The organism is Kaistia sp. SLG-1, from assembly GCF_059699055.1.
On the sequence record NZ_AP048544.1, the window covers coordinates 5,022,305 to 5,079,975 of the forward strand.

46 protein-coding genes and 1 pseudogene (2 of these 47 running past the window's edge) are annotated in these 57,671 nt (G+C 65.8%); 27 read left to right on the forward strand and 20 right to left on the reverse strand.

Annotation, left to right across the window (positions count from 1 at the left end):
* From AC6HZP_RS23295 to AC6HZP_RS23360, 14 genes are all read right to left on the reverse strand, one after another.
* On the reverse strand, window positions 1-1,991 hold the 5' portion of the coding sequence (locus tag AC6HZP_RS23295; protein WP_497524753.1) for an ABC transporter permease. It extends 133 nt beyond the left edge of the window; the window shows 1,991 of its 2,124 coding nt (coding positions 1-1,991); it begins with the start codon at window positions 1,989-1,991; the stop codon falls past the left edge of the window.
* Between the two features lie 99 nt (window positions 1,992-2,090).
* On the reverse strand, window positions 2,091-3,101 hold the full coding sequence (locus AC6HZP_RS23300) for a sugar ABC transporter substrate-binding protein (RefSeq protein WP_497524754.1): 1,011 nt from the start codon (window positions 3,099-3,101) through the stop codon (window positions 2,091-2,093).
* A gap of 79 nt (window positions 3,102-3,180) precedes the next feature.
* Window positions 3,181-4,137 carry an ABC transporter permease gene (locus tag AC6HZP_RS23305; RefSeq protein WP_497524755.1) on the reverse strand — a complete coding sequence of 319 codons (957 nt, stop codon included), beginning with the start codon at window positions 4,135-4,137 and terminating at the stop codon, window positions 3,181-3,183.
* A gap of 661 nt (window positions 4,138-4,798) precedes the next feature.
* Complete coding sequence (locus AC6HZP_RS23310) at window positions 4,799-5,209, reverse strand: carboxymuconolactone decarboxylase family protein (RefSeq protein WP_201401313.1); 411 nt, start codon at window positions 5,207-5,209, stop codon at window positions 4,799-4,801.
* Window positions 5,210-5,347: 138 nt separating this feature from the next.
* Complete coding sequence (locus AC6HZP_RS23315; protein WP_497524756.1) at window positions 5,348-6,583, reverse strand: acyl-CoA dehydrogenase family protein; 1,236 nt, start codon at window positions 6,581-6,583, stop codon at window positions 5,348-5,350.
* A complete protein-coding gene (locus AC6HZP_RS23320; RefSeq protein WP_497524757.1) occupies window positions 6,580-7,530 on the reverse strand; it encodes an amidohydrolase family protein in 951 nt (316 codons plus the stop codon). Before AC6HZP_RS23320 ends, AC6HZP_RS23315 begins: the two co-directional genes overlap by 4 nt.
* A 3-nt stretch (window positions 7,531-7,533) precedes the next feature.
* Complete coding sequence (locus tag AC6HZP_RS23325; protein WP_497524758.1) at window positions 7,534-8,766, reverse strand: acyl-CoA dehydrogenase family protein; 1,233 nt, start codon at window positions 8,764-8,766, stop codon at window positions 7,534-7,536.
* Between the two features lie 7 nt (window positions 8,767-8,773).
* On the reverse strand, window positions 8,774-10,117 hold the full coding sequence (locus tag AC6HZP_RS23330) for an LLM class flavin-dependent oxidoreductase (RefSeq protein WP_497524759.1): 1,344 nt from the start codon (window positions 10,115-10,117) through the stop codon (window positions 8,774-8,776).
* Between the two features lie 10 nt (window positions 10,118-10,127).
* Window positions 10,128-10,703, reverse strand: a complete 576-nt coding sequence (locus tag AC6HZP_RS23335) for a hypothetical protein (protein WP_497524760.1) — start codon at window positions 10,701-10,703, stop codon at window positions 10,128-10,130.
* 2 nt (window positions 10,704-10,705) lie between these two features.
* On the reverse strand, window positions 10,706-12,337 hold the full coding sequence (locus tag AC6HZP_RS23340; protein WP_497524761.1) for a dipeptide ABC transporter ATP-binding protein: 1,632 nt from the start codon (window positions 12,335-12,337) through the stop codon (window positions 10,706-10,708).
* Window positions 12,337-13,251, reverse strand: coding sequence for an ABC transporter permease (locus AC6HZP_RS23345; protein ID WP_497524762.1), 915 nt, complete (start codon window positions 13,249-13,251; stop codon window positions 12,337-12,339). The genes AC6HZP_RS23340 and AC6HZP_RS23345 overlap by 1 nt, the downstream gene beginning before the upstream one ends.
* Window positions 13,248-14,219, reverse strand: a complete 972-nt coding sequence (locus tag AC6HZP_RS23350) for an ABC transporter permease (RefSeq protein ID WP_497524763.1) — start codon at window positions 14,217-14,219, stop codon at window positions 13,248-13,250. The genes AC6HZP_RS23345 and AC6HZP_RS23350 overlap by 4 nt, the downstream gene beginning before the upstream one ends.
* 82 nt (window positions 14,220-14,301) lie before the next feature.
* Window positions 14,302-15,927, reverse strand: a complete 1,626-nt coding sequence (locus tag AC6HZP_RS23355) for an ABC transporter substrate-binding protein (RefSeq protein ID WP_201401322.1) — start codon at window positions 15,925-15,927, stop codon at window positions 14,302-14,304.
* 447 nt (window positions 15,928-16,374) lie between these two features.
* Entirely contained in the window at window positions 16,375-17,415 is a 1,041-nt protein-coding gene (locus tag AC6HZP_RS23360) for an NAD(P)/FAD-dependent oxidoreductase (RefSeq protein ID WP_497524764.1), read from the reverse strand.
* A gap of 833 nt (window positions 17,416-18,248) precedes the next feature.
* Between AC6HZP_RS23360 and AC6HZP_RS23365 the strand changes: the two genes are divergently transcribed.
* The 21 genes from AC6HZP_RS23365 to AC6HZP_RS23465 all read left to right on the forward strand — a co-directional run bounded on the left by AC6HZP_RS23365 (window position 18,249) and on the right by AC6HZP_RS23465 (window position 43,836).
* Window positions 18,249-19,502: a porin gene (locus AC6HZP_RS23365; protein ID WP_497524765.1), complete on the forward strand. Its 1,254-nt coding sequence runs from the start codon at window positions 18,249-18,251 to the stop codon at window positions 19,500-19,502.
* A gap of 130 nt (window positions 19,503-19,632) precedes the next feature.
* A complete protein-coding gene (gene gad / locus AC6HZP_RS23370; protein ID WP_497524766.1) occupies window positions 19,633-21,039 on the forward strand; it encodes a glutamate decarboxylase in 1,407 nt (468 codons plus the stop codon).
* Window positions 21,040-21,218: 179 nt separating this feature from the next.
* Window positions 21,219-22,766: a glutamine/gamma-aminobutyrate antiporter GadC gene (gene gadC, locus AC6HZP_RS23375; RefSeq protein ID WP_497524767.1), complete on the forward strand. Its 1,548-nt coding sequence runs from the start codon at window positions 21,219-21,221 to the stop codon at window positions 22,764-22,766.
* A 5-nt stretch (window positions 22,767-22,771) separates the two neighbouring features.
* On the forward strand, window positions 22,772-23,707 hold the full coding sequence (glsA, locus tag AC6HZP_RS23380; protein ID WP_497524768.1) for a glutaminase A: 936 nt from the start codon (window positions 22,772-22,774) through the stop codon (window positions 23,705-23,707).
* A gap of 606 nt (window positions 23,708-24,313) precedes the next feature.
* A complete protein-coding gene (locus tag AC6HZP_RS23385; RefSeq protein ID WP_497524769.1) occupies window positions 24,314-25,087 on the forward strand; it encodes a DeoR/GlpR family DNA-binding transcription regulator in 774 nt (257 codons plus the stop codon).
* A gap of 58 nt (window positions 25,088-25,145) precedes the next feature.
* Window positions 25,146-26,414 carry an ABC transporter substrate-binding protein gene (locus tag AC6HZP_RS23390; RefSeq protein ID WP_497524770.1) on the forward strand — a complete coding sequence of 423 codons (1,269 nt, stop codon included), beginning with the start codon at window positions 25,146-25,148 and terminating at the stop codon, window positions 26,412-26,414.
* Window positions 26,411-27,376 carry a carbohydrate ABC transporter permease gene (locus AC6HZP_RS23395; protein WP_497524771.1) on the forward strand — a complete coding sequence of 322 codons (966 nt, stop codon included), beginning with the start codon at window positions 26,411-26,413 and terminating at the stop codon, window positions 27,374-27,376. Before AC6HZP_RS23390 ends, AC6HZP_RS23395 begins: the two co-directional genes overlap by 4 nt.
* The gene (locus tag AC6HZP_RS23400) at window positions 27,376-28,197 is read left to right on the forward strand and encodes a carbohydrate ABC transporter permease (protein ID WP_497524772.1); all 822 of its coding nucleotides are present in this window, start codon (window positions 27,376-27,378) and stop codon (window positions 28,195-28,197) included. Before AC6HZP_RS23395 ends, AC6HZP_RS23400 begins: the two co-directional genes overlap by 1 nt.
* Window positions 28,198-28,244: 47 nt before the next feature.
* On the forward strand, window positions 28,245-29,072 hold the full coding sequence (locus AC6HZP_RS23405; protein WP_497524773.1) for a glycerophosphodiester phosphodiesterase: 828 nt from the start codon (window positions 28,245-28,247) through the stop codon (window positions 29,070-29,072).
* A complete protein-coding gene (locus AC6HZP_RS23410) occupies window positions 29,069-29,872 on the forward strand; it encodes an inositol monophosphatase family protein (RefSeq protein ID WP_497524774.1) in 804 nt (267 codons plus the stop codon). Before AC6HZP_RS23405 ends, AC6HZP_RS23410 begins: the two co-directional genes overlap by 4 nt.
* Window positions 29,873-29,975: 103 nt before the next feature.
* Window positions 29,976-30,686, forward strand: a complete 711-nt coding sequence (locus AC6HZP_RS23415) for a L,D-transpeptidase family protein (RefSeq protein WP_497524775.1) — start codon at window positions 29,976-29,978, stop codon at window positions 30,684-30,686.
* 391 nt (window positions 30,687-31,077) lie between these two features.
* The gene (locus AC6HZP_RS23420; protein WP_497524776.1) at window positions 31,078-32,112 is read left to right on the forward strand and encodes an iron ABC transporter substrate-binding protein; all 1,035 of its coding nucleotides are present in this window, start codon (window positions 31,078-31,080) and stop codon (window positions 32,110-32,112) included.
* Window positions 32,113-32,271: 159 nt separating this feature from the next.
* The gene (locus AC6HZP_RS23425) at window positions 32,272-33,795 is read left to right on the forward strand and encodes an ABC transporter permease (RefSeq protein ID WP_497524777.1); all 1,524 of its coding nucleotides are present in this window, start codon (window positions 32,272-32,274) and stop codon (window positions 33,793-33,795) included.
* Window positions 33,792-34,880, forward strand: coding sequence for an ABC transporter ATP-binding protein (locus AC6HZP_RS23430; RefSeq protein WP_497524778.1), 1,089 nt, complete (start codon window positions 33,792-33,794; stop codon window positions 34,878-34,880). The genes AC6HZP_RS23425 and AC6HZP_RS23430 overlap by 4 nt, the downstream gene beginning before the upstream one ends.
* Before the next feature lie 275 nt (window positions 34,881-35,155).
* Window positions 35,156-35,734, forward strand: a complete 579-nt coding sequence (locus AC6HZP_RS23435; RefSeq protein ID WP_497524779.1) for an RNA polymerase sigma factor — start codon at window positions 35,156-35,158, stop codon at window positions 35,732-35,734.
* Between the two features lie 91 nt (window positions 35,735-35,825).
* Window positions 35,826-36,818: a FecR family protein gene (locus tag AC6HZP_RS23440; protein ID WP_497524780.1), complete on the forward strand. Its 993-nt coding sequence runs from the start codon at window positions 35,826-35,828 to the stop codon at window positions 36,816-36,818.
* A gap of 196 nt (window positions 36,819-37,014) precedes the next feature.
* Window positions 37,015-39,432: a TonB-dependent siderophore receptor gene (locus AC6HZP_RS23445; protein ID WP_497524781.1), complete on the forward strand. Its 2,418-nt coding sequence runs from the start codon at window positions 37,015-37,017 to the stop codon at window positions 39,430-39,432.
* Window positions 39,426-40,322 (forward strand): ABC transporter substrate-binding protein, encoded by an 897-nt coding sequence (locus tag AC6HZP_RS23450; RefSeq protein ID WP_497524782.1) that lies wholly within the window; start codon window positions 39,426-39,428, stop codon window positions 40,320-40,322. The genes AC6HZP_RS23445 and AC6HZP_RS23450 overlap by 7 nt, the downstream gene beginning before the upstream one ends.
* 6 nt (window positions 40,323-40,328) lie before the next feature.
* The gene (fhuB, locus tag AC6HZP_RS23455; protein WP_497524783.1) at window positions 40,329-42,317 is read left to right on the forward strand and encodes a Fe(3+)-hydroxamate ABC transporter permease FhuB; all 1,989 of its coding nucleotides are present in this window, start codon (window positions 40,329-40,331) and stop codon (window positions 42,315-42,317) included.
* Window positions 42,318-42,334: 17 nt separating this feature from the next.
* Window positions 42,335-43,027 carry a siderophore-iron reductase FhuF gene (gene fhuF, locus AC6HZP_RS23460; protein ID WP_497524784.1) on the forward strand — a complete coding sequence of 231 codons (693 nt, stop codon included), beginning with the start codon at window positions 42,335-42,337 and terminating at the stop codon, window positions 43,025-43,027.
* 2 nt (window positions 43,028-43,029) lie between these two features.
* A complete protein-coding gene (locus AC6HZP_RS23465) occupies window positions 43,030-43,836 on the forward strand; it encodes an ATP-binding cassette domain-containing protein (RefSeq protein WP_497524785.1) in 807 nt (268 codons plus the stop codon).
* Between the two features lie 436 nt (window positions 43,837-44,272).
* On the opposite strand, the gene AC6HZP_RS23470 is transcribed toward AC6HZP_RS23465, so the two are convergent.
* From AC6HZP_RS23470 to AC6HZP_RS23480, 3 genes are all read right to left on the reverse strand, one after another.
* A complete protein-coding gene (locus AC6HZP_RS23470) occupies window positions 44,273-45,805 on the reverse strand; it encodes an arylsulfatase (protein WP_497524786.1) in 1,533 nt (510 codons plus the stop codon).
* A gap of 81 nt (window positions 45,806-45,886) precedes the next feature.
* Entirely contained in the window at window positions 45,887-47,335 is a 1,449-nt protein-coding gene (locus AC6HZP_RS23475) for an arylsulfatase (protein ID WP_497524787.1), read from the reverse strand.
* Between the two features lie 99 nt (window positions 47,336-47,434).
* The gene (locus AC6HZP_RS23480) at window positions 47,435-48,472 is read right to left on the reverse strand and encodes a SphA family protein (protein ID WP_497524788.1); all 1,038 of its coding nucleotides are present in this window, start codon (window positions 48,470-48,472) and stop codon (window positions 47,435-47,437) included.
* A 261-nt stretch (window positions 48,473-48,733) separates the two neighbouring features.
* On the opposite strand from AC6HZP_RS23480, the gene AC6HZP_RS23485 reads away from it, so the two are divergent.
* Window positions 48,734-48,856, forward strand: a complete 123-nt coding sequence (locus tag AC6HZP_RS23485) for a hypothetical protein (protein ID WP_497524789.1) — start codon at window positions 48,734-48,736, stop codon at window positions 48,854-48,856.
* A 26-nt stretch (window positions 48,857-48,882) separates the two neighbouring features.
* Here the strand turns inward: AC6HZP_RS23485 and AC6HZP_RS23490 are convergent, their stop codons facing one another.
* Entirely contained in the window at window positions 48,883-49,833 is a 951-nt protein-coding gene (locus AC6HZP_RS23490; RefSeq protein ID WP_497524790.1) for an alpha/beta hydrolase, read from the reverse strand.
* 617 nt (window positions 49,834-50,450) lie between these two features.
* Entirely contained in the window at window positions 50,451-51,317 is an 867-nt protein-coding gene (locus AC6HZP_RS23495; RefSeq protein WP_497524791.1) for a LysR family transcriptional regulator, read from the reverse strand.
* A 99-nt stretch (window positions 51,318-51,416) separates the two neighbouring features.
* Here AC6HZP_RS23495 and AC6HZP_RS23500 point away from each other — a divergent pair, with 99 nt between their 5' ends.
* The 3 genes from AC6HZP_RS23500 (at window position 51,417) to AC6HZP_RS23510 (ending at window position 53,441) form a co-directional block, all read left to right on the forward strand.
* Window positions 51,417-52,814 (forward strand): MFS transporter, encoded by a 1,398-nt coding sequence (locus AC6HZP_RS23500; RefSeq protein ID WP_497524792.1) that lies wholly within the window; start codon window positions 51,417-51,419, stop codon window positions 52,812-52,814.
* 26 nt (window positions 52,815-52,840) lie between these two features.
* Complete coding sequence (locus tag AC6HZP_RS23505) at window positions 52,841-53,047, forward strand: hypothetical protein (RefSeq protein ID WP_497524793.1); 207 nt, start codon at window positions 52,841-52,843, stop codon at window positions 53,045-53,047.
* A 64-nt stretch (window positions 53,048-53,111) separates the two neighbouring features.
* Window positions 53,112-53,441 (forward strand): DMT family transporter, encoded by a 330-nt coding sequence (locus AC6HZP_RS23510; protein WP_497524794.1) that lies wholly within the window; start codon window positions 53,112-53,114, stop codon window positions 53,439-53,441.
* Window positions 53,442-53,481: 40 nt separating this feature from the next.
* Here AC6HZP_RS23510 and AC6HZP_RS23515 read toward each other — a convergent pair whose 3' ends face one another.
* A complete protein-coding gene (locus AC6HZP_RS23515; protein ID WP_497524795.1) occupies window positions 53,482-54,252 on the reverse strand; it encodes a 2-keto-4-pentenoate hydratase in 771 nt (256 codons plus the stop codon).
* Window positions 54,253-54,569: 317 nt separating this feature from the next.
* Here AC6HZP_RS23515 and AC6HZP_RS23520 point away from each other — a divergent pair, with 317 nt between their 5' ends.
* The gene (locus AC6HZP_RS23520; protein ID WP_497524796.1) at window positions 54,570-56,549 is read left to right on the forward strand and encodes an alkyl/aryl-sulfatase; all 1,980 of its coding nucleotides are present in this window, start codon (window positions 54,570-54,572) and stop codon (window positions 56,547-56,549) included.
* Window positions 56,550-56,704: 155 nt separating this feature from the next.
* Window positions 56,705-57,671: pseudogene (locus tag AC6HZP_RS23525) on the forward strand (DUF1254 domain-containing protein); its annotated part runs 445 nt beyond the window's last position; the annotation flags it as partial.

The following is a 57,671-nucleotide window of genomic DNA, read 5'->3' on the forward strand; positions in this document are numbered from 1 at the left end:
ACCATCGGATGGCTGGCGCCGCCGAGATCGCCGAGCGTCGCGAGGATCCGGCCGTTCTCGTCGAACTTCACCACACCGCCGGTGTTGATGTTGGGAAACAGCCACTCGTCCTGCGGCAGGCGGCGGGTCATGCGCTTGCGCATGCCGGGATCGCGCAGCGCCAGATCGAAGCTCGGCGTGCGCATGCCGAGCCAGGCCATCCAGTAGCTGCCGTCCGAGGCGCGGTTGATGTTGTCGGGATAGCCGGGCATGTCGCGGATGACGGTCTCCAGCGTTCCCGCCTTCGGCCCCTCGATCCAGTAGCGATGGACGGCGCAGGCCCAGGATTCGGCGATCAGCAGCGACTGGCCGTCATGCGCGAGGCAGACGCCATTGGCATAGCGAAGCTTTTCGAGCACCGTCCGCGTCTTGCCGGTCGCGGGATCGTAGACCAGCAGCCGTCCGGTCGGCCGGCTCTCGATCGAATCGAGCGCCCATTCATGCGCGTCGTAGCGGGTGGTCGAATCCGTGAACCAGACCCGGCCCTGGCGATCAATGTCGCAATCATTGGGATCGCGCAGGCGGGCGTCGTCGACGACTGAGAGCAGCGATCGGCGCGTCTCGGTCGACAGCTCGCGGACGCCGCCGTTCGGCGCGACCGAATAGAGCCCCATCGCGCCGACGCAGGTCTTGATCGAGCCGTCGCGATCGAGCGCGAGCCCGAGCGGGAAGCCGCCGATATGAGCGAAGACTTCCGAGCGCCGGTAATCGGGCGCGAAATAGCGGACGATCTCGCCATGCCTTGTGCCGGCATAGAGATTGTCGTCGCGGTCGAGGACGATGTCCTCCGGCCCTTCCAGCTCGCCGAGGCCGATCGCCTCGGCGCCGGCGAGCGCGTTGTCGAGCGCATAGGGCGTTCCGGAACCGGGCACGGCGGAAATGGCCGGCTGCATCGCATGGTGCACCGGCGCGACATAGACTTCCGAGACGACCTTCTGCCGGTTCTTCAGCCAGCGGACGTCGACGACGATGGCGAGCGCCAGCATCAGGCCGAGGATCATCTGGTTGGTGCCGGTGCCGGCGCCCAATCGGATCAGGCCGTTGTTGATGATCAGCACGGCGACGGCGCCGATCAGGCCCTTGGCGATCGAGCCGCGGCCGCCCCCGAGGCTGTTGCCGCCGACGACGGCGGCCGTCAGCGCCAGCAGCTCCAGCCCGAGGCCGGAGCCCGGCCCGACGCCGGAGAGCCGCGCGGCGAACAGGAAGCCGGCCATGCCGCAGGCGACGCCGGAAACGACATAGGTCAGGAACACGGTGCGGCGCACCGGGATGCCGATATTGTAGGCGGAGCGGCGCGCGCCGCCGACGGCGCTGATGTGCCAGCCGATGCGCGAGCGCGAGATGACGAGATGCGCGATCAGCGTGAAGGCGAGCGCGATCAGCGCGCTGACCGGAATGCCGGCGAGCGAGCCGACGCCGAGCCAGTCGAAGCTGTCGGAATAGAACTGCGAGCTCTGGATCTGCTTGCCGTACTGGATGATCAGGATGTCGTAGAGCGAGCGGCCGATGATCAGCGTGACCAGCGTGGTCAGGAAGGCGCGCAGCCTCAAATAGCCGACGAGATAGCCGTTGAAGGCGCCGAACAGGCCGCCGGCGCCGACCGCCGCCGCGAAGGCGAGCCAGGGCGAACCCTCGCCGATATAGATGACGGCGAGCGCGGCGAAGGCGGCGAGCGCGAAGATCGATCCGACGGAGAGATCGATGCCGCCGCCGATGATCACCACCGTCAGGCCGATGACGACGAGCAGGAACTCGCCCAGTTGCCGCGAGGTGTCGAGCAGGCTGCCGGCGCTGAAGAAGCCCGGAATCAGCGTGCCGAAGATGGCGATGACGGCGACGAGAAAGGCGAAGGGGACCAGATTGTCGGCCCAGTTCTTGACGAGGATCTCGCCGACAAGATGGGTTGGAATCCGGTTGTAGCGAAATCGGGTGACGGCCTCGCGCAGGGACATCCGAAATTCCAGCTCTGGTGGGTAGGAACGATCAGGCCGAACCTGCGTGACGAAAGACGAGCGCGCCGGGCCGGCGCGCTCGCTTGAAAACGTCGGCGGTTACAGCTTTGCCGCCGCCTCGATCTGCTTCTGGCTCCAGCAGGTGCCGGGCGCGAGGTCAGCCTTGGTGCGGGCGCGTTCCTGAGTGTAGAGGTAGCGCGCCTTGTCGCCCGGCTTGTCGCTGCCCTGCAGCAGCAGCTTGATCGCGGTGACGACGTCCTGCGACTGGCGAGGCAGTTCGCTGGTGACGATGGCGCCGAACGTGCCGTCCTCGAGAAGCTTGCAGTCGATCTCTTCGCCGCCGCCGGTGGTGACGAGGAAGACCTTGCCGCTGAGGCCGGCGTCGCGGATCGCCGCCGCCGTGCCCTGCGCGGTCGCATCCCAGAAGTCGATGATGCCGCAGACGTCGGGGTTCTGCTGCAAGAGCGTCGTCGCGGCGTTGCGCGCCGTCGTGGCGTCCCAGTTCGAATCCGGCTGGCCGACGATCTTGAACTCGGGGTTCTTGGCCAGAACCGCCTGCACGCCCGCCCACTGATCGAGGCTCGAGGCGTTGACCTGGTCGCCCTGGATCACGCCGATCTTCTTGCTGGAATCCGGGCCGCAGCCCTTGATGACGGCTTCCGTCTCCAACTCGCCGAGACGCTTCCAGTCGGAGCCGGCGAAGACGTCGGAGGCGAAGTTCGACGGGTTGTCGAGCTGGATGACGAAGATGCCGGCGTCCTGCGCCCGCTTGTACAGGCGGCTGTAGGAGTTGATGTCGGGCGACTGGACGATCAGCACGTCGGGCTTGTTGGCCGAGGAGATCAGGTCGGTGATCGCCTGCGCGCCGGCATCGACGCTCCAATTGGGATCGCGGGTTTCCCAGATACCGCCGAACGCCTTGACCTCCTCGCCGATGAAGTGGTTCCAGCCCTGGGCGAGATCGAAGCCCATGGTCATCGGAACCAGCACGACGCGCTTGCCCTTCAGCGCAGCCTCATAGGCAGCCGGCCCAGGGTTCGTGGCGTCCTCGGCCGAGGCGGCGAGCGTTGCGCCACCCAGAATGGCGCTGGCCGACAGGGCTGCCAGCAAGCCTCGTTTCCAGAAGTTCATGTCCAGTCCCTTTCTCCCGTTCGGCCAGTATCTTGGCCATTCTTGAAAGTATTGAATTTCAGATGTCGCCCTGCTGGCTGGTCTGCTCGTCGCGCGGATTGAGCTTTCCGTCGAGGATGATCGCAGCCAGAAGGATCGATGCCTTGATGAGGTTCTGATAGATGTTGGGCAGGTCGAGGATGGTCATGCCGTTGAGCAGGATGCCGATCAGCAAAGCGCCGACCAGCACGCTGCGCGTGCCGCCCTTGCCGCCCGAGAGCCCGATGCCGCCGATCACCACCACCAGCACGACGTCGTAGAGCAGGGTCGAATTGACGATGCGGGTGTTCATGCTCTGCAGGCTGACCGCCGTCGCCAAGCCCGCGAGCCAGGCGAGCAGCGCGCTCACAATGTATTGCAGCACGGTCAGCGGCCGCACCGCGATGCCCATGGTGCGCGCGGCCTGGTAGTTGTCGCCCATCCAGTAGATGAACCGGCCGAACTTGGTGTAGCGCAGGAACAGCCAGCCGATCAGCAGCGCGCCGCCGAACAGCCAGACGTCGAGCGGGATGCCGGCCGGGCGGGCCTGGCCGAGCGACAGCAGCGCCGAGGCGTCCTTCGGGATGTAGATCACGTCCTGCGCCAGCACCTGCGAGCGGACGAAGCCGAAGACGAAGGCGCTGGAGGCGAGCGTCGCGAACAGCGCCGGCACGCTGGCATAGGCGACCAGAAAGCCATTGGCGGCGCCGATCGCCACGACGATGACGAACACGATCGCGCTGGCGGCGGCGAGGCTCCAGCCATGCTGCAGTAGCTCCAGCTGCAGCGCGGCGGAGACGACCATGACGGCGACCATCGAAAGGTCGATGCCCCGGCCGATCACCACCAGCCCCATGCCGATGGCAAGAATTCCCAGCACCGAAATGCTGCGCACGATGGCGATGAAGTTGGCGGGCGTCCGAAACCCTTCGAGCGTCAGCGCAAAGCTTGCGAACAGGAATAGAGCCAGGATCAGGACGATCCGTTCCTGCGTCAAAGACTGGAGAAATCCCCGAGAACGCGCCACGATGCACTACCTTTCACGAGCCGCAAGCGACCGTGCCAGATCGGAACCACGCGATTCTTCGAACGGGATGATCTCGGTAACGTCTAGCTTTGCTCCCTCATGAATAGACATTCCGCCGGATGCTTTGCAGGCCGGGATTTCCAAGTTTGTCTGAAGTTTGAGATTATTTTTGCAATAGATCGACGGCGCGAACGCTGCGGAAAGCGATCGCCGGGGCAGGATATGCATCCCTGAGCCTTCCAGGCCGATCGACCTGCTCCACCATCATCCTGAGGTGCTTCGCGTAAGCGAAGCCTCGAAGGAGGCTCCAGCGGGGCACTCCGGGTTGCCGGCGAAATCCGTCTCGCAGTCTCGATCCGGGCGTTCCCTGGATCCTCCTTCGAGGCCCGGCTTCGCCTGATACCTCAGGATGATGGTCGAGTTTAGGGAATGCAGTTCGCCAGAAGGGTCTGGACGCCCAAACACTGAGGTGCCCGAGCGCAGCTCGGGCCTCGAAGGGTGCACGGTCGCGGTGCCATCCATCGATGGCACGGCCGCTCTGCGGGCTTCGAGACGGCCCCGCGGGCCTCCTCAGCATGATGAGGCTGTGCTTTGCAGAGGCCTCCTCAAAGGGAGGGGGCGGGAGCCGGCTCTAGCTGGTGACCTCGAATTCCGGGTCGACCGGAATGCCGAGCGCCGTGACGATCCGGTTCGCCTCGGAAGCCATGCCGATGACGGCGATGAGATCGCCGTACTGGGCGTCGGTCATGCCCTTGGCGCGCGCCGCCGCCGTGTGCGAGTGGATGCAGTAGCCGCAGCCATTCACCGTCGAGACGGCGACGTAGATCAGTTCCTTGGTCAGCGGATCGAGCGCCGAAGGCGTGATCATGACCTCCTTCAGGCCATTCCAGGTGCGTTCCAGCGTGGCCGGATCATTGGCGAGGCCGCGCCAGAAATTGTTGACGAAATCGGAGCCGCGCGTCGCGCGGATATCGTCGAACACTGCCTTGACGCGCGGCGACTGATCGACGTCGGAATCCGTCCAGAGCTTTACCGTTGCCATGATGTCCACTTGCTTGAGGGTCGCGCCGTCGCGGGCATGCGCGGGCGGTTCGCCATCGGAAGACGGCGCTCCCCCCAGCAAGCCTCATCCCGCGCCCCGGTTCAAGCCGATCGGCGGCGCTTTGGCGACGACGCGTCGCTAGAAGAAGCCGCCGGCCTGGGGAACGTCGGTGCCGTTCAAGAGCTGATCGCCGACCACCTGCGCCTTATAGGCGAGCGGGTTGTGGCTCAAGATGGTGCGGATGTTGCGCCAGTGCCGGTCGAAATTGTAGCGGCGCGAGGTCGCCGACGCGCCGCCGACATTGAAGATCCGCTCGGCCGCCGAAAGCGCGATCGGGCCGAGCGCGACCTGTCCGGCCGCGACCGTCACCGCCGCATGCTCCAGAATCCGGTGCAGCTCGACATCCTCGCGCTGGATGGCGGCGAAGCTATCGTCCAGCGTGCGGGCGGCATGCGCCGTGAGCTGATCGGCCACCTGGCTCGCTGCCGCGATCTCACCGATCTCGGCCTGGATGAAGAGATCGGTCCGGGCGCTGCCGGCCGGGCTGTGCGTCGTCGGCCGCGCCTTTTCCCGCGCATGCTGGACCGCGTCGGCGAGCACGTCGCGGACGATGCCCGCGATGCAGGCGGCCAGGAACAGCTGGCGGAAGGTCGAGGCGTGCCGCGCGGCCGGGCTCGGCCCGCCGGCGCCGGCGCGCCGGACCTCCTGTTCGTGCACGGCAACATTCTCATAGAGGATGCTGCCGCTCGCCGTCAGCCGCTGCCCCATGCCGTCCCAGTCGTCGAGAATGGTGACGCCGTCGCGGCCGACCGGCAGCACCACGCGAGCGGGATTGCCGTCCTCGTCCAGCGCGCTGGTCGAGAAGATGTCGGCGTAGAGCGTGCCTGTGCTGTAGAACTTGCGGCCGTTCAGGCGGTAGCCCTCGCCGTCGCGCGAAAGCCGCGCCGAGACCTCGGCCGGTCGCGGCGTCTCCAGCTCGGTATGCGCACCGCCGAAGAGAACCCCGGCCAGCGCCTTCTCCGCATAGTCCCGCGCCTCCGGCGAGGCCGGGTTGGCGAGCGCCGCTTCGCCCTGGTTGAAATGGGTACGGAGCGCGTGGGCAACGTTCGAATCCGCCGACGCCACCGCCGTGATCGCCTCGATCAGGTCGGCGATCGATCCCCCCGGCCCGCCCAGGCCGGAGGGAACGCGCAGGATGGTGATGCCGGAGCGGCGCACCGCGTCGAAGGCCGCGAAGGGCAGCTCGCGGTCGCGATCCCGCTCGGCAGCGCCCACCGCGATGGTTGCCACCAGTCGCGGCAGGCCGGCGAGGATCTCCGCGCGGTCGACGGTATGCGGGCGCGTCGCCGGCCCGGTGGAAGCTGCCGAACTCACTTGAGATGCGCCCCGAGGATCCGCTTCGCATTGCCGGAAGCGATCAGCGCCTGCTCTTCGGGCGAGAGCCCCGCATCGGCGAACACCTTCTCCAGGATGGCGCGGCTGCCACCCGGCCAGATCGGCCAGTCGGTGCCGAAGACGACGCGTTCGGCGCCCAGGATGTCGACCAGGAGCCGCACCACGGCCGGCTCGAGACCCATGATGTCGAAATAGACATTGGGCCGGCGTCCGGCGGCGCGCGCTTCGGCGCTGTACTCTTCGGTCTCGCCCGCCGCCAGCACCAACGCGCCGGCGCCGATCGCCGTGAAAATGAGGTTCAGGTCCGGCAGCTCGTCGAGCACGCCGCTGCGCAGGATAGAGAAGAAGGCAGCCCCGTTGATCAGGCCGCGACCAAAACCATAGGCCGGCTCGCCGCCGCCGGCGCGCAGCGCCTCCGAATTCGGCGCGCCGACCGGATGCACCAGGACGGGAGCCTTGAGCCTCGCCGCGACCTCCAGCACCGGTCGCACCGCCTCGATGCCCGGGAATTTCTGGTCGCGCGAGGAATCGATGACGATGCCGACATGGCCGAGCTCGGTGATGGCGCGCTCGGCTTCGCGCGCGGCGACCTCGCCGGCGAAGGCATCGACGGTGGCGAGCGCCGCGAGCTGGCCCGGATGGCTGGCGACCGTCTCGGCGAGGAAATCGTTGATGCCGCGAATGGCGTCGATATCGGTCGGCCCTTCCGTGCCGAAGAAGCCTTCGATCGTCGCGCTGAGCAGGCGGAGCTTGACGTCGCCTTCCCGGCTTTCCTCGGCGAGCAGGCCGGGATTGGTCATCCGGCTCCAGCGCGTGGTGCGCGTCTCGCGCTCGGCCTCGGTGAGTTCGGCCGGCAGCTCCGGCTTCCAGCTGGTGGGACGGATATGGGCGTGGACGTCGATGATGTCCCAGGAAGAGCTAGCCATGTGTTAGGTCCGATCCGAGTTTGGTTCGAGAGAAGAATTCAGGTCGACGAGCGCCTGCAGGCGGCCGGCCACGTCGGCCGAGAGGCGTCCGTTCAGGTGGTAGTCGGCGACGAAATGCTGGCGCCAGCGGGCGGGATCGTGCAGGGAGTGAACGCGCGCATTGCGCCAGAAGCGGCTGATGGCTTCCGGCGGCTCGTTCTCGTCGCCGATGAAATCGGCCAGCTCGTTGCCGACCTCCGGTCCGAAGGCGTAGGCGAGGCTCTTGGCTTCGTCGACGGCGATCGCCGTCTCGACCAGAAGCGCCTCGTCGCGGAGATCGAGCAGCGAGCGGTCGATCAACCGCGCGGCGCGCAGAACCAGCGCGCGGGCCGCGGCGCTGCGCGCCTCGAGGACGCCGAGACGCTCGCCCAGCCCCCGCGCCGCGATGAACTCGGGCGCGGCACGGGCCGCGAGACGCGTCGCGCCGGTCGCGCCGCCGGCGGCGATCGCCGCGTGGATCAGCTGGCTGCCGGCGAAGAGCGCGGCGAGCAGCGCCGGGTTCGCGCCGTCGCGATGGATGACGTGGTCGGCCTCGACATAGACATTGTCGAGCACGGTGGTGCCGCTGAACGTCCCCCGCTGGCCGAACGCGTCCCAATCGGCCTGCACGTCGAGCCCCTCGGCGTCGCGATCGACATAGGCAACGAGGAAGCGTCCGTCGGGATCGACGGCGATGACCGGCACGACATGCGCCGTCAGCGCGCCGGTCGAGAAGAACTTCTTGCCGTTGACGCGGTAGCCGGCCCCGTCCGGAACGATCGACGTGACGATGTCCCGGCGCGACTTCCGCCACGGCTCGGCGAGTGCATTGCCGAAACGCGCGCCATCCAGGATGCGCGGATAGAAATAGGCCTGCGTCCGCTCGCCGGCATGCTGGATGGTGTCGACGAAATCGTAGTGGTTCTGCGGCACCTGGGCGAGCGACACGTCGGTGGCGCCGAGGATGAGAAACACCTCGATCAGCGTCTCGAACGGCAGCGCCGCGCCGCCATGGCTCTTCGGCACCTGGATACCGAGCAGCCCCGAGGCTTCGAGCGCGCGGAGTTCCGCGACCGGCACGCGGCGTTCGCGGTCCACCTCCGCCGCGCTCCTCGACCACAGTTCGGCGAGTTCATGCGCGGCGTCGATCGCCTCGGCATGGGAACGGATCCGTCGCGCCGGAGCGACGGCGGGGCCTTCGGAAGGTCGATAGGTCATAATAGTCCTAACCCGCCGCGCGCTGCGCCTTCGCGCGCGCCGTGTGGATGTTCTCGGGCGCGGGAACGCCGTAGTGATCGCGCAGCGTCCGGCCCTCATACTCGGTGCGGAACAGGCCGCGCTTCTGCAGCACCGGGACGACATGGTCGGAGAAGGCGGCGAGCCCGTCCGGATAGACGTCCGACATGATGTTGAAACCGTCCGCAGCGCCGGCTTCGAACCAGCCCTGGATGTGATCGGCGACCTGCTCGGGCGAGCCGACGACGAGGCGATGCGCGCCGCCGCCCTGGGCGATGATCTCGCGCACCGTCAGCCCCTCGCTGGCGAGGGCGAAATTGGCATCGGCCCAGCCGCGCGAGCCGGGCGCGGAGCGGATGCGCTCCAGCAGATGCGCGGGGACGGGCTTGTCGAGTTCGAGCTCGGATGGCGCCACGCCGAGCCGCGCCGCATAGCGCGGCAGCTGCTTGTCGATGCCGGCGATCTCGTCGAGCTCGCGCTTGCGCGCCCGCGCCTCGGCTTCCGTGCCACCGATCACCAGCGAGATGCCGGGCAGCACCGCGACGGTGGCGGGATCGCGGCCATAGGCGGCAGCGCGGCGCTTGATGTCGGCGTAATAGGCCTGCGCCTCGCCGAGCACCTGCTGGATGGTGAAGACGCCCTCGGCGAACCGCGCGGCGAGATCGCGGCCCTGCGGCGAGCTGCCGGCCTGCACCAGCAGCGGCCGCCCCTGCGGCGAGCGCGGCACCTGCAGCGGGCCGCTCGCGGCGGCGTATTTGCCGACATGGCCGGTCTTGTGGATGCGGGCGTGGTCCGCGAAGACGCCGCTCGCGGGATCGGCGACCAGCGCGTCCGCCTCCCAGCTGTCCCAGAGCTTCAGCACGAGATCGACGACTTCCGCCGCCGCGGCATAGCGCTCCTCATGCGGGGGAAGCTGGGCGAGCCCGAAATTGGTCGCGGCGCGCTCGTCATAGGTCGTCACGATGTTCCAGCCGACGCGGCCGCCGCTGATGTGATCGAGCGAGAGGAAGGCGCGCGCCAGATTGTAGGGCTGGCTGAAGGTCGTCGAGTTCGAGACGATGAAGCCGATATTCTCGGTCGCCAGCGCCATCGCCGTGGTGAGCACGATCGGATCGATCGTCCACATCGGCGCGGTCGCGGGATCCGGATGGATGGCGAGCGCGTCGGCCAGGAACACGGCGTCGAGCTTGCCGCGTTCGGCGATCCGCGCCACCTCCTGGAAATGGGCGATATCGACGGTCGCGAGCGGCCGGCCCTGCGGCGAGCGCCACGAGGCCGGATGGGCGCCCGAGCTCTGGACGTTCACATTGATGCGAAGCTTGCGTTGGGTCATGCGGGAAGTCTCAGTTTTGGCTGGCGAGCGCGGCGGGCAGGGTCCGGTACGTCCGGCGCCGGTCGGCGAAGAACTGCCAGTAGCGGTGGAAGCCGAGCGTCTCGGACGCGGCGCTGGCGCCCAGAACCTCGATGATGCGGCTGATCTCGGTGCGGCCGACATAGGCGGCGAAGTTGCGCGCCAGCACGATTTCGGAAGGCACATCCTCGGCCGAGGCGGTGGCGGCACTGGCCACGGCCGCCTCGAACAGTTCGTCGAGCGCCGAGAGGCTGCTGATCAGGACGCCGAAGGTGCGCAGCAGATGCGGATCCTCGGAGCCCCGCTCCACCCCAGTCCCGGGCCAAGGCCGCGTCCGCTCCCGGGCGTGGCGGCGCGCCTTGTCGGCAAAGCCGCGCAGCACGCCGGCCTCGATGGCGAGATCCTCCAGCGCGCCAACGAGCGGCGACGGCGGATCGAGCCGGACGAGATCGCCCACGCCCTCAGGTGACGCGGCGGTCGCGGCGGCGCGCAGGCCGCGAATATGGTCGGCGAGGGAGATGTCTTTCGCGAGCGCGCGGGGACGCTCGGCGAGATCGGTATGGGTCATGGTCAGGCGGCTCGCTTCTTGCCGGGAATCGCGTCCAGAAGGGCGCGGGTGTAGTCGTGCTCGGGCCGATCGAAGATCGCGTCGGTGCGGCCTTCCTCGACGAGGCGGCCGGCCTGCATCACGCCGACGCGCGAGGCGATCTGCCGGATGACGGCGAGGTCGTGCGAGATGAAGAGGTAGCTGAGCCCGAATTGCTGCTGCAGCTCGCGCAGCAAAGCGAGGATCTGCGCCTGCACGGAGACGTCGAGCGCCGAGACCGCCTCGTCGCAGACGATCAGCGCCGGCGACGGGGCGAGCGCCCGGGCGATCGCGACCCGCTGCCGCTGCCCGCCGGAGAGCTCGGAGGAGCGCCGCGTCAGCACGCTGCGCGGCAGTTGAACCTGATCGAGAAGCTCCAGGACGCGCCTTGCCCGGCTGGCGCGATCACCGATGCCGAAGCCCTGCAGCGGTTCGCCGACGATCTCGCCAATCGAGAGGCGCGGATCGAGCGAGGCATAGGGGTTCTGGTAGATCGGTTGTACGAGCTGGCGGTAGCGCCGGTGCCGCGCCCGATCGAGACCGCCGATCGCCTGCTCCTCGAAGAAGATCTCGCCCGAGGACGGCCGGGTCAGTCCCAAGGCCATGCGCGCGAGGGTGGATTTGCCGGAGCCGGATTCGCCGACGAGGCCATAGGTCTCGCCCCGCCCGATCGACAGGCTGACCGCGTCCACCGCCGTGAACGACGCCGCGCCGCGCCGGTCGCCGCCAAGCGCGAAGGCCCGCGACACGCGCTCGACCCGAAGCATCGGCGCGCCATCCGAGGTCGCGGGCGTGCCATAGGGCGCGGTGGGCGTGAGGCCGGGCGCGCTTTCGACCAGCAGCCTGGTATAGGCATGCGCCGGCGCGGCGAAGACGCGTCCCGCCGGCCCCTCTTCGACGATCTCGCCGTCCTTCAGCACGACGATGCGGTCGGCCCGGTCGGCTGCCAGCGCCAGATCATGGGTGATCAGCAGCATGGCGATGCCGCGCTCGGCCGTCAGCCCGGCGATGTCGTCGAGGATCTGCTTCTGCACGGTCACGTCGAGCGCCGTGGTCGGCTCGTCGGCGATGATCAGCCTCGGCTCGGCCGCCAGAGCGCCAGCGATCAGCACGCGCTGCCGCATGCCGCCGGAGAGCTCGTGCGGATACTGGTTCCCCCGCTGGTCGGGATCGCGGATGCCGACGCGCTTCAGCAGCGCGATCGCCTCGGCCCGCGCCTGCCGCTTGTCGGCGAGGCCGTGCACGAGAAGGGCTTCGGCGAGCTGGTGCCCGATGCGCCGGAGCGGGTTGAGGGCCACCATCGGATCCTGCGGGATCCAGCCGAGCCGCCGCCCGCGCACCCGGTTGAACTCCGCCTCGCTCAGCCGGGCGAGGTCCTGCCCCTCGAAAACGATCTCGCCACCGTCCAGCACGGCCGAGCCCGGCAGCATGCCCATAACGGCGCGGGCGATGGTGGACTTGCCCGAGCCGGATTCACCGACCAGGGCTACGACTTCGCCGGGGTTGACGGTCAGCGACGCCTGCCGGACGGCGCGATGCGCACCGGCGCCGAGGCGATAGGAGACGGAGAGATTGCGGATTTCGAGCAGGGGCGAGGCGTTGCGCGGGTCGGCCATCAGAACGTCTCGCCTCGTTTGCCGTCGAAGGACCGGGCGATGCGGTTGACGGAGATCACGGTGGCGGCGATGACGAGCCCCGGCATGGTGGTGAGCCACCAGGCGTTGCGCATGTAGTCACGGCCGCCGGCCACCAGCAGGCCCCATTCCGGCGACGGCGGCGGCGCGCCGAAGCCCAGAAAACTGAGCGCGGAGACGTTGAGGATGGCCATGCCGACCTCGAGCGTCGCGAGCACGAGAACCGCGCCGGCCGCGTTCGGCACGACGTGGCGCAGCAGCAGATAGGGCGCGGAAATGCCGGCGAAGCGCGTCACCTCGACATAGGGCAGATGGCGCACCTTGAGCACCTCGGAGCGCATCAGCCGGGCGAAGGCGGCGACCGAGCCGATCCCGACCGCGATCGCAATGTTGACCGTGCCGAAGCCGAGCGCGTTGATCACCGCGAGCGCGATCAGCAGCGTCGGCACCGCCAGCAGCACGTCGATGACGCGCATCAAGACGTCGTCGACCCAGCGGCCGAGATAGCCCGCCACCAGGCCGATGGCCGATCCCGCCACCAAGCCGACCAGCACGGCGGCGACCACGGCCCTGACGGTCTCGCCGGTGCCGTAGACGACGCGGGTGAAGAGATCGCGCCCCATATGGTCGGTGCCGAACCAGTGCTCGAGGCTCGGCGCCAGCAGGCGCTTGGCGCCGACGCCGCGCAGCGGATTGAGGTCGGTGAAGGACTGGGGCGATACCGCCGCCAAAAGCACCAGCAGGACCAGCACCCAGGCGACGACAAGGCCGGGCTCGCGGATGCCCCGCTTGAGCGCGCGCCGGGCGAGATCCCATCCGCCGGCGAAAGCGGTCGTGTGCCATGGCGCCTTGGCGACGTGCCCGGAGGTCCGGGCGCCCTGATCGAGCGAGCTCATCGCACGGTCCCCACGCTGTGGCTCGCGCGACCGGAGCCGATGTCGATCCGGGGATCGATCAGCGGATAGACGAGGTCGACGAGGAAGTTGACAGTGACGTAGACGAGGGCCGCAAACAGCACGGCGACCAGCACGACCGGCGTATCCTGATAGGTGACCGCCTTGACGGTGATCAGCCCGATGCCGGAGCGCGAGAACACGGTTTCCGCCACCACGGACCCGGCGATCAGATAGCCGCTGGTCGTTCCCATGGCGGTTACCACCGGGACGAGCGCGTTGCGGAGCGCGTGGTGGAACAGGATGTGGCGGCGGCTGGCGCCGCGCGCCCGCGCCGTGTCGACATAGGCGCCGGAGAGCGCCGTGGTGAGGCCGCGGATCAGCACCTGCGCGATCACGGCGCCGGCGGGGATGGCGAGGACGATGCCGGGCAGGATCAGGCTCGCGAAACCATCATTGCCCAGGCCCGGCAGCAGGTTCCACTGGAACGAGACCACCTGCAGCAGGAGCAGGCCGATCCAGAAGGACGGGACGGAGACGGCGAGCGCCGGCACCGACAACAGGAAATCGGCGAGCGGCTTCCAGCGCACCTGCACGGCAAGCAGCGCCAGGGCAAAGCCGAACACGAGCGCGAAGACGAGGGCGACGCCGGCGAGCTTCAGCGTCTCCGGCACGCCGGCGGCGAACACCCGCAGCGCGTCGCCACCCGTCTGCGCGGAGACGCCGAAATCGCCATGCAGCGCCTGCCAGAGGGCGCGGCCATATTGAACCAGCGCCGGCTGGTCGAGCCCCATCTCGGCGCGCAGCCGGTCGACGGCTTCCTGGTTGAAGCCCGCGCCGCCGGATTCCGCCCCGAGCTTGCTGAAGACCCGGTCGCCCGGCAGCACGAACAGCAGGAAGAATGTCGCCGTATAGGTCGCCCAGAGCACCAGCAACGCATGGGCGGCCCGCCGCAAGGTGTATCTCAACACGCTATGTTCCAGCCGAGAAGGAGTGCCAAGAGGGGCGCCACGGGGAGTGCAGGAGGCCGGTGACCGGCCTCCTGCCAATCAATCAGCGAGCGAGCCAGACGTCGTAGAGGATCTGGTTCGGGCCGCCGGTGCCGCCGGCGCCGAAGCTGGAGCCGTGGACGGCGGGCGCGTGGAGCCAGAGCTGCACGGAATCGAAGATCGGCAGGCTGTAGGCCTCGTCGACGACCAGCGCCTGGATCTTCTCGACGATCTCGCCGCGCGCCTTCGGATCCACCGTCGCGCGCTGTTCGTCGAGCAGCACGTCGAGCGGATTGCCCGGCTCGAGCCACAGGCGATTGGCCGTCTTGGTCGAGAAGATCTGGCGGATGGCGTCGGGATCAGCGAGCTCGCGCGCCCAGCGATGCAGGTCGTAATCGCCCTTCAGGAGCGCCTCGTCGAAGGCGCCAGCCGTCAGCGGACGCAGCTTCAGCTCGACGCCGATATCGGCGAGCTCCTGCTGCACCACCTCGAGGAAGGCCTGGTTGGCAGGGGCCGCGAAGAACGACACGGTGATCGAGAGCCGCTGCCCGTCCTTCGCGCGCACGCCATCGCCGCCGACGACCCAGCCGGCCTTGTCGAGAATGGCGCGGCCGGCGTCCGGATCTGGGCCGAGCTTGGCGGCCTGATCGAGGAAATAGCCGGAATTCGCGGTCAGAAGACCGGTCGCCGCCTTATGGAAGCCGCTGAAGGCGAGGTCGACGATTTCCTGGCGGTTCAGGGTGATCTGCAGCGCGCGGCGCACCTCGCGATCCCGGAGCACCGGGCTCTTGGTGTTGATGACGAGCTGCGTGGCAACGCCGTGATAGGGCGCGCTTTCCACCTCGAAGCCGGCCTTCTCAAGCGGCGCGATGTCGTCGAAGCTGACGTTCTGGACGAGGTCCACCTGCCCGCTCTGCAGCGCGCCGCTGCGCACCGTGCCTTCCGGGATCACCCGGTAGACGACCTTGTCGAGATAGGCAGGGCCCTTGTGAGCGCGAAGCTCGGAGGCCCAGTTGTAGTCCGGGCGCTTCACCAGCGTCGTCTGCTCGTTGAACACGACCTTGTCCAGCACGAACGGACCGGTGCCGATGACGCCGGCGAAGCAGCGCTCGTCCGGCGTCTTCGCCAAGGTCGCCGCTGCGACGATGCCGAATTCGGCGGCGGAGGTCGCCTGCAGGAAGGCGACGTTCGGCGCTTCGAACTGGATGCGGATGGTATAGGGATCGTCCAGCGTCACACTGGTGATGCCGCGCAGCGCCGCGGCGCCGGTGGCGCCCGGGATCTTCGACAGCGTCTCGATGTTGCGCTTGACGATATCGGCGTCGAACTTGCTGCCGTCGCTGAAGGTCACGTCATCGCGCAGGTGGAAGACGTAGGTGGTCGCGTCGTCGGAGATCTCCCAGGACTTGGCCAGCCAGGGCACGATCTTGGTCGGATCCGAGTAGCTCTGGTCGGTCAGGGAATCGACCAGCTGGCGACCGTCGACCGAGCCGTAGCCGTAATTGTTCTGCTGCGGATCGATGCAGTCCGCCTGGCGCTGCAGGCCGACGGTCAGCGTTCCGCCCGGCTTCGGATCGCCATGCGCTAAGGCGGCCTGGCTCATGGACGCGGCCAGCAGGGTCGAGCCGGCCAGCGTTAGAAATGCCCGGCGCAGCACGGAAGAGCGCGGATTTTTGTCCAACGCAGTCATACTTGATGTCCTTGTTCTTGGCTGCGCAGGTGGATGCCCCCGGAGCGCAATAGTCTACTAAGTCTATCGACTTTGTAATGAAATAAGGAGGCACGCGGCGCGTCAAGCGGCGGGCCGGCGCCGCTCGATTTTGTTTGACCACGAACAGAAAGAAACGGTCGTCAAAGCCGGAGGAAGGAAAAGCCCGGCACCCAAGCGGGGCGTCCACGCAGGCAGATTGTCGCCCCAGCGTTTCAAAATAAAAACGCGCCACAAAGGGTCCGGCGAGGCACAGGAGGCGCGCCGACAAGGCTTCCACGCAAGGTCCGGCCGCCGACCCGCGCGCCAGCGGCGAATCCGAGTCGGCCGCACGACCGGATCCATTCCGATGGGGGCCTCGCCCGCACTAGGCATCGCCGTGCAGGGCGGGAAGCGGGTTCTCGCGCCCCCGCTGGCGGAGTTCCGGCGCTACCTCCGGAGGCCGAGAATGTCCTCGGCGCAAAGTCGACCCAATAGCGGCGCAAGGATCACGCCGGGGTGAGCGACCAGCGCATACAGGCCTTCGATCTTGCCGGCAAAACCGCGGAGAGGCGTTCCATCCGCGGTCATCGGACGTTGCGCGGCGCCAATGGAGAGAAGAGGCAGCGGCGCCGCGACGCCAAGCAAATCGGCGACGGCGGCGGCGGTCTGCGCGGCGAGCGCGGTAAGGCCGGCGGCGCCCTCTTCCGGATAGTCGGCAGCCGAAACGAGGCCGCCCCCCAAGGCTTGGCGCAGCTCGAGCTCCTGCGCGCAGAGCAGGTGGCGAAGGACGTTGGCCTCAGCAGCCAATCGAACCAGGACCGCCGGCGACCCATGGATCGGCAGGTCCACGTCCACCGTCTGGGCGAGCTGGCGCGCGCCGTGGCCATTGGCGAGCACGACGAGATCAGCCGGGAGCGTCTGCCCTTCCACCCGGACACCGGTGATCCGGTCTCCTGCGGTCTCGATTGCCTGAACCGTTCCGTGGCGGATGCACGCACCGGCGGCCTGCGCGCCTGCGGCCAGCTGGCGGGCAAGGATGGCCGGCTCCAGGGCAAAGTCGTCGGGCGCCCAAGCGGCAAGACGCGGCGGCGCGGCAAGTGCCGGCTCCTTTTCGGCGGTCTGGCTGCGCGAAAGAGCCTCCATCCGTGTGCCGGCCGCGCGGTGCTCGGCGATCATCGCCCCCGTTTCATCCTCGGTAGCGCCCCAGAGAAGCGCCCCGCGCGCAGCAATCGGCAAGGAGCCAAGGTCGCGCTCCAAGCGGGCGAACGCCTCCAGCGCCTTCCGCCTCAGCGCAAATGCCTCGGGGTCACTGGACGGCGTGCTCGCGCTGGCGCCGACCCATCCAAACGACAAGGCGGTCGCCGTGGCGCCGGAGGCAGGCGAGCCCTCCATCAGCGTGACTTCCCCGCCAGCCTTCGCGAGATGCCACGCCGCCGAAGCGCCCATGACGCCGCCGCCGACGACGATGATCCTGCCCTTGCGTGTCATGATGTCGATTGGAGCCTGTTTCAAATTCGCGGGTTCGCCGCTTTTAACTCTGCCTGCGCCCTTTCTTCCAGCGCCGGCCCTCACGCGCAAACGGGTCGCGATCCAGCGCCCTACTCCGGCGTCGAAGACATCCGGCCTATTCCAAGACAACGTCCATGCAGGCAAGGGGATAGTCAGCCGGATAAATCGGCGTCCAGTCCGCGGCCGTTGCACCGCTTCGAAATTGTCGATCTGAGGGAAATTGGGACCCGTCGGGTGTTTTGATCGCAGGACCAAGTTGAAGCGATCAAGGCCGTCAATCCAGCGGCGGCATCTGGCTGCAACCTCGACCATATCCCGCGCTACCTGTGCTGGCGGGTGCTCCTATGGCACGGTTTGGCAAGTGAAACGACGCTGCCTCAAGCACCTATACTTGCGTAGCGCGTCGTTGCATCAATTTTTATTAGTATTGCTTCAAACAGGTAGGCTATCATCGCAACCTTTGGTTGACAACCGATCGATCGAGCAGTTGCCGGGCCCGACAGCGCCATCCTAGGGTGGTGCGATAGGGGGTGTGCGAGGCCATCTTTCGATGCGCCGTCCCGCGGTTTCGATCCGGACAATGCGCGGGAATCTGCGTCCAACGGCTTTCGTCCCGCTGTCGCCGGGATGATCTCGCCGAAAGGTTGCTCCTCGCCGAAGGAGCGGCGCCGTCCGGCGCCCGAAACGTTCAAATCCATTTCCCCTGAGCTCCGACAGCGAGGCAGGCGGAACACGCCAGCGTTCGATGTTGGCTCCAGCGCGTCGCCCCGGGCGGCGATCCGATCGGTATGCCTGCGTTGTCGAGGGGGCACATGGCGCATTCCAAGAGATATCTGGCGAAACTCGTCGCGGCGGTCGGCCTGGTCGCTGCCGGGAGCGGACACGCCGTTGCGAACGGCGCCGAGACGAACCGGCAATGTCCCGTCCAGGACAAGGGCTACCTCTGGGTCGAGGCGCTGAAGACCTGCATCAAGCCCGGCGGTTATCTCTGGGGCGAAGTCTATTCCAACCGCTATACCGACTATCCCTCGGACGCGTCCAAGGTCTATGGCATCGCGACGCTCGGCCTGACGCTCGGCACCACGACCGAATTGGGTCTTGGCGGGCCTCTGACGACGACGACCGACATACGCTTCCAGTATCGCGGCGCCGAGCCCTATTCGGGCGGACCGTCGGAATTCCAGTTCGAGCCGCAGACGATCACCGCCGCATGGGCCGGCGCGACCGTCGGCTGGCGCGACTCATTCTTCGATTTCTATGGCAATGCCAATGTCCAGGGCACGGATCCGGCGACGATCGGCGACAGCACCAGCCTGCCGCTGGTCGCCTATACCGCCGCCCTGCCGCACGGCTTCTCCGCGACGCTCTCGATCGAGCAAGGCAATTATCGCGGCGGCGGCATCGACCCCGCCGATGCCAATTCGCCGTTCGCCTACGAGCAGAACTCGTCCAGGCCGGACATCATCGGCGCGTTGGGTCAGACGACCGATTGGGGCCGCTATCAGGTCTCGGGCGCCCTGCACCGGATCGAGATCAACGGCACGACACAGACCGGCGGCGACTACCCGTCGACCTGGGGCTATGCCGTGCAGGGCGGTGTCATGATCAACCTGCCCATGATCGCCGCGAACGATTCGCTCTACCTGCAGAGCGCCTATGTCGACGGCGCCATCACCTATCTCGGCCTCGTCAATCCGAGCGGCGATTTTGCGCCCCCGGATGCGTATTACAGCGCCGCGAACGGCCTCTCCCGGGTGACCGGCTGGAACGTCACGGCGCAATACCTCCACAACTGGACGCCGACGCTCAATTCGGCGGTCTTCGGCGGCTACGCGAACTTCAAGCTTCATGACGAGGTCGCCAAGGCCACCTATGGCGGCTCCGGCGGCGACAATTTCAACATCGGCGCCAATCTCGTCTGGTCGCCGACAAGCAACACCTCGCTCGTCGCCCAGTACATCTACAATTACTACGCGGCCAACGACTATGTGAACACATCGAATGGCCTGCCACAGTCATCGCAAAAGGCGCACGAGCTGTTGCTGATGGCGCAATACACGTTCTGATCCGGCGGCTCCGGCTTTCCCAAGCCGGAGCCGTCGTCTGCAAGGGGGCCCCCGGAAAGTCTCCGATCCCGAAGAACGGGATCCCCCCGATCCGAAAGCGGCGACACCAATCCTGTCCTGGGAGATTATTGTGACAGAAAGCAAATCAAGCGCCTCGGTGCGCGGCGATATTCTCGACGACATCTATGCGTCGGAAGATCTCTCGCTGCGTCTGCCGAAGTCAGGCTTCCCGCTTCTCGAGCGGGAGCCGCGCCACGTCTTCGCGGCGGTACGCGACGAGCTGATGCTCGACGGCAATTCGCGCCAGAACCTGGCGACGTTCTGCCAGACCTGGGTCGACGACGAAATCCGCGACCTGATGGCGCTGTCGATCGACAAGAACATGATCGACAAGGACGAATATCCGCAGACGGCCGAGATCGAGGCGCGCTGCGTCGCGATGATCGCCGATCTGTGGAATTCGCCGGATCCGACCGGTACGCTCGGCTGCTCCACCGTCGGCTCGTCGGAAGCGGCGATGCTGGGCGGCCTGGCGCTCAAGTGGCAGTGGCGCAAGAAGCGCCTCGCCGAAGGCAAGCCGACCGACAAGCCGAACCTGATCTGCGGCCCCGTGCAGATCTGCTGGCACAAGTTCGCGCGCTATTTCGACGTCGAACTGCGCGAGATCCCGCTCGAGGGCGACCGGCTGATCATGAGCCCGGAAGAGGTGCTGAAGCGCGTCGACGAGAACACGATCGGCGTGGTGCCAACCATGGGCGTCACCTTCACCTGCCAGTACGAGCCGGTGAAGGCGGTGCATGACGCGCTCGACAAGCTTGAGGCGGAGACCGGTCTCGACATCCCGATCCATGTCGACGGCGCCTCCGGCGGCTTCCTCGCCCCATTCTGCGCCCCGGACATCCCCTGGGACTTCCGCCTGCCGCGCGTAAAGTCGATCAATTCGTCCGGCCACAAGTTCGGTCTCGCCCCGCTCGGCGCGGGTTGGATCGTCTGGCGCGAGAAGACCGACCTGCCCGAGGAACTGATCTTCAACGTCAACTATCTCGGCGGCAACATGCCGACCTTCGCGTTGAACTTCTCCCGCCCCGGCGGCCAGGTGATCGCGCAGTACTACAACTTCATCCGCCTCGGCCGCGAAGGCTACGCCAAGGTCCAGAACGCCTGCTACGCGACCGCCCAGTATCTCGCCCGCGAGCTCGGCGCGCTCGGCCCGTTCGAGATCCTGTTCGACGGCAACAGTGAGGCAGGCATTCCGGCGCTGTGCTGGAAGCTGAAGGATGCGAACGGCATCGGCGGCTATACGCTGTACGACCTCGCCGATCGCCTGCGCAGCCGCGGCTGGCAGGTGCCGGCCTATTCCATGCCGGCCGACCGGCAGGATTTGGTGATCCAGCGCATCCTCGTGCGCCACGGCGTCAGCCTCGATCTCGCGTCGCTGCTGCTCGACGACATGCGCCGCGCGATCGACTTCTTCACCAAGCACCCGGTGGTGAAGCCGCTGACCTCAGACGAGGCGAGCGGCTTCAACCACAACTGACTTCAACACCCTGCATCGAAGCCCCCCGCGACGTCCCCGTCGTCGCGGGGGGCCGCGGCGGGTGACGAAGCCATCCCGGTGGGCAGATCGGACACATGGACAGATCGGACCGGGCCGCATCGCGGCGTGAGCGTCGCTGAACGCGCCGGTTCTTAACCGATGAGTGGCTGGAGGCTACTGTGACAACCGTTGGCGATACCTCGAAAGCGAGCGCGATTCCCGCGCAATCCCGGCAGAAGCTCGATGCCGGCAAGATCACGATCTTCGGCCTGGCGCTTCTGAACGTTACCGCCGTCGTATCGCTGAACGGCCTGCCGTCCGAAGCCGAATACGGCCTGAGCTCGATCTTCTACTACCTGCTGGCGGCGGTCCTCTTCCTCGTGCCGGTATCCCTCATCGCCGCCGAGCTGGCGACCGGATGGCCCGAGAAGGGCGGCATGTTCCGCTGGATCGGCGAGGCCTTCGGCGGCCGCCTGGCGTTCACGATCATGATGATCCTGTTCGTCGAGGTCTGCGTGTTCCTGCCGACGGCGCTGACCTTCGGCGCGGTGTCGATCGCCTATGTCGATCCGAACGAGCAGGTCGCGTCGACCATCGCGAGCAACAAGTTCTTCGTGCTCGCGCTCGTGCTGCTGGTCTACTGGGCCGCGACCTTCATCGGCTTACGCGGCGCGGCGGCCTTTTCGGCCGTGGCGAAATGGGGCGGCGTCATCGGGGTGTTCATCCCGGCGACCATCCTGATCGTGCTTGGCTTCGCCTATGTTCTCTCCGGCCAGGCGCCCGAGGTGACGATCGGCTGGGGCGACGTCATCCCGGACTTCACGAACTTCGGCAACGTCGTTCTCGCGGCCAGTATTTTCCTGATGTACGCCGGCATGGAAATGAACGCCGTCCACGTCAAGGAGGTCAAGGACCCGACGCGGAACTATCCGATCGCCATCATGCTGGCGGCGGCGGGCACGGTACTGATCCTGGTGCTGGCGACGCTCGCCATCGCCTTCGTGGTTCCCCGCAAGGACATCAACCTGACCCAGGCGATCCTGACCGCCTACCATGATCTCTTCGCATGGGCGGGCATCGCCTGGGCGTCGTCCGTCGTCGCCATCATGCTGGCGATCGGTGTCTTCGCCTGCGTGACCACCTGGGTCGTCGGCCCCTCGACGGGCGTGCTGGCGGTGGCGAAGGCCGGCTATCTGCCAAAACTCTGGCAGAAGACCAACCAGCACGGCCAGGCGACCTTCATCCTGCTGCTGCAGGCGGTGCTGGTGACGCTGCTGTCGATCCTGTTCGTCGTGCTGCCCTCGGTGCAGGCGGCCTACCAGATCCTCAATCAGCTCGCCAACATCCTGTATCTGATCGCCTATATCTCGATGTTCGCGGCGGCCATCCGCCTGCGCTACAGCCAGCCGAACCGCCCTCGCCCGTACAGGCTTCCCGGCGGCAATGTCGGCATGTGGATCGTCGGCGGCGTCGGCTTCCTGTCCGCGCTGACCGCCTTCGTCTTCAGCTTCATTCCGCCCGACCAGATCAGCGTCGGCAGCCCTGCGATCTATGTCGGACTGCTCGTCGTCCTCGCCGGCGCGTTCCTGGTCATTCCGAGCCTGATCTACGCCGTCCGGAAGCCGTCCTGGAAGGGCGTCGATCCCGACTTCGCGCCGTTCACCTGGGAGGCACAGGCCGTCGCGCAGTCCAAGGCACAGCAGACCAAGGGAAGGGCAAGAAAGTGACAATCGTGATCGAAAAGAACCTGGTGCAGCAGGCCGTTGCAAAGGCCCATGCGGACAACAAGGCGCTGACCGGCGGCGAAAATGCGAGCTACATCCCGTATCTCGCCTCGGTTCCGTCGGATCTGTTCGGCGTCGCGGTGGTCACCACCGGCGGAGAGATCTTCTCCGCCGGCGACGTGAAATTCGAGTTCGCGATCGAGTCCATCTCGAAGGTCTTCACCATGGCGCTCGCCATGGAGCAGATCGGCACCGATGCCTTCCGCAAGAAGATCGGCGCCGATCCGACCGGCGAGGCCTTCAATTCGGTGATCGCGCTCGAGCTGCACGGCGACCGGCCGCTCAGCCCCCTCGTCAATGCGGGCGCCATCGCGTCGACGAGCCTGGTGACGGCCAAGGACAAGGAGGATCGCTACCAGCAGATCCTCGGCATCCAGAGCGCCTTCGCCGGACGCGCGCTGACGATGAGCACGGAGGTCAATGATTCCGAGCAGACGACCAATTTCCACAATCGGGCCATGGCCTGGCTGATGCAGGGCGCGGGCGCCATGTATTCGGAGCCGATGGACGCCGTCGAGGTGTATACGCGGCAGTGCTCCACGCTGATCACGGCGACGGACCTCGCCGCGATGGGCGCCACCCTGGCCTCGGGCGGCGTCAATCCGCTCACCGGCAAGCGGGTGGTCAAGGCCGCGAATGTCGGGCCCATCCTCGCCGAGATGACGATGGAGGGCCTCTACACCGCCTCCGGCGACTGGGCCTACACGGTCGGCCTGCCGGGCAAGAGCGGCGTCGGCGGCGGCATCCTGGCCGTCGTGCCGGGCCAGATGGCGATCGCCGCCTTCTCGCCGCCGCTCGACCCTGTCGGCAACAGCGTGAAGGCACAAGCGGCCGTCGCCAGCGTGGCCAACACCCTGGGCCTCAGCCTCTTCTCCCGCCCATAGCGCGTTTTCCCGCGTAGCCGGCACCCGGCTCGCGTGAATAAAGCGCGACAAAACAAAGGGTTGGAGCCCTTCATCGTTTTCGTGAAGCGATGAAGGGCTCCAACTGCGAGCGGATGAGCCGACAGCGCACGAACCGGCGCCAACGGCAGATGCATAGACTGCGGAAAGACGACGCAGCGGGCCGGCGCGAATACCCATGCAGGGCCAGCCATAATGATGGCGCGCAGCAGCCCTGCCGGCTGGGCTTCCAAGGGTCTTTCCAAGAGAGCCTCACGACGATGCCGCGTCGGTTCGAGATCGAGCCGATGCCGACGGTCCGCGACTTCCGGCCGTCATTCCGGGATTGGGCCAGCGAGGCCACGGGGTTCGCCCCTCCGCACAGCAAGCCTCCGATAAGGCCGATGCGCACAGCGCCCTTTGCATGCGCGAAAACGATCACACCTCAGACATTCCGCAAGCCAATTCGGCGTTACCTTGCCGCGACCCGGCCTCCGCCCAACGCCAAAACGTCACATTCCGGCGCTTTTCTTGTCATCAGATATTCATTTGACGTTTTCATTTCTGATCGTCATGCTCAATATTGATCAGAGAGAGAGGAAGGCTCACGTGTTGAACACGGCCGAGGAACGTCACGAAAAAATCCTGGAGCTCCTGGGCGAGAAGGGGTTTCTCGACGTCCAGACGCTGGCGGAGCAATTGGGCGTCTCGGGCGCGACCATGCGGCGCGATCTGGGGGAGCTCGACGAGGCCGGGCGGCTGCGCCGCACGCATGGCGGCGCCGTCAGCGTCACGCAGGTCGGGCAGGATCCCGCCAATGCCGTGCGCGCGGTCTCCCGTCAGGCCGAGAAAGCGGCGATTGCGACCGTCGCGGCCGACATGATCGCGGATGGCGACACGGTGCTCCTCGACGCCGGCACGACCTCGCTTGCCGTCGCCAGGCTCCTTGGCGGCCGCAAGGGGCTGACCTTCATTTCCAACGGCGCCGATATCCTTGCCGAACTCATCCGCGCCGAGGCGGAGCGCGTCTATGCGGTCGGCGGGGAATATGTGGCGATCAATCGCTCCTTCCGCGGCGCGCTGGCGGAGAGCTTCATCCGCCAGTTTCATGTCGACAAGCTCATCCTCAATGCCGCAGCGATCGACTTTGATCGCGGCCTGATCTTCACCGGCTCACCGGCGAATGCCGGCGTGCAGCGCGCCATGATCGAGGTGGCGCGCCGGGTGATCGTCGTGGCCGACCATTCCAAACTGGCCAAGTCGAGTTTCTCCGTCACCGCTGCGATCGAGGACGTCGGCGTCATCGTCACGGACGCCGGCGCCCGCACGATCCTCGACGCGGCGCCGGAAGCGCTGCGCAGGAAGTTCGCCATAGCGACCTAGTCGCCACGACCGCTTCGACACCGTCATCCTCACCAGACAGAGCCTTCAGGAGACAACAATGCTCCAGACGAACCGTCGTGCCTTCCTGGCCATGGCGACTACCGCCGCGCTGCTCTCCGCATCCGCTGCCGGCACGGCGCTTGCCGCCGACATCAACCTGACCTTGATGATCTGGGACCCCGCCCAGAAGGCCGGCGTGCAGATGGCCGTCGATGCGTTTGAAGCGGCGCATCCCAATATCGCGGTATCGCTCGAGCAGGTCCCGCAGGACCAATATTACGTCAAGCTGGATGCATCGCTGGGCGCCGGAGAGGGGCCGGACGTGATGTGGCAGAGCTCCAAGGCATCCTACTACGTGGATGGCGGAGCGCTGGAGCCGCTGGATGCGTACATCGCACGCGATGGCCTGTCGCTCGCCGGCTACAAGACGGTGATCGCGGATCTCTATTCCCTCGGCGGCCATCAATACGGCATTCCGAAGGACTTCGATGCCTGGACCTTTGTCTACAATGCCTCGTTGCTGAAGGACCTTGGCATTGCGGCGCCCTCCGCGAACTGGACCTGGGATGACATGGTCCGCATCGCCGGCGAGGTAAAGGAGAAGCGGACGTCCTCGGCCGTCGTGCCGCTCTACTACAACTACTCCTTCAACAACGGCGTCGCGAGCCTCGTCCACGCGCTGGGCTCCAGCGTGATCGCGGATGGCAAGGGCCGGATGTCGTCGCCGGAGGGCATTGAGGCCCTCGACAGGATCAAGGCGCTGCAGGACAGCGGGCTCATTCTCAAGGTCGCCGATTCCACCGACTTCAACCCGGTCAACGCGCTCCTCTCCGGCAAGCTGGCTCTGGCCGAGATCCCGTCCTGGAACCTCAGCCTGCTCTCCAAATCGGATGCGCCGGCCGGCACGTTCGGCGTCGTCCATCTGCCGGCGGTCAACGGTTCCTGGGCCAACGACACCAATGGCCTCTCCTACGTCATGAACGTCAACTCCCGGCACAAGGAAGAGAGCTGGGAGCTCATCAAGTTCCTCACTTCCGACGCAGGCGCCGCGCTGCATGCGCAAGGCGGCGCCGCCCTGCCGGCCAACACCGCGCCGGAAGCGCGCGCGGCGTTTGTCGCCACCAATGGCAAGCTGGGCGGTCTCGAAGCGGCGCTCGATGCGGCCAGCGCACAGAGCTATCTGCGCACCACGACGGCCCATCCCAAGGTGCTGTCCGCCATGCCGCAGATCAGCAGCGCCGTGATGGGCGAGTTCTATGCGGGCGCCCTGTCGGCAAGCGATGCGGCACAGCAGATCGACGCGCTTCTGAATGGGGCGCTGCGTTGACGGGCCAGATCCTTCAGCGCCTGCCGGGCATGGCCATGAAGGCGCGTCGCGCGATCGCGCGACGCAGCCTCGTCCATCGCGACACCGTGGTCGGCTACCTGTTCCTGCTGCCGCTGCTCGGTGGCCTGCTCGTCTTTCGGGTGTATGGCTTCGGCTACAATATCTGGCTGTCGTTCATGAACGCCGGAGCCTTCGGCGCGCCGAAATTCGCCGGCCTCGACAATTATCAGAAGCTGCTTGGCGACACGCAGCTCCGGGTCGCGATCGCCAATACCTTCAAGTTCGCTGGTATCGCCGTGCCCGGAGTCATCCTGGTCTCGCTGGCGCTCGCCACGCTGATGCAGCATCGCTTCCGCGGACAATCCGCATTTCGGGCCATCGTTTTCCTGCCGGCCGTCTGCCTGCCGACCGCGGCCATCCTGGTCTTCGGCTGGATGTTCCAGACGCAATACGGCCTCGTGAATTCGGCCCTGCAGGCGATCGGCGCGGCGCCGGTAAGCTGGTTCGGCAGCGCCGCGGGCGTGACCGTCGTGGTGTCGCTGCTCGTGGTCTATCTCTCGTTCAGCGTGCCCACGATCATTCTCTACGCCGGCATGCAGGAGATCTCGCCGAACCTCTATGAGGCCGCGACGCTGGACGGCGCCGGACCGGCCCGACAGTTCTTCTCCATCACGCTGCCGCTGCTGACGCCGTCGTTGTTCTTCGTCATCATCACGACGACCATCGGCGCGCTGAAGCTCTTCGACGTCGTCTATGTCCTGCTGCCGCCCGTCGATCATTCGGTGTCGCTGAACTACGGCTTCACGCTGGTCTACTACTATTTCTATCTCGCCTTCCTGGAGACGGGACAGCGCGGCTACGCGGCGGCGGTCTCGCTTGTGCTGCTCGTCATCATCCTAGCGGTGTCGATCGTCCTCATGCGTCTGCAGCGCCGCTTCGTGCACTATGGGGAGCACGGCTGATGCAGGCGGAACGCAAGGCCGGCTGGCGGCTCCAGATCCTCATCGCCCTTGTCGGGCTGATCATTCTGGTGCCGTTTGCCTGGATGGTCGCGACCGGCTTGATGACGACCGGCCAGACCCTCATGGTCCCGCCGAACCTCATCCCGTCGCCGCCGACCTTCGACGGCATATGGGAGGTGTTCAACCGCGTTCCGTTCGCGACGCTGCTCGCCAACACGATCGCCGTCTCGCTCGGCCGCGCCATGGGAACGCTGGTCATCTGCGCGATGGCGGCCTACGCCCTCGCCATCATCAAGGTGCCCGGCACCAGCGCCATCCTCGTCGGCATTCTCGCGCTGATCATGGTGCCGGGCGATATCTTCATCGTGCCGAACTTTGCGATCATCGCCAGTTTCAGGATGACCGATACCCTCGTCGCGCTGTTCCTGCCCTCGCTGTTCGACGTGTTCGGCGTCTTCCTGCTGTATCAGTTTTTCCGCGGCGTCCCGCGCGAGCTCATCGAGGCCGCGCGCCTCGACGGCGCGTCGCACCTGCGGATCCTGGTCACGATCGTCGTCCCGGTCGCCCGTAGCGGCATCCTCTCCCTGGCGATCCTTTCCGTTCTGTCGGAATGGAAGGACCTGCTGTGGCCGCTCGTCGTCAACCGCTCGATCGACAAGCTGACCCTGGGACCGGGTCTCGCGCTCCTGCGCGGCGTCTACACCACCGACTGGAACGTCGTGATGGCGGCCGGCGCCATGGCGGCGCTGCCGATGGTCGCGATCTTCCTGGTCCTGCAGAAGCAATTCATCACCAGCTTTGCCCGCAGCGGGCTCAAATAGCCTTCGCGCCGGCAAGGCTCACCCTTCCCTCCATCGGATCGAAAACCATGTTTGACATCCTGCCTTCGCGCTCCCGGCGCATTCTGGTCTGCGGCCATCGCGGTCATGTCGTCGACGGACACGAGAACAGCCGCCCTGCCCTCCGGCGCGCCGCCGAGTTGGGCGCCTCGCTGTGTGAGATCGACCTGCGCCAGACGCGCGACGGTCGCCTTGTCGTGTTCCACGACGACATTCTCGACAATGCGTCGACGGGCACCGGCCTCATTTCCCAGCTCGACTACGCCGAGATTTCCTCTTTTCGAACCAGGGCGCGCAACGGCCTCGCTATCGACGGCCAGCCGATCGAACTGTTCGCGGATATGCTGGCGTTCAGCCGGGAACTCGGCATTGGACTGATCGTCGAAATCAAGGACCAGTTCGAAGGCACCGCCTATCTGGAGAACGTACTTGCAGCGCTTCGCGACGTCGGGATGCTGGAGCGCGTGCTCGTCAGCTCCTTCGACTACGTGGTCCTGCGCGACATCAAGCGGCTGGAACCGCGCATTCGCACGATGGGCATCAATTACCATCGCCTGACGGAGCCGGCCCTGACCGCCCGCTCGGCGACGATGGACGTCATGAATACCGACTATCCGCAATTCTCCGCGGACCTGGCCGAAAGCCTGCATGGCGCCGATATCGGCGTCAGCCACTATGTGCCGCCGCCGCAATACTTCCGGCTGCGAGCCGGCTATGGCCTCGATTATCTCGAGACGCTCGATGCCTTGCTTCGGACAGGACGGATCGACCTGCTGGTTTGCGATGACGTCGCCTGGGCCATGGATTTTGTCCGCGCCCGTGGCCTAACCGTCGCAAAGGTGGATGCGATCTCATGACGGAGGATGCTGCGCGCGTCACCCAGGCGCGGATTGAAGCGATCGCGCGGGGCGCCGGCGAGATCGCGCTTCGGCATTTCCGGTCGCTCGCCAGCCTGCCGGTGGAACAGAAGGGCCATCTCGACCTCGTCACCGAGGCGGATCGCGCCGTCGAGGATTATCTCGCCGCAAGCCTGCAAAAAGCCTTTCCGGAGGATGGGATTTTTGGCGAGGAGCGCGGCGAAATCGCGGGATCGTCGGGCCGGATCTGGGTCATCGACCCGATCGACGGCACTTTCAACTTCGTTCGGGGCGGCCAGAACTGGGCCATTTCCATCGGCCTTTTCGAAAACAGGACGCCGATCTACGGAACCCTATTCGCGCCGGTCCGCGACCTGATGCTGTCGGGCGGCCTGAATGTCCCGGCGCAGCGCAACGGAAAGCTTGTGCCGCCACTGCCGGCCCTCGACCTCTCCCAGGGCGCGACGGGGATCGGCTGGCACCCGAGCACCTCCACCTCGGATCGCGTCGAGCTGATCCGCTTCGTCTCCGATGCGCTCGGGATCAATGTCCGCTTCTGCGGTTCGTCGGCGCTGTCCCTCGTCGATATCGCCTTGGGGGAGACGGACGGATATCTGGCTCTGGGTGACTCGACCTGGGACGTCATGGCGGGACTGCCCATTCTCGCCAGCCTCGGCGTGTCCCACACGATCGACTGGCAGCGCACCAGCCTCGACGCCAAACTCCGCTTCGCCTGCGGCAGCGAGCGCTTTCTGGCGAAGGTCCGCCCCTTGTTCGACAAGATCGCGGTTCCGGCCTGATCTCCTGCCGCGAAAGTCCGAATTTGCCAATTGAGCCGTTTGGCGGCAATCTCAGTTGGGCAGGTCGCTGGGCGGGCAGCAGCACGCGGGGAACTCCGAAATCATGGTCATGGATCGTGTGTGTGCCGATCGCGGCGAGAGGGACGAGGAAGCTCTGCCTGAGCTTCGGTCGGGGCTTCTCAACCGCCGATCGTTTCTTGTCGGCTCGGCCGTCGGTCTCGGCGCGCTGGGGCTTGCCGGTTGCGCGACATCGGGCGGCATGAGCCGCGCGGAAGCGGCGAAGGTCTATGGGCCGGTGCCGGACGAGAAATTCCCGATTCCGGCAGTCGATGTCGCGAAGATCGATCCGAAATATTACCGGCGGACGGTGCGCTACGCCAACAAGGAAGCGCCGGGCACGATCATCATCGATCCCGGCAAGCACTATGTCTATCGCATCGAAGACGCGGAAAACGCCACCCGCTATGGCGCCAATGTCGGCCGCAAGGGGTTCCTGTGGAGCGGGGAAGCCTATGTCGGGCGCAAGGCCGAATGGCCCGTCTGGACGCCGCCCAAAGAGATGATCCAGCGCCAGCCGGAGGCCGCCAAATATGCCGGCGGCATGCCGGGAGGTTTCGACAACCCGCTCGGCGCCCGCACGCTCTATCTCTATCAGGACGGCAAGTACACGCTCTACACGATCTACAGCACCCACGTGGCGCAATCGATCGGCACCGGCGTCACCAGCGGCTGCACCGGCCTGCTCACGCAGGACATGATGCACCTCTATTCACGAACGCCCGTCAACACAAAGGTCCTCGTCCTCCCGGCCTAGGAACGACATCAACTCCCGGTCCGGACGCCGGCGCACGGGCGAAGACGGGATCTGGCGACGGCCGGGAGTGGACGCGCGGCTGCGCCCCTGGGCTGTACATGGTCAAGGGGCGCAACTAATCGATGCTGGAAGCGTAGATTAGTTGGGCGCGCGTCGGAGCCGCATCGCACCACCTCGGAGACGCAGGCGAACCACATTTACAACCTGCATTGAGTATTATTGGTCGTGATCTTGCTAGAATTAGCAACACCAAACCGCTCAACCAGTAATTGGTTCCAACCTACTTGATAACTGAAATAATTCTAAAACATACTGTTTGACTTGCCCGGATCGGCGTGGAAACAGTGCGGCGCGGCACACGGATTGCCACGCAGTTCTAGCAGGACAGCCAATGACCCCCCCGCTATACTCATTCGCGAGCGCCGCGGCGTTCGCGCTCGGCCTCGCTTTGACGTCTTCTGCCGCGCTCGCGGCGAACGCGACCGTCACGCCCAGCGCCGACGGCATCGTCGTCTACAATGCCCAGCATGAGAGCCTGGCAGAGGCCTGGGCGGCAGCCTTCACGGCCGAGACCGGCATCAAGGTGACGCTGCGCAATGCCGGCGATACCGAATTCGCCAACCAGCTCGTCCAGGAAGGCGCGGCTTCGCCGGCCGACGTGTTCCTGACCGAAAATTCGCCGGCCATGGCGCTGGTCGACGCGGCCGGCCTGTTCGCGCCGCTCGACAAGGAAACGCTGGCGCTGGTGCCGGAGAATTTCCGCCCCGCCGACGGCAAATGGACGGGTATCGCCGCGCGCAGCACCGTGTTCGCCTATGACAAGACCAAGCTCGCCGAGGACAAGCTGCCGAAGTCGCTGCTCGATCTCGCCGATCCCAGTTGGAAGGGCCGTTGGGCGGCCTCGCCCTCGGGCGCGGATTTCCAGGCCATCGTCGGCGCGCTGCTGCAGTTGAAGGGCGAGGAAGCGACCGCCGCCTGGCTGAAGGCGATGAAGGAGAACTTCACGGCCTACAAGGGCAACAGCACGGCGATGAAGGCCGTCAATGCCGGCCAGGTCGAAGGCGCGGTCATCTATCACTATTACTGGTTCGGCGATCAGGCCAAGACCGGCGAGAACAGCAAGAACGTCGCGCTGCACTATTTCCGCCACCAGGATCCCGGCGCTTTCGTCAGCGTCTCCGGCGGCGGCGTTCTCGCCTCGAGCAAGCATCCGGACGAAGCGCAGGCCTTCGTGAAGTGGGTCGTCGGCAAAGGCGGCCAGGAAATCCTGAAGACGGGAACCTCCTTCGAATATGCCGTCGGCAACGGCGCCGACTCGAATCCGAAGCTGGAGCCGCTCGCCAAACTCGATGCGCCCAAGGTCGAGCAGTCGACGCTGGACAGCAAGAAGGTCACGGACCTCATGACCGCGGCCGGCCTTCTCTAGCCATGGGCCGATTGGCCATCTCCATGACGAACCCTGCCGGGCCGCAACGCCCGGCAGGGTTCATTTCCTGCCGGTCTTCGTCCTGGTACGACGTGCATGTACGCCTCTGATGAACTGCCCGATACGGCTGCACCGCGCTCACGTCTGACGTTCGTCGCGATGCCAAGGCGGACCCTCTCGCCGGCAGCATCCCTCGCGACGCTGATCTCCATCCTGTCGCTGCTGCCGCTTGCCTTCGTCATCTTCGTGACGATCCAGACCGGCTGGACGGCAGCGGCGGCGATGATCTTCCGGCCGCGCGTCTTCGAGCTGCTCGTCAACACCGTGCTTCTCGTCGTCCTGACGGTGCCGATCTGTATCGCGCTGGCCGTGGCGCTCGCCTTCCTGACCGAGCGGAGCGATCTACCGGGCGCGCGGATCTGGTCCTTCCTCGCCGTGGCGCCGCTCGCCGTGCCGGCCTTCGTGCAGAGCTACGCCTGGGTCAGTCTCCTGCCGCGCCTGCACGGCCTCGCGGCCGGTGTCCTCGTCTCGGTGCTGGCCTATTTCCCCTTTCTCTACCTGCCGGTGGCAGCGACCATGCGCCGGCTCGATCCGGCGCTGGAGGAGGCCGCCGCGGCGATCGGCGATCCGCCGGCGCGCGTGTTCCGCCGCATTGTGCTGCCGCAGCTCCGGCTCGCGATCCTTGGCGGCTCGCTGCTGGTAGGCCTGCATCTGCTGGCGGAATACGGCCTGTTCGCGATGATCCGCTTCGATACCTTCACCACCGCCATCGTCGAGCAGTTCCAGTCGACCTTCAACGGGCCGGCCGCCAACATGCTGGCCGGCGTGCTGGTCCTGTTCTGCCTGCTGCTGCTGGCCCTCGAAGCGGCGCTGCGGGGCCGCGAGCGCTATGCGCGGGTCGGCAGCGGCGCGGCAATGGCGCCACGCCGGGTACGCCTCGGGCGGACGATGCCGCTTTTCCTGCTGCTGCCCGTTTCGGTGACGGCGCTTGCGCTCGGCGTTCCGGGCGTCACGCTCGGAAGCTGGCTCGCCGCCGGCGGTGTCGAGATCTGGAAATTCGACGCGATCGGCCGTTCGCTCGGCCAGACCCTGTTCCTTGCCATCGCCGGCGCGGCGCTGGCGACCCTCTTGGCCCTGCCGATGGCCTGGATTGCGATCCGCCGTCCGGGACGGCTGCAGCGCCTCCTCGAGGCCTGCAACTATGTCACCGGCTCCCTGCCCGGCGTCGTGGTCGCCCTGGCTCTCGTCACGATCACGGTGCGGGTCGCGCTGCCGCTCTACCAGACCTTCGTCACCATTCTCGCCGCCTATGCGCTGATGTTCCTGCCGCGCGCGCTGGTCAGCCTGCGCGCCAGCATCGCGCAGGCGCCGGTCGAGCTCGAGCAGGCGGCCGCCAGCCTCGGCCGCTCGCGCGCCAACGCGTTCTTTTCGGTAACGCTGCGTCTCGCCGCGCCAGGCGTGGCGTCCAGCATGGCGCTCGCCTCGCTCGGCATCTTCAACGAATTGCCGGGAACGCAGATGCTGGCGCCGAACGGCACCCGCACGCTGGCGATGGCGTTCTGGGCGCTTTCCAGCGAGCTCGACTATGCCGCAGCCGCGCCCTATGCGCTGATCATGGTGGTGGTTTCCCTGCCGCTGGCATGGTTGCTTCACGTCCAGTCGAGAAGGAGCGCGGGACGATGACCCTGCTCGAATTGCGGTCGGTCGCCAAGCGATACGGATCGACGGAAGCGCTCGCCAGCATCGATCTCGACCTCGCGCCTGGCAGCCGGACCGCCATCGTGGGACCGTCGGGATCGGGCAAGACGACGCTGTTGCGGGTCATCGCCGGCTTCGAGACCCCGGACCAGGGCCGTGTCGTCCTCGATGGCGAGGTGCTCGCCGACGGGCCCCGATCCGTACCGCCGCATCGACGCGGCATCGGCATCGTCGCGCAGGACGGCGCGCTGTTTCCGCATCTCTCGATCGCCGACAACATCGGCTACGGCATTCCACGCCAGCAGGCCGGACGCGACGCGCGCATCCGCGAACTGATGACGATGACCGGCCTCGACGCCGGCTTTCTTCGTCGTCGGCCGGACCAGCTCTCGGGCGGCCAGCAACAGCGCGTCGCGCTCGCCCGGGCGCTCGCCCGGCGGCCTCGCCTGATGCTGCTCGACGAACCCTTCTCCGCCCTCGATACGCGGCTGCGCGCCCAGACCCGGCAGGCGGTGTCGGAGCTGCTCGGCGCCGAGGCGATCACCACGATCCTGGTCACGCACGACCAGGCCGAGGCCCTCTCCTTCGCCGATCAGGTCGCGGTCATGCGCCAGGGCCGCCTGCCGCAGGCCGGCACGCCGCGCGAGCTCTATCTGCGGCCGGTCGATCCGATGGTGGCGCAATTCCTCGGCGAGGCGATCCTGCTTCCGGCTCGGATCGAGGGCGGGATCGCGCGCTGCGCGCTCGGCCGCATCGCCGTCGACGATCGCCGCTCGGGCCCTGGCGAGCTCATGCTGCGCCCCGATCAGATTTCGTTCTCGCCCGTTCCGTCGCCCGCCGAGGCCGACGCCGACGATGTGCTCGCCGAAGTGATCGCGGTCGATTTCGCCGGCGCATCGAGCGGCATCACCGCGCGCCTGGTGCGCTGCGCCGACGACGAAGCGCCGAGCACCGGCAAGGACATCTGCTTTGCCGCCACCTCGATGGCCCTGCCCGCGGTCGGAACCCTGATCCGGCTTTCCATCTCCGGAAAGGCCCACGTCTTCACGGCCGGAACCCGGCTACGGTGACGATGGGAATCGATCGTGGAGGCTAGCGGCCACGACGGCCCCGCCCTCGCCGTCCTGGCGCCCGACATCGTCGCCGACCTCACGCCCCTTGCCGACGGTCTTTATCGGCGGCGATGCCCCTTGCTTCTGTGGCCGAACAGCAACGCGCTCGATTTTCCGCGCTAGGTGGCAACGGCGTCCCTCGTCGGAGGCTGGAGCAATATCAATCACTAAGGCTGACTATCAGTCGTGTTATCACCAAGCAGTCTGGAACATGTCCAAATTATTGCGATTGCTTGATTTTCTTCGATCCGTTAGGCGCCATGGTACATCTCCCATGGCGCGTCCCTCGGGTCAAATTGGACAAGCGGCATTTCGGCAAACTCCTGACGACGTTTCTTCTGCTTCGGCCCCGGCTGGAGTCGTCGGCCCACGCACGCACCGGATCCCGCGCGCAGGCGGAAGATGTCCTGCAGGACACCTGGCTGAAGCTGGACAAGGCGCGCAGCGACGTCCCGATCGACAATCCCGGCGGCTACATCACCCAGGTGGCCCGCAACGCCCTGACGGACCAGCATCGCAAGGAACGGCGGCGCAGTGAAATCGACACGGAGCTGAACGAGGTCCTCTGGGAGCAGTCGGACGCCGTCTCGCCGGAGCGGATTCTGATCGGGCGCGAGGCGATCCGGGCCGTCGAGGCGGTCCTCGACCAGTTGCCGGAGAGGACCCGCCAGATCTTCCTGATGAACCGGATCGACGGCATCTCTCACCGCAAGATTGCCAGCCAGTTCGGCATCAGCGACGAGGCGGTCTACTATCATATTCGCCGGGCGCTGGAGCGGCTCGCGTCGGTTCGCGACGAATTCGGCACATGAAATCAGGACCGCGTCTTTAGGCAAAGGCAATCTTCGCGCGTCTATAAATTGCAAGCTCCACCTGCCACACTTCAGCTCAACCATCGCCCGCATGGACGCCGAGAAACAGCCCGAAACAAACCGCCGAAGCGCGATGGACGCACGCGACTGGATCGTGCGCCTGAACTCGGGCGAGATCAGCGCCGCGGATATCGAACGCTTCAAGGCTTGGCGTGACGGTTCTCCCGACAATCGGCAGGCGTTCGAGCGCGAACGTGCCTTCTGGCAGGAACTCCAGGTGCTCGATCCCGCCCGGCGGGCGCGCCCCGCGGCGCTGACCGCGGCAAGCGAGCCACGACGCCCGACGCTCGGCAGACGCGGCTTCCTGATCGGCGGCGCGGCGATGGCGACAGCGGCGACGGTGATCGCATTGCCGCGGCTGGAAATCTGGTGGAACGCCGATTTCCGGACCGGGGTCGGAGAGAGCGCGGAGTTCATCCTTCCCGACGGCTCGACGGCGGCCCTGAATACCGACAGCGGCATCGCCGTCCGCTTCCAGTCGGGCCTGCGCCTCGTCGAACTGCTGCGCGGCGAGGCCGAGTTCCGGGTGCAGCCCAGCGAGACCGTCTTCCGCGTCGCGGCACTGGGCGGCAACACCGACGCGCTCGGCACGGTCTTCTCCGTCCAGGCGTTCGACGATGTCGCCACCGTGACCGTCGCCGAGGGGGAAGTCCACGTATCGGGTCAGCAAGCGCCGCAAGCGGCGGCCATGCCGGAGCATGGCGGCGTTGTCCTCGCGGCGAGCGAACAAACCCGCTATGCGGCGGGCGGCCTCCCGGATCCGGCCATCAGAATCGAAACGGACACCGTCTTCGCCTGGCGCTCCGGGCGGATCATATTCGAGGGACGCCCCTTCGACAGCGCCATCGCCGAGCTTGGCCGCTATCTGCCCGAACGCATCGTCCTCGCCCCGAACGCATCGTCCTCGACGCCCGTCAGCGCGATCTTCTCGACCGGGCAGGCGCTCGCCGCCGTCAGGGCGCTGGCCCGGACCCAGGGCCTCTCCGTTCGGCGCGTCCCCGGCGTCGTCGTGCTGATTTCCTGAGTTCCGCGCCTCGCTCGAAAAAAATCTTGGCTCCCCGTTTAGGCAAAGCCGCCCTTCGCCCGTCAAGACGATGAAGGGACCAGGCATCACTCCTACCCACTCTCTTCGCTGTCGGATCCATGGGGTCCATCTCGGCTGAAAGAGGCGGTACGGAATGAAGACGCGGGCAGGGCAAACCAGTTTCCGGCATCGAGGCATGCTGGCGACGATGCTGATGAGCACGGCGCTGGGCATGGGGATGCTGCCGGCACTGCCCGTGTCGCGGGCCGAAGCTGAGGCCAGCCAGATGCGCAACTTCAACATTCCGAGCCAGCCGCTCGGCCGGGCGCTGCGCGCCCTCGCCGACCAGTCCGGCGTGCAGATCGCCTACAAGACCGCGGTCGCCGCCGGCAATACCGCGCCGGCCGTGACCGGCACCATGTCGACGGAGCAGGCGCTGGCCCGATTGCTGGCAACCTCGGGCCTGCGCTACAGCTTCACGGGCGCCAACACGGTTACCATCCTCTCTGCCTCGGCGGCGCATGACGGGACATCCGTCGCCCCGAGAGGCACCGAGCTTCTCGAAACAATCGTTGTCGAAGGCCAGCGCGAGAGCCCGTGGGGGCCGGTCGACGGCTATGTCGCGACCCAGAATGCCTCGGGCATGGGGACGGCCACGCCGATCCTCGAGACCCCGCAATCCGTCTCGGTCGTGACCCGGGACCAGATCACCGACCAGAAGCCGGCATCGCTCGCCGAATCCCTGACCTACACCCCCGGCGTCAGCATGCAGTCGCAGAGCTTCAGCCGCATGGTCGATGACGTCATGATGCGCGGCTTCAACGTCGCGACCGGCAATGGCGGCATGCTGCGGGACGGCATGAAGCTGCAGTCCAACGTTTATGACGGCGGCCAGGAGCCGTATGGTCTCGAGCGGGTCGAAGTCCTGCGCGGCGCCGCCTCGGTTCTCTATGGCCAGCTCTCCCCCGGTGGCCTCATCAACGCCATCTCGAAGCGCCCCACCGACAAGCCGCTCCACGAAATCAATGCCGAATATGGCAGCTATGACCGCAAGCAGGTTTCGTTCGACCTGAGCGACGCCCTGAATGCCGACGGCTCGCTGCGCTATCGCCTCACCGGCCTCGTGCGCGATGCCGACAATTGGGTCGAGCAGACGCCGGACAACAAGGTCTATATCGCCCCGGCTTTGACCTGGAGCCCGGATGCCGCCACGTCGCTGACGCTGCAGGCCAGCTACCAGCATGTGAACACCAAGTTCAGCGCGCCGCTGCTCTACCAGGATGTCAGCACCGGCAGGATCCCGCGCGACCTGTTCCTCGGCGAACCGGGCTTCGACCGCTATGTCGGCGACCTCTTTACGGTCGGGTACGATCTCCAGCACACGTTCGAGAACGATGTGAAGCTGCGCCATGCCGCCCGCTACTACCAGTCCGACGTCAAGTGGGACTACATGATGGCCAATCTGGCGCCTGTCACCAGCAACGGGACGCTCTATCGGCTGGCCAGCAAGCGGGATGAGAAGTCCTACGGCTTCACCACCGACACCTCGCTGGAAAAGAGCTTCACCACGGGACCGGCGGAGCACACGGTGCTCGCGGGTTTCGACTATTATCGCCGCGGCTATGACACGCTGCGTTTCCGTGGCACCGGCTACGTTCCGCTTGATATCGACGATCCCGTCTATTCCGGTTCTTCCCCTGCCATCGGCCCGACCAACCGCGGCAGCGACAGCGACGGCAACCAGTTCGGCGTCTACCTGCAGGACCAGATCAAGATCGACAACTGGGCCTTCGTGCTTGGCGGCCGGCAGGACTGGACCGACAGCACGTCGACCAGCTACCAGAACGGCAAGGTCACCGATCAGGACGACCAGAAGGCGACCGGCCGCGCCGGCGTGGTCTATCTCTTCGACAACGGCCTCGCCCCCTATCTCAGCGTCAGCCAATCCTTCGCGCCCCAGGTCGGCGCCGACAGCCGGACCGGCGACGCGCTGAAGCCGAACGAGGGTCTGCAGTATGAAGCGGGCCTTCGCTATCAGCCCGATGGCAGCAACCTTCTCCTCAGCGCCGCCATCTATGAGCTGACCCAGAAGAATCTCGTCAGCTATGACGCCACGGGAAGCGCCTACCAGCTCGGCAAGGTGCGCTCGCGCGGCCTGGAGCTCGAGGCACGCGCCGAATTCGGCGCCCTCGGCATCATCGGCGCCTATGCCTATACCGACAGCGAGATTCTCGACAGCGCCAACAGCTACGAGATCGGCCAGGCGGTCGCGCTGGTTCCGCGCAACGCCGTTTCGCTGTGGGCCGACTACAAGCTCGATGAACTGGGCCTCGACGGCCTCTCCATCGGCGGCGGCGTGCGCTATGTCGGCAAGACCAGCATGCCCGACAGCGTCAAGACACTCGGCTATGACGCCGACGTCCCCGGCTACATGCTGGCCGACGCCATGGTTCGCTACGATTTCAGCGCGCTCGGCAAGCAGTATAACGGACTGGACTTCACGCTGAACGCCAGGAACCTCTTCGACAAGAAGTTCTATACCTGCGCCGGCACGGACGGCTGCCGCTACGGGGAGCCGGCGTCCGTCGTCGGAACGCTCTCCTACAAATGGTAGTCAGGCCTGGCCTTTCGCGACGCAGGCTCCTGGGGACGGCGCTCGCCGTCCCCTTCGTCCTGTCGGGAGCCCCGGCACGGGCGGCAACATCCAGCCGCGTCGTATCGCTGGATCTGTTCGCGACGGAACTGACGCTGACGCTCGGCATCACGCCGCTCGCCGTCGCCAATGTCCCGCTCTATCGCCGTCTCGTGGCGGAGCCGGCGCTGGCGGCCGATACCCCCGACCTCGGCCCCCTGACCGAACCGAACGCGGAACTCCTGCGCGCGATGAGCCCGGATGCGATCCTGCTCGCCTCCTGGCAGGCCGGCAGCCTCGGCATTCTGTCGCGCATCGCCCCGCTGGTATCCGTCGATTCCCTGTCCAGATCCGAGCCGGCCATCGCCAATGCCATCCGGCAAATCCACGCGCTCGGCGAGCTCTTCGGCCGAACCGAAGAGGCCGAACGGTGGACGCAGCGGCTGCACGCGACGCTTGCCGCCGCGCAAGACGCCCTTTCGGATCGCACCGCGCGTCCGCTCTATGTCTGCCGCTTTGCCGAAAACGGGCGCAACGTCTCCATCTTTGGCGGCAACGGCATGATCGGCGATGCGCTGGGCCAGCTCGGCCTGCGCAATGCCTGGCAGGGCCGGGTCAACGCCTCCGGCGTGACATCGGCCGGCATCGATCAGCTGGCCGGAGAGCCGGAAGCGCGGATCGTGCATTTCGACCGGGGCGCCGAGACGGCGCGGGCGCTCGCCGCGCTTGACGATAGCGCACTCTGGAACGCTCTCCCCGCCGTCCGCGCCGGACGCGTGACCCAGATGCCCGTCATCTATCCGAGCGGCGGCATCGTCTCGGCGATCCGCTTTGCCCGTCAACTCGCCGACGGACTGCCTCGCCATGACTGAAGCGATATGACTGAGGCGATCCTCTCTCAGGCCGAGCGCCGAAATCGGGCGGTTGTCCTTGGCCTTGGCCTCGTGACGAGCGCCACCCTGCTTCTGGCGTTCAACCTCCTGCAGGTGCTTCCGGCCGGACGATGGCTGGCGTCGCTCGGCAACCCGACCGATCTGCAGGCGATCATCGCGCGCGATGCGGTGCTGCCGCGCTTCGTGATGAGCCTGCTGTGCGGCGGTGCGCTCGGGCTCGCCAGCGTCGTCTTCCAGCAGGTGCTGCGCAATCCGCTGGCCGAGCCTGGGACGCTCGGCGTGTTCGCAGGCGCCAAATGCGCGCTCGCCATCGCCATCCTCTGGGCGCCGGGTCTTCTTGTCGCCGGCTGGGACGTGATCGCCTTCGCCGGCGGCTCGCTGGCCACGCTCATCGTCATGCTGCTCGCCCGCCGCCAGGGCTTTTCGCCGGCGGCGCTGATCCTCTCGGCGCTGATCCTGTCGCTGTCTCTCGGCGCCTTCGGATCGATGCTGATCCTCGTGCATTTCGATGCGCTCAGCGAACTCTATGTCTGGGAATCCGGCTCCCTGGTCCAGAACAGCTGGCGCGGCGTCGTCGAGATCCTGCCGCGCCTCGCCATCGCACTGGTGGCGACCCTGGCGCTGCTGCGGCCGCTCGCCTTGCTCGAGCTGGATGACGCCGGAGCGCGCGGGCTGGGTCTTTCCCTCGGCACGACCCGCGCGCTTGCCATCGCCGGCGCCGTGCTGGCAAGCGCCATCGTGGCCGGCACCATAGGCGTGATCGGCTTCGTCGGCCTCGCCGGCGCGGCCATGGCGCGGTTTGGCGGCGCCAGGCGCCTCCCCGAGCGGCTGCTCGCCGGCTCGCTGATCGCGGCCGGCCTCCTCGCCTGCACCGACCAGGGCCTGATGCTGCTGTCCGGCGGCATGGAAATCCCGGCCGGCGCCGTGACGCCGCTCCTCGGCGCGCCGCTCCTGATCTACCTGCTGCGCCGGGCTCGACCCAACCACGCGCCCGCCGCCTTGCCGGGCCTGCCCATTTCCACCGGCAGCAACGCGACGCGGATCGGCGTGGCGTTCCTGATCGCCCTGCTGGTCGGGATGCTGGCGGTCTCCCTCCTGCTCGGCCGAACGACCGGGGGATGGCAGCTTGCCAGCGGCCAGGATCTGGCCGCGCTGCTCCCCTGGCGGCTACCGCGCATCGTCGCCGCACTCTCTGCAGGCCTCCTGCTGGCGGTTGCGGGCGGGCTCCTGCAAGGGCTGACCGGCAATCCCGTCGCCAGTCCGGAACTGCTCGGAATTTCATCCGGCGCCGGTTTGATCTTGCTCGTGGCCACGTTCTTCCTGCCGGCGCTCGACCGCGGCGCGATGATGCTGCTTTCCGGTCTTGCGGCAGCCCTGGTCCTGTTTGCCGTTCTGAACTTCAGCCGGCGCTCCGCCTTTGCGCCGGAACAATTGCTGCTGACGGGCGCAGCCCTGGCGACGCTGCTCGCCTCGGCGCTATCGGTCATGCTCTTCCTGGGCGACATGCGCGTCTTGCGCGTGGTCGGCTGGCTCTCCGGCTCGACCTATTCGGTCACGGCCGGCGATGCGCGCACCGTCGCCGTCCTCGCCTGCCTCGCGCTGCTCCTGTTGCCGCTTCTCGGGCGCTGGCTCGAAATCCTGCCGCTGGGGCGCCCCTCCGCTGCCGGGCTCGGCCTGCCGATCGGAAGGAGCCGCTTCTGCATCATCGCCATGGCAGCGGCGCTGACCGGGGTCGCAACCCTGCTGGTCGGCCCGCTATCCTTCGTCGGCCTGATGGCGCCGCACATGGCGCGCACGTTCGCCTTCCGGCGTGCCCTGCCGCGGATCTATGCGGCGGCGCTGATCGGCGGCGGACTGATGGTGTTCGCCGACTGGATCGGACGCAACATCGCGTTTCCGTGGCAGATCCCGGCCGGTCTCGTGGCGACGGGTCTCGGCGGCCTCTACTTCGTCCAGATGGTGGCCCGGCGATGATTCCGGCACTTGCCCCCGTGTTCCGCGGATCCCTGGAGCGCTACGGCGCCCAGCTCGTGCCGGAGAGCGACCCGCGCCCCTTCCTTGCCGGCAAAGCGCTGCTCGACACGGAGCGTCTGCGGCCCATCCTCGAGCAATTCGGCCGGAAATACCCGGGTGGCGACAAGGCCGCGATCGCGACGCAATGGTCGAAATGGCACTTCTCGACCTTGCTGGTGCCGGTTCTGGCCGCGAACCTTCTCGCCGATCTCGATCTGCCGGTCGAACTCGAACGGATCGGCGTCGTCCTCGACGAGGATGGGCACACCGCCGCCATCCGCCTCGGTCCCGACATCGTCCGCTTCACGCCCACGAGCGCCGCGGCGCGGTTCGCCCGGGTGACGGAGGAACATCTGGCGCCGCTGATCCGCGCCGTCCGCGCCACCAGCGGCCTGCCGGAAAAGGTGCTCTGGAGCAATGCCGGCAATGTTGCCGAGAATGTCCTGCGCGAATGCGAGGCATCGCTGGGACCCGACCATCCCGGCGTCGCGCAGGGCGCGGCGCTGCTTGCCGCCCGCCTTCGGCCGGACGGCAGCCGGAACCCACTCTTCGAACCGATCCGCTATGTCGGCGGCGCGCGACGACGCCGGGTCTGCTGCCTGCGCTACCCGATCGAGACGCTCGGCTACTGCAAGAGCTGCCCGCTCGCGCAGGCGAGAAAGGAAACCTGACCATGTCCCCTCGACCGCCGCGGCCCGAGGACGCGTCTCCGCTTTTCGCTCTCGACGGGATATCCTTTGCCGTCGAAGGACGGCAATTGCTGGGGCCTCTGACCTTGACGTTGCCGGCCCGGCGGATGATCGGGCTGATCGGCCACAATGGTTCCGGCAAGTCGACGCTGCTGAAGATCCTGGCCCGCCAGCAGGCGGCGACGTCGGGCCAGGTGCGGTTCGAGGGCCGCCCCCTGTCGGAATGGGGCGACCGGGCCTTCGCCCGCCGGGTCGCCTTCCTGCCGCAGCAGACCCCGGCCGCGCCCGGCCTTCTGGTCCGCGAACTGGTCGCGCTCGGGCGCTATCCCTGGCACGGCGCGCTCGGACGCTTCGGCGCGACGGATCGGGAGAAAGTGGAGGAGGCGATCGCGCTCACCGATCTTGCGCCGCTGGCCGGCCGGCTCGTCGATACCTTGTCGGGTGGCGAGCGCCAGCGCGCCTGGATTGCCATGCTGATCGCGCAGGACGCCGAATGCCTGCTGCTGGACGAACCGATCTCGGCGCTCGACATCGCCCACCAGATCGAGGTTCTGGCGCTCGTCCGGCGCCTCGCGCATGAGAAGGGGCTGGGAGTCGTCACCGTCCTGCACGACATCAACATGGCGGCCCGACACTGCGACGAAATCCTCGCGCTGCATTCGGGCAAAATCGTCGCGCACGCGCCGCCGGACGCGATCATGAACCCGGAAACGCTGCGCCAGATCTACGGCATCGACATGAACGTCCTGCCCCATCCGGCGACCCGCAAGCCGATCGCTCTGCCCGGCTGACAGGGGGGAGCGGCGCAGCGAAGGCAGACCTTCCAGCTGCCGAATTCGCTTCGGTATTTCCGGCAGGCGATCGCCGATTCCAACCGGCGAAAGCGGCCGGAACTGCCGGCTCGGCGCGGCGCCGCGTCGTCGGAGCCGTCGCCGGATCTCTGGCGGCAGCAGCTGCGGCAATGGGCGTAGCCACGCGTCGGGCGCAGGCCGGACGAGGCGGCTTGGCCGGACTATCGCCGGTGGAACGCCGCCGTATGGGGGCCGCCGCCGCTTTGATGCTCGAGGCGATCCTGCACGAGTTCGGCATTGATCGGCCAGCGCCGGCGATCGCCGCGGGAGGTCCGCGATGACCCGAGGCACAACCGAGATCCTTGTCGGCGATTGCCGCGATGTCCTCCGCTCCTTGCCGAACGGCCTGTTCGGAGCCGTCCAGCCGCCAGACCCTTCATTTCTGGCTGAAGTTCGTGATGTTTGGCGCTGGCGGGTTGGGATGGTCCTTCAGCGTCGCCTCATATTCCTTCACAACCTTCAGAATGGGGCCGGACGCCCAAGCGAACATGCCGGCGACGATGAGATCCTCGTGCGGGTCCATCTCGATGTTGTAGATGATCGGATACCCGGCCAAAGGCGCATTCATGGAGAAAATACCCGGCTGCCGTTGCGGCCCGATGCCCGTGGGATGAACGGCGGTGAAGTAGGCCCGCCACTGCTTCCAGCGCACAGCCAGAAGGTCAGCGCCGACAAAACTCAGCAGGGCCTCGCGATGACCGGTTGCGCTCTTGCCGAGCAGAACATCGATCTGGTCAACGCCGTCGATCGGGCGGTCCGCCGGCAGCTTCGCGCCGACGATGTCGGCGAGGGTCGGCAGGAAGTCCATGATCGAAAACATCGCGTAGGAACTGGTCCCCGGCGCGACGTGGCCGGGCCAGCGGATCAGGGCGGCGGTACGGATCGAGCCTTCGGTCACCTCGCCAAGTTCGCCGCGGAACGGGCCGGCGTTGCCCATGTCCGGGGTGCCGGCGTTGCCGAATTCGCGGGCGGTCTCACCGAACGGTCCGTTGTCCGATGCAAAGACAACGACGGTGTCGTCCTCAATACCAAGTTCCTTCAACGAATCGAGGATCTGCCCAACGTGGAAATCGCCCTCCATCAGCTTGTCGCCATAATTGCCAATCCGCGATTTGCCTTTGAACGATGCCGAAGGCAGGTTCGGCACATGTCCCATGGAGAAGGGAAGATAGAGGAAGAACGGCTTGCCGGCCTTGGTCTCGCGCGCCATGAAGTCGATCGACTTGGCGGTGAGCTCGACGTCGATCTCGGCGCGCACTTCCGGCGTGTATGGCTTCACGTTCTTCAGCGGACCGCCTGCGACGGCCTCCTGGATCTGCGGCCCCAGGCGCAGCAGCTCGTCACGGGGAGCATCGACGGAATGCGTCATCTCGGCCGTATCGACATAGGTAGCGGAATCCCACGAGATATCCGGCGGGATGCCGTAGAATTCGTCGAAACCGTGGCTGGTCGGCAGGCTCTCCGGTGCGGACCCGAGATGCCACTTGCCGAAGATGGCCGTGGCGTAGCCGACGCTCTTGAACATCTCCCCCATGGTGAAGGCGTTCTTCGGCAGCGTGTAGGGGCTGCCCTCGACGGCGATCAGCGACAACCCGTTGCGGATCGAATATTGCCCCGTCATCAGCGCCGCCCGGCTGGGCGTGCACGCAGGCTCCACCAGGTACTGGGTCAGCCGCAGCCCGTCGCGCGCCAGCCGGTCGATGTTGGGCGTCGGCGCGCCGCGCAACTCGCCGCCCCCATAGGGCCCGAGATCGCCGTAGCCGACGTTGTCGGCGAGGATGAAGACGACATTGGGCTTGTCTTGCTGCGCCAGTGCCACGCTGCTTGGCATAGGCAGGGCCGCCAAGGATGACCCGAATGCCAGCACTGCGAGTGATCGCCTAACAGTCTGGTGCATCGTGTTCTCCATGATCCATCTCGGACATCTGATCCCGTTGGAATCCCTCTGCCGTCGACGAATGCCGCCGCTGTGTCCCTCCCCCTGCGGCCGCTATTTGTAGCCCTTGAAATCCTCGCCTGGACGGATGTTGGGATATTTCTTGAGGCTCTCCTCATACGCGACAATGAGGCGGGCGACCGGCGCGAAGCTCCAGCCTTCGGTCAGCTTCGTATCGAACAGGTTCCAGTTCTCGTGCGGGTCGCTGGTCAGGTCGAACTGCATGGGGAATTGTGGCTTGACGATCGGTTTGTCCACGCCCTCCGAGTAGCGCAATATGGTCTTGTAGACCTTCCAGCGAACGGACATCAGCTCTCCATCGGGGCCGAATTGCATATAGCTGTCCCGGCCGGTCGTGGCGCTCTTGCCGAGCAGGAAGGCGGAGGCATCGATGCCATCGATCGGCCGGTCCTTGGGGACCAAATCCGTTCGACCGGCGACGCCGGCGAGCGTCGGCAGCCAATCATGGGCGCTCAGGATCTCCTGCGTGACGATCCCGGTCGGAACGTGCCCGGGCCACCGAACCATGGCGAGGGTGCGCATGCTTCCTTCGAAGGGCGGCGTGAAGAAGCCGCCACGGAACGGTCCGTCCGATCCGCCGCCCGCTCCAGCAACCAGGCTAGGAGCTGTCGCGTTGTCGCTGCTCAGAATGACCATCGTGTCGTTATCGATGCCCGCCTGCTTGACGGCATCGAGGATCTGACCGACGCGAACATCCATTTCGCCGACCAGATCGGAGTACGCGCCGCCGCGCTCGACGGATTTGCCGGCAAAATTAGGATTGGGGATGGCCGGCGGGTGCATCTCCGAATAGCCGACATAGACGAAGAAGGGCTTCTTGGCGGCTGCTTCTCGTTGGATGAATTCCACCGTCTTGGGGATGATGTATTTCTCGTCCACAATCGGTCGAACGTTCAGATCGAGCGGCATGACCGGGGTTGAAGCCTCGCCCTTTCGTCCTTGCCAGATCATCGGCACTTCCACGCCGGACTCCTTGAAGAGCGGATAGGACGTGTAGCCTGCCTCGTCCCAGGAGTTCTTGATGCCCCACCACTCGTCGAAGCCCATGTCGCTCGGCAGTCGGCCCGGCACTTCGCCGAGATGCCACTTGCCATAGAGCGCGGTGGCGTAACCAGCTTCGGACAGGAGCTCGGGAAGCGTGTGCTCCCAGGGCGAAAGGCCGTAGGGACCCGTACCCGGCAAGGGCACAGTATATGTTCCTGATCGCACGGATTGGCGTCCGGTCATGATGGCCGAGCGGGTCGGCGTGCATTGGGCCTCGACATAGTAGCTGTTGAAGCGAATGCCTTCGTTCGCGAGCTTGTCTATGCGCGGCGTCGGCGTCATGCCGCCATAGACGCCGAGATCGCCCCAGCCCGTGTTGTCCAGCAGGATGAAGACGATGTTGGGCTTCTGCTCCTGCGCCGTCGCCGGCAGGGCGGGAGCCATCGTCGCGCCGATCATAGCGCAACCGAGGGAAAGCAGCCTTGCGCTAAGCTTCATCGTGGCTTCCTCCTGGCGATTGCCTTGCCGCGGAATTCGCTGCGCTTGGGCAGGCGGCAAGAGTACGAACAGATGGAGGGCGGACCGAGACGCTCGTCCTCAGTTCCCCTTCGCCGGCGCTGAAAACGGGAGGTTGACAGTCAGGTACACGCTCCCGCCCTTGGTTCGGTTCTCGGTGTCAAACTCGAGATAGCCGCGCAGGTTGGTGAAGATCGTCCTGCCCTGGACGGTGAAGTTGTAGCCGATCTGCGGACCGATCCCGAAAGTGCGTCCCTCGAAGCCGCCCAACGCCGCCGGCGCCCCTTTGTCGGGCGTCAGCTGCACATAGGCAAAGCCGACGGCGCCGACGAAGAGCTTCTCGTTCAGGAAGTGCGATATGCCGACATCCAGATGTGAATCGATGCCGTTGCGATAGTCCGTATCGGGATTCTCGAAGTTATAGGTCAGGCCGGCGGTCGCCGAGAACTCCAAGCCGGTCGCGGTATTGAGATAGGTGTAGGCGCCACCGACGTCGATCGCGGCATGTCCGAGACCCAGATTGGCGAGCCGGTTGGGGTCATAGGAGCCCACCGGGATATCGCCGGTGACATAGGTCATCCAGTTGTGAACGCCGCTGTTCCAGAACAGCTGCGCCGTGGGATAGAGATCCCCGAAGCCGGTGACGTCATCGGTCCGGGCCGCCGACAGCGCTCCGATCCCGACGTCGGCAGACGTCTGGTTCCAGCCTGGGAAAAAGCCCAGCGAAAAGCTTGGGCGTCCACCCAGGATCGTCGTGTCAAGGGTGTAGGTCGGCACGATCAACTGGGCGAAGAAATCGGTGTCGACACCGAAGCTCAGCGCGTCCCCGCGGTTTAGCGACACATCCCCGCCCGCCTTGCCCGAATAGAAGTAGGACACCGCTGACAACGAAAACCCCGGGGCGGGCGCGACGGCTGCAAAGCTGCCGTACTGTCCGGGTAGCCAAAAGCTGACACCGCCCTCGTCCGCGTACGCGGCCTGTCCCGTAGTTGCCAGCACCGCCAACGCAATCAGGACAGCAAGCCAAGGGCATCCGGTCCTGACCGCCGCCTGCGGCACGAGCGCCGCTGCCTGTCCTGGTATCGAGTCGGATTGCGTCAGAGCACCTCGGAACCGCATGATATCCGCCTCGTGCGCTACCCCTGACCAGTGCCGGCAAGTCCACTGCCAATGTATCACAACACCATCGGGCCGAGCAGTTTAAAGTCGCGCATAGACGATCGGGCTCCCGGGTCGTGTTGCCGACCGGCAACCGGGATTGCGGTCATAGTCCTTGCACCTACTCCGGGTCGTCTCTTCTGCGTTGCCTTGACGCGAGCCAAGGCACTATGGAAGTGCCGCCTCCGTTCGTTTCCGATCTTGGTCTAAGGGAAGGTCGACATGGACAAGCAAATCATCATCACGCCCAGCGGCGACCGCTTCGTCGTGATCCCCGAGGCGAAAAAGGCCCGCCTAAGCGAGCCTTTCTCTGTATCAACGCCGATCCCCCAGAGGACAAAATAGCATGCGGCCGGACGGCCGGTGTCGCGCTATTCCGCGGCGGCGGCGCGCTCCTCGGCCTGGTCGAGGCCGAGGCGTGGCCGCAGCCACTGCGCGATGTCCTGAACCGCCTTGTCGCCTTCCGGCGCGGTCCCTGCGAGGAAGTGGAAAACATGCTGTTGTTCCGGGTGGACGTCGTAGCGAACCTCGACCCCGGCAGCGCGCGCGGCCTCTGCCAGCCGCGCGGCATCGTCGAGCAGCGTCTCGTCGCCGCCGACCTGAATGAAAAGCGGCGGGAGGCCCGATAGATCGGCGTAGAGCGGGCTGACGAGCGGGTCGCGACGCTTGGGCGATGTGCCGTCGTCGCCGAGATAGGTGGCGGAGAGATTGTCGATCACGTGCCGCTTCACGAAATGGTCCTTCTCGTGATTCGAGACGACCGACTGGCCCGTTACCAGAAGGTCCGTCCAGGGTGACAGCGGCACACTTGCCGCCGGGAGCGGCAGTCCCCGCTCGCGCAGCAGCAGCAGCGTGGTTACGGCCAGCGCGCCGCCGGCCGAATCGCCGATCAGGCCGATATGCTCGGGGCGAAAGCCCTGGCCGAGCAGCCACTGATAGCTGCGGACGGCATCCTCGACCGGAGCCGGATGAAGATGTTCGGGCGCACGCCGATAATCGATGATGAGAACGGGGACACCGACGGCCTTGGCGATATGGCCGAACAGCTTGCGGTGGCTGTAGGGGGAGCCGACGACATAACCGCCGCCATGTGTCGCCTGCAGCACGCGATCGGCCGCCGCGCCCTTCGGCACCGCCCAGAGCGCCGGCACGCCGCCGGCGTCCACCTCGCTATAATCGACGCCTCCCGGCTCGCCCGTAACGTCGCCCCAATGCTCGAAGAGCCGTCGCACGTCGTCGATCGGCAGGTCCGGATTGTTTTCCAGAGTGTCGATCCAGCCCTTGTAGAGAGTCGACAGCGCTTCCGATTCCTTGCTGGCCATTTTCGCGTCCCGTCCTTCTCGCAGGGGCTCCGCCGGAGCCCGGATTATTCGAACTTCCCAAGCAATAGGCACACCTTCTCGGCGCGCCACCACCGCCAGATGCGACCGATGACGCTTCAAGACTACGATTTTGCTGCCGAACTACTCTGCGTCCCAGCGGAAGACAGAGCGAGTTGCAGCGACGTCCTGCCGAATGATCGAAGGATAGGCGAAATCGGGAGGAAGGCTCGCGATGGGTGAACCATTTTGTTCCCGATCGAGAGCAAAGTTTCCTGCGGCGAAGCAGCGGTGATAGGCCCACAATACGGCGCGCGCCTGGACCAACCGGCTCCCCTTCGCCGACAGAAAACGACAAAAGGCCGCCCGTCCCAGGGACGGGAGGCCTTTTCTTGGGTATCGAGCACCATCAATTCGAGACGATGAGCTCGCCCTGCCCTTCCCTTCCTCTGACCGGAGTGCCCAGCCACGGAATAGGTCACCATCACCTCCTCGAGGCGGAACCGGCCGAAGATCACGCGCGTCTCCGGGCAATCGTTGATCGACAGGATCAGCGGACATGGAGTGCCCGGAAGATATCAACCCGGCTTCTGTATTTGACGCTCTCCCGGGCGGCCTGATCACGCGGAAAAGCCGCCATGCTGAGTGACGAGCGCGACGACGAAATCCATCACCGCACGGATGGAGGGTGTCTTGCGCAAGTCGCGATGCACGAGAAGCCAGATGTCCCGGGAGAAGAATGGAATGTCCTCCCCAATCCGCACGAGGTCCGGGTCAGCGTCTCCCAAAAAGCAGGGCAGCCCGGCGACCCCAGCCCCCGCCTGCGCGGCAATGAGATGCCCGCCGATGTCGTTCAATTCGCACGCGACCGGCCGTGCGCCGGCAATGCCGAGCAACCATTTCTGCTGCGGCATGTCCTCAAAGCTCTCGTCGTAAGCGATGAACTGCCAGCGTTCAGGCGCATCGCGATGCGCATAGTCGCGGCGCATGTAGAGGCCGAATGCCATCGTCCCGAGTTTTCGTGCGAAGCTATCGGTCTCTTCGGGCCGCACCAACCGGAGAGCCACATCCGCCTCCCTGCGACTGAGCGAAACCTGCTGCGCCTGCGCCGCGAGAGAAAGACGGATATCCGGATAGCGAGATCTGAAGTGCGCCAAGTGTTGCGCTAGCAGATGCGCCGCCAGCACAGGCGGCGCGCTGAGCGTGACCTTGCCGATAAGCGGCGCATGCGCAGCCCGGGCGATCCGGGCAACACCGTCCGCTGCACTTTCCATCGTGACGGCTTGATCGAAGACCTGCTTGCCAATCGTCGTCAAGCGACAGGACCGTGGCAGGCGGTCGATCAGCGCCACATCCAGTTCCGTTTCGAGCGCCGCCAGCCGACGGCTCACCGTGGCGTGGTCCACCTTCAAGGCACGCGCCGCGCCGGACAGGGTGCCGCTGCGTGCCACTGCCAGGAAATGACGAAGATTTTCCCAATCGGCCATCTGTGCGATTTCTCAAGGTATACTGGCATAAGTACCGAATTTCCGCACATAATGCATCGGCGTATTCTCGAGACAAATCATCTTCGCAGGGTTGTCTCGATGTCTGTCTCTCTCCCCATACACCCACGCATCACGCTTGCCGCCGCTTCGATTGGGTTCGTGGTCGTTCTTCTCGACGTCAGCGTCGTCAACGTCGCACTCGATGCCTTGCGCACCAGCTTCTCCACCGATGTCGCCGGCCTCCAATGGGTCGTCAACGCCTACACGCTCATCTTTGCCGCACTGCTGCTCATGGCCGGAACCCTGGGAGACCGCTTTGGCGCGCGGGCAATCTTCATCTCCGGCTTCGTTCTCTTCACGCTCGCTTCGCTTGCTTGCGGTCTGGCGCCGACGCTGGCGACGCTGATTGTGGCGCGGCTCGCACAAGGCGTTGGCGCCGCGCTGCTGGTTCCGAACTCGTTGTCGTTGCTGCAGCAAGCATTTCCCGACAAGGAACAGCGCAACCGCGCAGTCGGCTGGTGGGGAGCCGCGGGCGGCATTGCACTGGCGGCCGGCCCCGTGGTCGGTGGCTTCCTGGTGACGCATTTGGGCTGGCGCAGCGTCTTCCTGATCAACATTCCGGTCGGGCTGTTCGGCCTGGTCCTGATCCTGCGCTATTCCACGCCAAGTCCCAGAAACGAGGGGCGCTCACTCGATATGCCCGGGCAGGCAGCCGCCATCATTACGCTCGCATCGCTGGCAACAGCGCTGACGGACGCGGCGCATCTCGGCTGGACGCATCCACGGATTCTCGTGGCCCTTATCGCGTCCGTGCTTTCCGCAATCGGCTTCATTCTGATCGAGGCGAAAAGCCGCGCGCCGATGCTGCCGCTGTCATTCTTTTGCAGTTCCGCCTTCTCGATCGCTTCGATCACCGGCATCATCGTCAACTTCGCCTACTACGGTCTGATCTTCGTCTTCAGCCTGTTCTTCCAACTGGAGCAACATCTTTCGCCGCAGGAAACCGGCATGGCCTTCCTGCCGATGACCGTTGTCCTCATGGTCGTGAACATCATCGCAGGTCGATTGATCACGCGCCTTGGCGCGCGCCGGCTCATGGTGTTCGGCCTCGTTCTGGCAGCGGCCGGATATCTTCTGCTGCTCCCGGTAAGCGTTGGCGGCTCCTATTGGCAACTGGTCGTGCCGATGCTGATGGCGGCAAGCGGCATCGCGCTGATGGTGCCGACAATGACGAATGTAACTCTCTCCTCGGTCGATCCGTCACGGGCGGGCATCGCGTCGGGTGTTCTCAACACGGCGCGGCAAGTCGGCGGCATGCTCGGCGTCGCGACGTTCGGCTATTTCGTGCGCGAGACAGCACCGTCCGCGTTCATGCATGGCATGCATCTCTCGCTCATAGTCGCTGTTATGCTGCTGTTTCTCGGCGCTGCGCTCTCGTTCCTCTGCCTCAACAGACTTGCCGTCCTTGATCAGGCGAGCACGGTTCGCAACGCATAGGCCTCGACCCGTTTCGCGAGCCCGGCGTGCTCATCGACGAGCGACTAGCCATGGTCCTCGAGCCGCTTCGAGGCTTCGGCGACGGCTTTGGACTTGACGGTCTCGATCTTGCCGAGCTGAAACTGACCTCGCTGCGAGTGGTGCGCCGCTCGGAAGTTCAGTTGGCGAGTGCGGCCGGCGTTGGCAGTGGACCGGCGGCGGTCATTATTCGCGCGATCAGAAACCAAGGGTAGAAGCAAACCGGCATCGACCTTGCTAGAACCTCATCAGACGCAGAATCAAAAAAGGAACGGTGCATTGGGTTGGATTTACTTGGCTCTCGCTGGCTGCGCTGAAATCTTCTACGCGGCGGCAATGCCAAGGACTGAGGGCTTTAGCCGGTTGGGGCCGAGCCTGTTCTGCGTGGCGTTCATCGCCGTGAGTATGTATTTCCTCTCGCTCGCGACCAAGACGATCCCGGTAGGCACCGCCTACGCCGTTTGGGTTGGCATCGGCGCGATCGGGACAGCCCTCTATGGCGTTATGGTCTTGGGCGAGGATCGAAGCGCCCTCCGAGTGCTGTGCTTTCTGCTCATCCTCGCAGGCATCGTCGGCTTGAAACTGGTCTCATCCGAGACGAAGGCGTAAGGCGCGACCGGCGCCGAACTCGGCGCTCGCCCCAGACCGCCTAGCTAAAGCTGGCCCGGGCTTGGCCGATCGGGCCGAAATCGACTTCCAGCTCCTGCCACGGCAGGACCTGCAGGATCGGCGTGCAGGATCCCGTGGCGACGAGATCACCGGCATTCAGTTGCTTCTGCTGTTCGACAAGCTTCTGGGCCAACCAGACGACTGCGTCCAGCGGGTGACCGAAGATGGTGGACGCGGCAGCGCGTGCGACCTCTCGGCCGTTGATCCGCGCCACGACAACTACTCGGTCGAGATCCATCAAATCCGGCGAAGCTGCGTGCCGGCCGCACAGCGTGACGACGTGCAGCGCGAAATCAGCCCAGGCGGTGAGATCGTTGCCGGGAGGATGCAACACGCGCCGACCAAGCAGTCCGATGGCGGGCTGACAGGTAAGGATCGCGGATGCCGCCGACGCGCGGTCGGCCTTCTCGCCGTACCCGGGAAACGCGCGCGCCATCTGGAACACGAGCTCGCACTGCGCGCCAAGAATTCCCTTCGGGAGATGGAAGAGAACGCGGTCCGGCCCATGCGCACTCTCAGCAATCGGCCCGAAGATCGGCTGAGTGAGGCCGAGGCTGCGACGGCAGACCGGATTGGCGCCGACGAGGGCATAGCCATCAAGATCCGCACAGAACGCCTCGAGCGCAGCTGACTGAAGCGCCTGGGCCTCCGTCGCATCCCCGATCCCCTCGAGCGGAATCTCTGACACGATCCCGAGGGTGCGGTTGGCGGCGAGGGCAGAAGCGAGCTTTCCGAGATCGTCAGATCTCATGGTTTCACCTCTCGCGGGCTGATTGGAGCCAGCACACGGCAGAAGCCTATCCGCGCGCCGACAAAATGGAAGGCCTCGCGATCAGCAGGTCCGGATGATGCCGATTGCCATGGCGACGACGCCCGATCTCCACCGTCTCTATTCAAGATCCTGACGTTGAGGAACCGAAGTACCTACGCGGACGTTTCGCAGGTTCGCCTCATTAAGCGCGCCGAGGAGCAGTAGACATTCGTAATTATCCCTTATAGTTTGCCAATGTTTCTCGAAGATAGCCTGATCGTCCAAGAAGACTCATTCACTGGATGGAGTTGACGGTAATGCACGTAGGGAAATTTCTGGGAGGACTGTCCATCCTCGCACTTGTCGCCGGCAGTTCGGCTCCCGCCCTTTCGCAGGGCACCGAACGCGCCAAGGACGCAACGGACGCCACTCGGGCGGCCAATGCGGAACTACTGAAGTTCCTGCCTTTCGACGACACCACCGACTTCACGGACGCGAAGCGGGGCCTGATCGCGCCCCTGCCGCCGGAGCTGATCAAGGGCCAGTCCGGCAACCCGATCTGGGATCCGCAGCAATACGGGTTCATCAAGGAGGGCGTCGAAGCGCCGGCGACGGTGAACCCGAGCCTGTGGCGGCAATCGCAGCTCATCAACATCAGCGGCCTCTTCGAGGTGACGGACGGCATCTACCAGATCCGCAACCTCGACCTCTCCAACATGACGATCATCGAGGGTAAGGACGGCATCACCATCGTCGATCCGCTCGTCTCGGCCGAGACGGCGAAGGTCGGCCTCGATCTCTACCGCAAGCATCGCGGCGACAAGCCGGTGAAGGCCGTCATCTATACGCACAGCCATGTCGACCATTATGGCGGCGTCCGGGGCGTCGTCGACGAGGCGGACGTCGCCTCCGGCAAGGTCAAGATCTATGCGCCGTCGGGCTTCCTCGAAGCGGCGGTGGCCGAGAACGTCATGGCCGGCACGGCGATGAGCCGCCGCGCGAGCTACATGTACGGCAATCTCCTGAAGCCCGATCCGAAGGGCCAGGTTGGCGCCGGCCTCGGCACGACGACATCCGCCGGCACGGTCACCCTGATCCCACCCACCGACATCATCACCAAGACCGGGCAGAAGGAGACCATCGACGGGCTGACCTATGAATTCCTGATGGCGCCCGGATCCGAGGCGCCCTCCGAGATGCTCTGGTTCATCGAGGAGAAGAAGGCAATTTCCGCGGCCGAGGATGCCACCCACACGCTGCACAACACCTATTCGCTGCGCGGCGCCAAGATCCGCGAGCCGCTGCCCTGGTCGAAATATTTGAACGAGGCACTGACGATGTGGGGCGACAAGGCGGAGGTGATCTTCGCCCAGCACCACTGGCCGACCTGGGGCAACCCGAACGTCGTCAACCTGCTGGAGAAGCAGCGCGATCTCTATCGTTTCATCAACGACGAGACCCTGCGCATGGTGAACCAGGGCATGACCATGCGGGAGATCGCCGAGGCGTTCCAGCTCCCCGATAACCTGGCGAAATTCTGGGCCAATCGCGGCTATTACGGCTCGGTCTATCACGACGTCGCCGCGACCTATGTGCTCTATCTCGGTTGGTTCGACGGCAACCCGTCCACCCTGCACGAACTGCCGCCGGTCGAAGCCAGCAAGAAATATGTCGAGTTCATGGGCGGCGCCGATGCGGTGCTCGAGAAGGCGAAGAAGGCCTATGACCAGGGCGACTATCGCTGGGTGGCGCAGGTCGCGAACCACGTCGTCTTCGCCGATCCCAGCAACCAGGCGGCCAAGAACCTCGTCGCCGACGCGCTGGAGCAGCAGGGCTACCAGGCCGAGTCCGGCCCGTGGCGCAATTTCTACCTGACCGGCGCCAAGGAGCTTCGCGAAGGCGTCCAGAAGCTGCCGACCCCCAACACGGCGAGCCCGGACACGGTCCGCGCGATGTCGCTCGAGCTTTTCTTCGACTATCTCGGCGTCCGCCTCAACGCGGACAAGGCGGGCGACGCGAAGATGGCGCTCAACTTCGACTTCGGCCCGGACGGCAAGTATCTGGTCGAGCTCGAAAACGGCGTGCTCAACAACACCGCGAACAAGCAGGCCGCCAATCCCGACGCCACGATCACGCTCACCCGTGACAGCCTCAACGGGATCGTGCTCGGCGAAACGACGCTGGACAAGGCCACCGCCGACGGCAGCGTCAAGGTGACCGGCGACGCCGGCAAGCTGCCCCAGCTCGTGTCGATGCTCGACAATTTCGAATTCTGGTTCAACATCGTCACGCCGTGAACAAATCTAACCCTCGCGTCGCCCTGGCGGCACGAGGGTCTCCTCAAGACGTATTAGGCAAATTACCTCAAATGGAGTGCCCGATGCGAGCGAGAATTACGTATTGGACGATCGCGATCGCCCTGATTTGGGACGCGTCAACTCTTTCAGCCTTGGCCCAAGAATCGACTGCTCCACCCTTGGTCCAACAAATCAACAATGGCAATTGGCTTCCACAGGCCGAGGCTGAAAAGCTGGTTGACGACCTGTATTTCAACCAGGCGATTCAAGCCTACATCACGATGCTGCCGGTGCTGAATATCATCGGCATCAAGGAAGGTTCAGAGGCGACGTTCGGCGCCGGCTACAACGTCCTGCCGATCTGGAAGGATCGCATGGACAGCCGCACCTGGATTCCGACCCCGAACGCCGACGTCATCTATTCGATGAGCTATCTGGATCTGAAACAGACCGGACCGCTCGTCGTCGCCGCCCCGCCGAACGTGATCGGCATGTTCACCGACTTCTTCCAGAACACGATCACCGATGTCGGGGCGATCGGGCCCGATCGGGCGCGGGGCGGTCTCTATCTGCTTCTGCCGCCCGACTACACAGGCGAGGTTCCACAGAGCTATTTCGCCTTCAAGTCACCGACCTACAACGTGTTCCTGTTCTTCCGCACCATCATGAAGCCGGGCGAGAATGGCCCGGATCCAGCTCCCGCCGTGGCCTTGGCTGAACAGACGCGGGTCTATCCGCTCTGGCAATGGAAAAAGACGTCAAGCCGATGCAGTTTCCGAACGGCAGCGGCAAGCATATCAACATGATGTATCCAACGGACAACAGCTACTGGACCAAGCTGAAGGCGTTCGTCGACTATGAGCCGGACGCCGCGATCGACCCGCGGGTTCGCGGCATGCTGGCCAATATCGGGATCGTCAAGGGCCAACCCTTCGAGCCGACCGCGAAGCAGAAGGAAATCCTGCAGCGGGCGGTAGAAACCGCGCCGAAGATGATACTGGCCTCGCGCCAGATCGGAAGGGCTGACAAGCGAAACCTCTACTATCCCGATCGCCAGTGGCAAAACGCCTGGGCCGGACTGACAGCGGAGTGGCTGCTGGACGGCTACATCGACTTCGTCCA

Coding starts and splice junctions, on each gene's coding strand:
- AC6HZP_RS23310 (WP_201401313.1), bottom strand. CDS start 5,209: ATGGCAACGGTAAAGCTCTGGACGGATTCCGACGTCGATCAGTCGCCG.
- AC6HZP_RS23320 (WP_497524757.1), bottom strand. CDS start 7,530: ATGGCTAGCTCTTCCTGGGACATCATCGACGTCCACGCCCATATCCGT.
- AC6HZP_RS23325 (WP_497524758.1), bottom strand. CDS start 8,766: ATGACCTATCGACCTTCCGAAGGCCCCGCCGTCGCTCCGGCGCGACGG.
- AC6HZP_RS23330 (WP_497524759.1), bottom strand. CDS start 10,117: ATGACCCAACGCAAGCTTCGCATCAATGTGAACGTCCAGAGCTCGGGC.
- AC6HZP_RS23335 (WP_497524760.1), bottom strand. CDS start 10,703: ATGACCCATACCGATCTCGCCGAGCGTCCCCGCGCGCTCGCGAAAGAC.
- AC6HZP_RS23340 (WP_497524761.1), bottom strand. CDS start 12,337: ATGGCCGACCCGCGCAACGCCTCGCCCCTGCTCGAAATCCGCAATCTC.
- AC6HZP_RS23345 (WP_497524762.1), bottom strand. CDS start 13,251: ATGAGCTCGCTCGATCAGGGCGCCCGGACCTCCGGGCACGTCGCCAAG.
- AC6HZP_RS23355 (WP_201401322.1), bottom strand. CDS start 15,927: ATGACTGCGTTGGACAAAAATCCGCGCTCTTCCGTGCTGCGCCGGGCA.
- AC6HZP_RS23360 (WP_497524764.1), bottom strand. CDS start 17,415: ATGACACGCAAGGGCAGGATCATCGTCGTCGGCGGCGGCGTCATGGGC.
- AC6HZP_RS23365 (WP_497524765.1), top strand. CDS start 18,249: ATGGCGCATTCCAAGAGATATCTGGCGAAACTCGTCGCGGCGGTCGGC.
- AC6HZP_RS23390 (WP_497524770.1), top strand. CDS start 25,146: ATGCTCCAGACGAACCGTCGTGCCTTCCTGGCCATGGCGACTACCGCC.
- AC6HZP_RS23400 (WP_497524772.1), top strand. CDS start 27,376: ATGCAGGCGGAACGCAAGGCCGGCTGGCGGCTCCAGATCCTCATCGCC.
- AC6HZP_RS23405 (WP_497524773.1), top strand. CDS start 28,245: ATGTTTGACATCCTGCCTTCGCGCTCCCGGCGCATTCTGGTCTGCGGC.
- AC6HZP_RS23410 (WP_497524774.1), top strand. CDS start 29,069: ATGACGGAGGATGCTGCGCGCGTCACCCAGGCGCGGATTGAAGCGATC.
- AC6HZP_RS23415 (WP_497524775.1), top strand. CDS start 29,976: ATGGTCATGGATCGTGTGTGTGCCGATCGCGGCGAGAGGGACGAGGAA.
- AC6HZP_RS23420 (WP_497524776.1), top strand. CDS start 31,078: ATGACCCCCCCGCTATACTCATTCGCGAGCGCCGCGGCGTTCGCGCTC.
- AC6HZP_RS23425 (WP_497524777.1), top strand. CDS start 32,272: ATGCCAAGGCGGACCCTCTCGCCGGCAGCATCCCTCGCGACGCTGATC.
- AC6HZP_RS23430 (WP_497524778.1), top strand. CDS start 33,792: ATGACCCTGCTCGAATTGCGGTCGGTCGCCAAGCGATACGGATCGACG.
- AC6HZP_RS23440 (WP_497524780.1), top strand. CDS start 35,826: ATGGACGCCGAGAAACAGCCCGAAACAAACCGCCGAAGCGCGATGGAC.
- AC6HZP_RS23445 (WP_497524781.1), top strand. CDS start 37,015: ATGCTGGCGACGATGCTGATGAGCACGGCGCTGGGCATGGGGATGCTG.
- AC6HZP_RS23450 (WP_497524782.1), top strand. CDS start 39,426: ATGGTAGTCAGGCCTGGCCTTTCGCGACGCAGGCTCCTGGGGACGGCG.
- fhuB (WP_497524783.1), top strand. CDS start 40,329: ATGACTGAGGCGATCCTCTCTCAGGCCGAGCGCCGAAATCGGGCGGTT.
- AC6HZP_RS23465 (WP_497524785.1), top strand. CDS start 43,030: ATGTCCCCTCGACCGCCGCGGCCCGAGGACGCGTCTCCGCTTTTCGCT.
- AC6HZP_RS23470 (WP_497524786.1), bottom strand. CDS start 45,805: ATGGAGAACACGATGCACCAGACTGTTAGGCGATCACTCGCAGTGCTG.
- AC6HZP_RS23475 (WP_497524787.1), bottom strand. CDS start 47,335: ATGAAGCTTAGCGCAAGGCTGCTTTCCCTCGGTTGCGCTATGATCGGC.
- AC6HZP_RS23480 (WP_497524788.1), bottom strand. CDS start 48,472: ATGCGGTTCCGAGGTGCTCTGACGCAATCCGACTCGATACCAGGACAG.
- AC6HZP_RS23485 (WP_497524789.1), top strand. CDS start 48,734: ATGGACAAGCAAATCATCATCACGCCCAGCGGCGACCGCTTCGTCGTG.
- AC6HZP_RS23490 (WP_497524790.1), bottom strand. CDS start 49,833: ATGGCCAGCAAGGAATCGGAAGCGCTGTCGACTCTCTACAAGGGCTGG.
- AC6HZP_RS23495 (WP_497524791.1), bottom strand. CDS start 51,317: ATGGCCGATTGGGAAAATCTTCGTCATTTCCTGGCAGTGGCACGCAGC.
- AC6HZP_RS23500 (WP_497524792.1), top strand. CDS start 51,417: ATGTCTGTCTCTCTCCCCATACACCCACGCATCACGCTTGCCGCCGCT.
- AC6HZP_RS23515 (WP_497524795.1), bottom strand. CDS start 54,252: ATGAGATCTGACGATCTCGGAAAGCTCGCTTCTGCCCTCGCCGCCAAC.
- AC6HZP_RS23520 (WP_497524796.1), top strand. CDS start 54,570: ATGCACGTAGGGAAATTTCTGGGAGGACTGTCCATCCTCGCACTTGTC.